The sequence below is a fragment of the Bradyrhizobium semiaridum genome (assembly GCF_020329505.1).
In the GTDB taxonomy this organism is placed as follows: Bacteria; Pseudomonadota; Alphaproteobacteria; order Rhizobiales; family Xanthobacteraceae; genus Bradyrhizobium; species Bradyrhizobium semiaridum.
In genome coordinates, this window is the sequence record NZ_JAGKJJ010000014.1 from 1 (window position 1) to 55,052 (window position 55,052).

Below are 55,052 nucleotides of genomic sequence, written 5' to 3' on the forward strand. Positions count from 1 at the left end.
CGCGATCTCAAGTGCGGGCGGGATCAGCTTCGACGAACTCGACGATCACTTCATGCTGCGCAAGCTGCCCGGCACTTTTGCCGCCGGCGAGATGCTCGACTGGGAAGCGCCGACCGGCGGCTATCTGTTGCAGGCGTCGTTCGCGACCGGCGCTGCGGCCGGGAAGGGCGCATTGAAGTGGTTGAACCTGTAGGATGGGCAGAGCGAAGCGAAACCCATCCTACGCGGTGCCACTCACTCCGATCCCGTCTTCGTCGCGAGGTCGGTGATGAAGCCGAGCACACCGAACGCGGCGGCGACCGCACAGACCGCGGTCCAGCCACCAAAACTCCAGGCCGTGGACGCCGCCGCTCCTCCGACCGCGCCGCCGATGAAGAACAGCGCCACGAACAGGCCGTTGATCCGGCCGCGCGCCTCCGGCCGCAACAGGTTGACGGCGCGGCGGCCGAGCGTCTGGTCGGTGGTGATGGCGAAATCGAGCAGCACGGCACCGATGCCAAGCAGCGAGAGAGCCGCGATCCGCGACTCGATCATGCCGGCCCAGGCGCACAGCGCGACTGCGGCGGCGATCAGAAGGTGCGAGACGATCAGGAGCGGCCGCGCAAGTCCGCGATCACCCCAGCGGCCGGCGATCGGAGTCGCTGCGGCCCCTGCGACGCCGATCAGCGCGAAAAGTGCGATCCCCCTCGCATCGAGCTTGAACGGCGCGTCCGGCAGGCGCAGCGCCACGGCGGCCCAGAATGCGGTGAAGGACGCCATCACCAGCGCGGCGGTCCAGGACCGGACGCGCAGCACCGGCTCCTCGCGCAGCAGCTTGGGAAACGAGCGCAGCAACGCGCCGTAGCTGGCCTTCGCCGCGGGCTGCAGCGTCGGCAGGTAGCGCGCCAGCGCACCGGTGAGCACGATCATCAGGATGGCCGAGGTGATGTAGTAGCCGCGCCAGTTCCAGCTGTCCGCGATCAGGCTTGCCATCGGCCGCGACAGCAGGATGCCGATCATCAGGCCGCTCATGACGTCGCCGATCGCTTGTCCGCGCCGCTCCGGCGGGACCATCGCGGCCACCAGCGGCACCACCATCTGGATCGCGGCGCAGGAGGCGCCGAGCATGAAGGTGGCGGCCAGCAGGATCAGGGGCGTCGGCGCCAGCGCGGTGCCGATCGCGGCCGCGATGGCGCAGGCCAGCGTGCGCAGGATCAGGCGCTTGTTCTCGACGAGGTCGACCAGCGGCACCAGCAGCAAGAGCCCGAGCGCGTAGCCGAGCAGGGTGAGCGTCGAGATCAGGCCGGCCTGCAACTCGGTCATGCCGAGCGAGCGGCCCATCAGGCCGACGAGGATCTGCGGGGCAAACAGGTTGGTGACGACGGTGCCGGTCGTGATGGCGCCGATCCAGATCAGGGGACGCACGGAGACTGGACGCGCCGGGGAGAGTTTGGTGGCTTCGGAAATCGTCATGGGACCTCGCGAGGGAGTGGCGAGGCCCCCTTTAGGGGATAGGCCTAATATGCTACAATTCAAATAAGATGATGAAGAATATGCGAGATTGTTATGAATACGCATGACCTCGTGGCGTTCGTCGCCGTGGTGGAGACCGGATCGATCGTCGCGGCCTCGGCGCGGCTGAACCTGACCCAGCCCGGCGTGACGCGGCGGATCCAGAATCTCGAGGAGATGCTCGGCGCGCAGCTCTTGGACAGGCTGTCGAAGCCGTTGAAACCGACAGCGGCGGGCATCGAGGCCTATGAGCAGGGCCGCCGGCTGCTGCGCATGCTTGACGATCTCAAGTCAGGCGTCGCCAACGACGGCGTGGTGCGCGGCGAATTCCGGCTCGGCCTGACGCCGTTTTTGTCGGAAGCGGGACTGACCGGCCCGCTCGATGCCGTGCGCGGCGAATTTCCCGCGCTCGCGGTGCGCGTCGTCTCGGGTTGGTCGCCCAACCACATGGAGCGGGTCAGCCGCAACGAGCTCGACGCCGCGGCGGTCTGCCTGCCTGACGGCACCGCGCCGCCGGACGATCTCGCAGCCTCCGATCTCGGCGCGCAGCCGGTGGTGTTCGTCGTTGCGCGCGACATGAAGACACCGAAATTCGTCGACCTCGAGTGGCTGTCGCGAACGGGATGGGTGATCAACCAGGATGGCTGCGGCTTCCGCCAGACCTTGAAGCGTCATTTCGATGCGGCGCACCTGCCGTTCAACATCGCGGTCGAGGCGCTCGACAGCGAGCTGCGGCTGTCGCTGGTGGCACGTGGGCTCGGCGTCGGCCTGGTCACGCCGGTGGCGCTGAAGCGAAGCCCGATCCGCAACAGGCTCAAGACGGTGAAGATCGCGGATTTCAATCCCGCGGTGCGCGCCTGGATCGTGCACCGTCCGCCGGCCGGCCGCCTGGCGCGGCCGATCGAGGTGTTTCGCGCAGCGCTGGATCAGGAGCTGCAGGCGTTGATCCGGGGTTAGTGGGTTCGCCGCCGCCCTTCTCAGGGAGAGCGTGATCCGAATAGTAGAGCGAGCGTCGTCCTGAGGTGCTCGCGAAGCGAGCCTCGAAAGATGCGCAGGCGCGCAGCTACCGCAGCTTGCCGCGCGCCGTCACCGGCAGCGTGCCGATGATCTCGTCGCCGCGCACCATCACGACCTCGTCCATCATGTTGACGACGACGCAGACATGGTTGGGCACGATCCGCACGACGTCGCCGACATTCGGCCGGGTGTTGCTGCGGGAGAGATCGAGGAAGCCGTGCTCCTCGGCAAAGCGCGCGATCTTGGCTTCGGGATGTTCGAGGATCAGACCGTGGCCTTCAAGTCCGCCGGTATCCGAGGTCAGCGTCTTCGACCCGGCATCGAGGATGCCGCGCTCCGGACCGGCACGGCTGACGACGGTGGAGTAGATGTGCAGCGCGCAGTCGTCCCAGGTGGCGACGCCGGCCGCGACCTGCATGCGGTCGTTGTAGATGTAGGTGCCGAAGCGATGCTCGGTGCCGCCCTTCAGCTTGCCGATATTCTTCAGATTCGGCGTGCCGCCGGTCGAGACGATGCTGGCATTGAGGCCATGCGCGCGCACGCCGGCCAGCGCCTCGTCGTAGAACTTTTGCGCGTCCGCCCAGCCGGTCTCGGTCGGGTACAGCATGAAGCCGGCAAATGTCAGTCCCTTCGAGCCCGCGATCTCGCGCGCCAGCGCGATCGCCTCGGCCGGCGTCTCGACGCCGGCGCGCTTGCGTCCCGTGTCGCATTCGACCACGACCGAGAGCGGGCGGCCGGACGCTGCGGCGGCCTTCGGCAGATCGCCGACCACGACGGAATTATCGGCCGCGACGGTGACGTTGGTCTTGCCCTGCAGCGCGCCGAGCCGCGCCATCTTCTCGTCGCCGAGCAAATTGTAGGAGATCAGAATGTCGTCGATGCCGGCATCCGCCATGATCTCGGCCTCGCCGAGCTTCTGGCAGGTGATGCCCCTGGCGCCGGCCTTGACCTGCAACTGCGCCAGCGTCGGGTTCTTGTGGGTCTTGATATGCGGCCGGTTGGCGACACCGGCCGTATCGCAGGCCGCCTGGATCCGCGCGATGTTGCGCTCGACCCGGTCCATGTCGATCACGGCGCAGGGCGTGCCGTATTCCTTGGCGATCTTGGCGGCGAGGGGCGTGGTCATCGGGGCGTCTCCAGTTTGTTTTCCGTCATTGCGAGCGCGGCGAAGCAATCCACCTGTCCGATATGCGGGTGCATGGATTGCTTGGTCGCTTCGCTCCTCGCAATGACCGTGGAAATAGCTATGCCTGTTCGATCTCTTCGCGCAAAACCTCGAGCTCGAGCCAGCGATCTTCCGCGGCGGTCAGCTCTTCCTGCGCCTTGGCGATCGCGGCTGACGCTGCGTCGAATTTCTTGCGGTCCTTGCTGTAAAGGTTGGGGTCGTCGAGCAGCTTCTGCTGCTTGGCGATCTCGGCGTGCAGCTTCTCGATCGTCTTCGGCAGCGTTTCCAGCGCGTGCTTCTCGTTGAAGCTCAGCCGGCGTCTGGCTGCCGCTTCGGGCGCCGCGACCTTGACTTCCTTCTTCTCTTCGACGACCGCCTGCGCCTTCACCGTTTCGCGCTTCACGTCGGCGCCGCGCTGCGCCAGCATGTCGGAATAGCCGCCGGCATATTCGATCCAGCGGCCCTGGCCCTCCGGCACGATCACCGAGGTCACCACGCGGTCGAGGAAATCGCGGTCGTGGCTGATCAGGATTACGGTGCCTTCGTAATCGCCGAGCATTTCTTCCAGCACGTCGAGGGTTTCCAGATCGAGGTCGTTGGTCGGCTCGTCCAGGATCAAGACGTTGGACGGCTTTGCCAGTGCGCGCGCCAGCATCAGCCGGCCGCGCTCGCCGCCGGACAGCGCTTCCAGCGGTGTGCCGCGCTGCTCCTGCGCAAACAGAAAGTCCTTCATGTAGCCGATCACGTGCTTCGGCTTGTCGCCGACCATGACATGGTCGCCGCGGCCGCCGGTCAGGGCCTCGGCCAGCGTCAGCTTCGGATCGAGGCTTTCGCGGTGCTGATCCAGCGTCGCCATCTCGATATTGGCGCCCAGCCGCACCGAGCCGGAATCGGGCGGATCGTTGCCGATCAGAAGGTGCACCAGCGTGGTCTTGCCGGCGCCGTTGGGGCCGACGATGCCGATCCGGTCGCCGCGCTGGATCCGCGTCGAGAAACCGTCGACGATGCTGCGCTCGCCATAGGCCTTGCTGATGTTCTTGGCTTCGATGACGAGGCGGCCGGATTTGTCGGCCTCGGCGGCGGCGAGCATGGCGTTGCCGGTGGCGCCGCGATAGTTGCGGCGCTGGTCGCGCAGCGCGAAGAGATTGCCGAGCCGCTTGACGTTGCGCTTGCGGCGGCCGGAGACGCCGTGGCGCAGCCAGTGCTCCTCGTTGACGATCTTGCGGTCCAGCTTGTGCTGCTCGCGCTCTTCCTCTTCCAGCACCTCGTCGCGCCAGGCCTCGAACGCGCCGAAGCCGCGGTCGATCTGCCGGATCTGGCCGCGGTCGAGCCAAGCCGTCGAGCGCGACAGATTGGTGAGGAAGCGGCGATCATGGCTGATCAAGACCAGCGCGCAGCGCCGGCTCTCCAGTTCGCCTTCGAGCCATTCGATGGTCGGCAGATCGAGATGGTTGGTCGGCTCGTCCAGCAGCAGGATGTCGGGCGAGGGCGCCAGCACCCGCGCCAGCGCCGCGCGCCGCGCCTCGCCACCGAAGACATGCGCAGGATCTTCCTCGCCGGTGAGGCCGAGCTGCTCGATGAGATAGCGCGCCTGATAGTGATCGTCGCCGGGCCCGAGGCCGGCTTCGACATAGGCCAGCAGCGTCTTGTGCTCGCCGAAATCCGGCTCCTGCGGCAGATAGCGGATGGTCGCGCCCGGCTGCACGAAGCGGCTGCCCGCATCGGGCTCGACCAGGCCGGCCGCGATGCGCAGCAAGGTCGACTTGCCGGAGCCGTTGCGGCCGATCAGACAGACGCGCTCGCCGGCGGAGACCGAGAGCTCGACGCCCGACAGCAGCGGCGTGCCGCCGAAGGTCAGGCTGATGTCCTTGAGCTGGATGAGAGGAGGCGGAGCCATTGTACTTAACCCTGGCTCGCGGCCTGCTCGGCGCGGCGGCGCTGGATGCGGCGGATGGTCTGGTCGAGCGCCGAGATGAAGGTCGAGCGGTCGCGCGGCGAGAACGACTTCGGTCCGCCGGTGACCTCGCCCGCCGAGCGCAAGTCAGTCATCAGGTTGCGCATGGCGAGCGTCATGCCGATCGACTGTTCCGTGAACGGCTTGCCGTTCGGCGCGATCACGTCGGCGCCGGCTTTCACGCAGCGGCTTGCCAGCGGAATATCGGCGGTGATCACGACGTCCCCCGCATGCGCGCGTTCCGCGATCCAGTCGTCGGCGGCGTCCATGCCGGAACCAGCGGCAATGCGCTCGATCAGCGGATCCTGCGGCACGCGGATGAAATTGCCCGCGACCACGCTAACCGGCACGCCGAGACGGATCGCGACGCGATAGATCTCGTCCTTCACCGGGCAGGCGTCAGCATCGACATAGATGCGTATGGGGGCTGTGCTTTCAGTCATCGATTCAACGGTTGGCAGGCGCGCCCCGTGTACTCCATCGTGGGAAAAATTGCGAGCAAAACGAGAGGCTTGCCACGCTGTTCGGTTCGGCTACGATTGCCAGAGAAAACCGCCAAAATAAGGGAAAACCGGATGGACTCGCAGACCTACCGCGTCCGGCGTACAACACCTCAAAGCTGTCCGAGAACAAGATCCACGACGACACGGTGGCACGAAAGTTCGGCTTTTCCGGCGGCCTCGTGCCCGGCGTCGATGTGATGGCCTACATGATGCATCTGCCGGTCGAGAAATGGGGCCGCGATTTCCTCGAACGCGGGCTGATCGAGGCGCGGTTCGTCAAGCCGGTCTATGACGGCGAGACCGTCGAGGTGACGGGACGCGAGACCGGCAACGGGCTGACCATCGAGCTGCACAGCCGTGGCGAGCTCTGCGCCACCGGCACGGCGTCGCTGCCGGCGTCGGCGCCGACATTCGCGATCGCTGATTATCAGCAGGTCGCGCCGGTTGCCGAGCGCAAGCCGGTCAGCCCGTCATCCTACGAGCAGGGCAAGTGGCTCGGCACCATCCCGCGCGACTGGTCCGGCGATGCCGCGAAGGAGTATCTCGCCGATATCAGGGAGACCGATCCGATCTATCTGCGCGAGGGTCTTGGCCATCCCGGCCTGCTGCCGCGGGTGATGAACAAGGTGCTGGTCGACAACGCGATCCTCGGGCCGTGGATCCATGTCGGCACGCGGATGCAGCTGCTGTCGGCGGGCAAGATCGGCGACGAGCTGACCGCACGGGCAAAAGTCACCGCCAATTACGACAAGAAGGGCCACCGCTTCGTCGAGCTCGACGCGCTGGTCCTCGCCAACGGCACCACGCCGCTGGCGCATTGCTGGCACATCGCGATCGTCCAGCCGCGCGAACAGGTGGCGGCGTAGATGTCAGTCACCATCGACTATTATCTGTCGCTCAACTCGCCCTGGACCTATCTCGGCAGCGCGCCGTTTGCCGACATTGCGCGCCGCTATGGCGCTACCGTCAATGTCAAGCCCAGCAAGTTCGGTCCGATCTTCGAGCAGACCGGCGGCCTGCCGCTGCCGAAGCGCTCGCCGCAGCGGCAGGCCTACCGCCTGACGGAACTCCGGCGCTGGCGCGAGGTGAGAGGCGTCCCGCTCAACGTCGAACCCAGGCATTTTCCAAGCGATGATCTCGCCGCCGTGCGCCTCGTCATTGCTGCGAGGCTACAGGGCAAGGATGCGCACCGCCTGTCGCTGGAGTTCGGCCGTGCGATCTGGGAACGCGAGGAATCGCTTGCCGATGCCGACGTCATGTCGGCGGCCGCGCAGCGCGCCGGATTGGATGCGGCGGCGCTGCGCGCGGGCGGCCCACCGGATGCCGAGCTCGACCAGCTCTACGAGCAGTACACGCAGGATGCGCTGAAAGCCGGCGTGTTCGGTGCCCCGAGCTACGTGCTGCCGTCGGGCGAGATCTTTTGGGGCCAGGATCGGCTCGAGCTGCTGGAGCGCGCGCTGAAGCTGCTGGCGTGACTGGATGCGGGCTCGGTCGCGCTGCCCTTCACCTCGCCCCGCTTGCGGGGAGAGGTCGGATCGCATCGGAGATGCGATCCGGGTGAGGGGGTACAGGTCTCAACTTCCGGCGTGCTCGCGGAGAGATGCCCCTCACCCCATCCCTCTCCCCGCAAGAGCGGGGAGAGGGAGTGGAGAGACCTACGCCGCGGTCTGCTTCGCGTCCTGGATCGCGCGCCAGACGCGTTCCGGCGTCAGCGGCATGTTGATGTGCTTGATGCCGTAGTCCGACAGCGCATCGATCACCGCGTTGACGATGCAGACCAGGCTGCCGGCGCAGCCGGCCTCGCCGCAGCCTTTCGTCCCCAGCGGGTTCGACTTCGCCGGCGAGGGGTGGTCGCCGATCTGCATCGAGGGCACGTCGCCGGCGCGCGGCAGCGCGTAGTCCATGAACGAGCCGGTGATCGGCTGGCCCGAGCCGTCGTAGCTGACTTCCTCCATCAGCGCCTGGCCGATGCCCTGCGCGACACCGCCATGCAATTGGCCGGCGACGATCATCGGATTGACCACGGTGCCGAAGTCGTTGACTGCCGCATAGCGCACGATCCTGGTAACGCCGGTGTCGGGATCGATCTCGACCTCGGCGACGTGGCAGCCGTTCGGAAACGTCGACGCGGTCTCCTTGGTGGCGTGGTCGACGTCGAGCGTCTCCGGGGTGCCCGCGGGCATCTTGCTTTCGCGCATCCGCTCGGCGAGCTCCATGATGCCGATCGAACGGTCGGTGCCGGCGATGGTAAAACGGCCGCCGCCGAACTCGATGTCGGCCTCGGAGGCTTCCAGCAGATGCGCCGCGGCCTTCTTGCCCTTCTCGACGACCAGCGCGGCGGCCTCGACGATCGCCTGGCCGGTGGCGGTGATCGAGCGCGAGCCGCCCGTGCCGTTGCCGAAACGGACGAGGTCGCTGTCGCCCTGTTCGAGCGTGATTTTCTCGAAGGGCACGCCGAGTTCGTCGGACAGCACCTGCGCGAACGGCGTGGCGTGGCCCTGGCCGTAGTCCAGCGTGCCGGTGGTGAGCTTCACCGAACCGTCGGGCTCGAAGGTGATCTTGCCGAGTTCGCCGCTCGGCGGCGCGGTGACCTCGAGATAGGAGCCGACGGCGATTCCGCGCAGCTTGCCGTTCTTCCTGCTCTCCTTCTTGCGCTTCGCAAAATTCTCGTAGTCGGAGATCTCCAGCGCCTTCTGGAAGACGCCCGCGAAATCGCCGCTGTCATAGGTGACGCCGCTCGCCGCCGGGAAGGGCAGTTGCGACGGCTTGATGAAGTTGCGCTTGCGCAGGGTGAGACGGTCGATGCCCATCTCGTCGGCGGCGGTGTCGATCAGCCGCTCCATGTAATAATTGGCCTCGGGCCGGCCGGCACCACGATAGGCGCCCATCAGCGTGGTGTTGGTGACAACGGTCTTGATGTCGACCCCGAGCAGCGGCGTGCGGTAGACGCTGGCGAGGTTCTTGCCGGTGTTGAGCGACAGCGGACCCGGCGCGACGCCGGTGATGTAGGCGCCGAGATTGCCGTAGCCGGAGAGCCGCACCGCCAGGAACTTGCCGTCGGCATCGAGCGCCAGTTCGGCATGGATCAACTGCGCGCGGCCGTGGCTGTCGGAGAGGAAGCTGGTCGAGCGCTCGTCCAGCCATTTCACGGGCCGGCCCAGTACTTTTGCGGCATGCGCGATGCAGGTGTATTCGGGGTAGTTGAGGTTCTTCATGCCGAAGGAGCCGCCGACATTGGCGGTGAGGATGCGTACTTTCTCCGCCGGCACGTTGAGCAGGCGCGCCAGGATCGCCTTGTTGCCGGAGACGCCTTGGGTCGGCACTTGCAGGGTATAGCGCTCGGCTTTCTTGTCGTAAGCAGCGAGCGCGACGCGCGGCTCCATCGAGACCACGGCGACGCGGGTGTTGACGATGTCGAGCTTCGTGACATGAGCGGCGCTGGCGAACGCGGCCTCGATCTTCTCGGCACCGCCATAGTGGTAGTCGAGCGCGACATTGTTCGGGATGTTGTCATAGAGCTGCGGCGCGCCGGGCTTTGCCGCTTCCGCAGCGTCGGTCACCGCCGGCAGCGGCTCGATGTCGACCTCGACGGCCTCGGCCGCATCGCGTGCCTGCGCCGCAGTCTCGGCGACGACGAAGGCGATGGGATCGCCGACGAAACGCACCTTGTCGGTCGGCAGCACCGGGCGGTTGGTCTGCAGCAGCGGCGAGCCGTCACGGCTCTTCAGCGGCATGCCGCAGGTCAGCGGCTTGTAGCCGGCGGCGGCGAGGTCTTGCCCGGTCCATACTCCGAGCACGCCGGGCATCGCCCTGGCGGCTGTGGTGTCGATCCCCTTGATGATGCCGTGGGCGTGGGAGGAACGGACCATCCAGCAATAGGCCTGGCCGGGCAGAGAGAAATCATCGGTGTATTTGCCCTTGCCGCGCACCAGGGTGTCGTCCTCCTTGCGGCGGACCGGCTGTCCGACACCGTATTTTTGCAATGCGATAGAATTTTCAAGCGAGCGGCGCGAGGTGTGTTCTTGCATCGGAAATGACCTGAAATGCCCGGATTTGCACGGGTTTGGCTGGCGATTCACGAGATAACGCGCGCCGCCCTTAACGACAACGCCCGATTGGACATGGACCCAATGTGAACGGATGTTGCGCAGGCCTTTGGCGCTGCTAAAGTTTCCGTGAACGACAATTCCTTCGGCGGGCCGGCCTCGGCCACGCGGAAAGACAGTTTGATGAATGACGATGTGCGGCTTTGTGACTGCCCTCCGGCCGCCGAAGCCCCGTCAGGGTTGGTTGCGGCAGGCGCCGAGAGCGGCGTCTACGCCGCGCTCGACCTTGGCACCAACAATTGCCGGCTCCTGATCGCCTGTCCCGCCGGCGACGGGTTCCGCGTGGTCGACTCGTTCTCGCGGATCATCCGCCTCGGCGAGGGCATTGCCGCGACCGGTTCCATCAGCGAGGCGGCGATCGGGCGCGCCATCGCCGCGCTCTCGATTTGCAGCGACAAGATCCGCTATCGCAAGGCGCGGCGGCTGCGGCTGATCGCGACCGAGGCCTGCCGCGCCGCCGGCAATGCCGAGAGTTTTCGCGAACGCGTCGCCGCCGAGACCGGCATCAAGCTCGAGGTGATCGACCGCGAGACCGAGGCGACGCTGGCCGTGATCGGCTGCTCGCCGCTGCTCGATCCGAAGGGACGAGGGGCCATCCTGTTCGACATCGGCGGCGGCTCCACCGAGCTGGTGCGGATCGAGCGCGATCCCGCAACGTCAGACGCGCCGCCGCGCATCAAAGCGTGGATGTCGATCCCGCTCGGCGTCGTCACGCTGGCGGAGCATTTCGGCGGCAGGAACGTCACGCCGGAGCTGTATGCACGCATGATCGACGAAGTCGCCCGGCATGTCGCGCCGTTCGCGGCCGAGCACGGCCAGGATTTGCGCGACATGCACATGCTCGGCACGTCAGGCACCGTCACCACGCTGGCCGGCGTGTTCCTCAATCTGCCGCGCTACGACCGCCGCCGCATCGACGGCATCTGGATGAACGATTGCGACGTCACGGCGACGATCCAGAAGCTGCTCTGCATGAGCTATGAGCAGCGCGTCCACAACAATTGCATCAGCGTCGAGCGCGCCGATCTGGTGCTCGCCGGCTGCGCCATCCTCGATGCGATCCGCTACGCCTTCCCGCTGCCGCGCCTGCGCGTCGCCGACCGCGGCCTGCGTGAGGGCATGCTGGTCGAGATGATGCGCGAGGACGGCGCCCTGCGGGCGTGCTAGACGCTTTCTTCGCCTCTCCCCGCCTGCGGGGAGAGGCCGGATCGCATCGCAAGATGCGACCGGGTGAGGGGGATTCTCCGCGAGTCAAACTCTCGCCTTTAATGCGGAAGCAGCCCTCACCCCAACCCTCTCCCTGCAAGAGCGGGGCGAGGGAGCAGAAACACCGGGACGCAAGAACCATCATGGCGAAAGACACCACCGGGCGGCTGCACGTCACGGTCAAGAGCGGCGGCAAGCGAAAACTGTCGTCGAAACTCTGGCTGGAGCGCCAGCTCAACGATCCCTACGTGGCCAAGGCCAAGGCGATGGGTTATCGCTCGCGCGCCGCGTTCAAGCTCACCGAGATCGACGACAAATATCGCCTGCTGAAGCCGGGAATGACGGTGGTCGACCTCGGCGCCGCGCCCGGCGGCTGGAGCCAGATCGCCGCCAAGCGCACCGGCGCGGCCGACGGCAAGGGCAAGGTGATCGCGATCGACCTTCTGGAAATGGGCGAGATCCCCGGCGTCACCTTCGCGCAGCTCGACTTCCTCGACCACGACGCGCCGGAAAAACTGATCGCGATGATGGGGGGCCGCGCCGACATCGTGATGTCTGATATGGCCGCCAACACCACCGGCCATCGCAAGACCGACCAGCTCCGCATCATCGGCCTCGTCGAGACCGCCGCGCATTTCGCCTGCGAGGTGCTCAACCCAGGCGGGGTGTTTCTGGCAAAAGTATTTCAGAGCGGCGCCGACGCCGAGCTGCTCGCACAGCTGAAGCGCGATTTCGCCACCGTCCGCCACGTCAAGCCGGCCGCGAGCCGGCAGGATTCCTCCGAGCGTTACGTGCTGGCGACGGGGTTCAGGGGACAGTCCAGTTCGACATTGCAAGGAGCGTAACGAGGACTTGCCCGCCGTAGCTTTGGCCAACGCGGAAGAGGGACAGCAAATACTCCGCGTCGTCCTGGCGAACGCCAGGACCCATTACCCCCACCGCTCGTTGGTGTGCGGTGCTGGGGCCAGCATCCTGCTCTCAATCCAAATTCGGTGGTTATGGGTCCTGGCCTTCGCCAGGACGACAGCATGGAGGAGGCCGTTCACCCGAGCCGCTGATCCCGCGCGTTCTGGGTGTCCTCGGTCGCCGCCTTGACGGCGTCGGCGGCGGCGCGTTTCTCGGCGCCCTTGCGGCTCGAGATGTCGATCGCCTTGCGGCCGGCGATCTCGTTGCCGGCATCCGCCGGCATCTGCCAGAAGAACCAGGCCGAGGCGGCCGAGATCAAGGACACCACGATGAAGGCCGGCGCGAACACGTCGGCGGACAGCTCGCTCTGGTGATGCAGCGCCAGCGTGCTCTCGACCGAGAACGCACCGACCGCGACGCCCGCGGACACCGCGAGCTGCTGGTTGACGCTGACGAGGGTCGTGGCACGGCTCATCTGCGGCGCTTCGACCTCCGCATAGGCCACGGTGTTGATCGCGGTGAATTGCAGCGAGCGGAAGAAGCCGCCGACCACCAGGATGGTGAAGATCAGCATCAGCGGCGTCGAGATCGTGAACAGGGCGCAGGCGGCGAGGAAGGCCGAGCTGACCACCGCATTGACCGTCATCATGTTGCGGAAGCCGAAGGCACGGATAATGCGCGCCGCGAGCGTCTTCATGCCCATGGCGCCGACCGCGGACGCAAAGGTCACGAGCCCGGACTGGAACGGCGACAGGCCGAAGCCGACCTGCATCAGCAGCGGCAGCAGGAACGGCAGCGCGCCGATGCCGAGCCGGAACATGAAGCCACCGACGATCGACGCGCGCATCGTCGGCAGCCGCAGCAAGCCGAAATCCAGCACCGGCGAGCCGGTGCGACGTGCATGCAGCACGTAGAGGGTCATCGACACCGTGCCGACCCCGACCAAAGCGGCGACGATCGGCCACGGCAACAGATTGAGCCCGGCGACCGAAAGCCCGAAGGCGATGCCGGCAAGGCCGATGCCGGCCAGCACCAGCCCGGTGAGATCGAAGCGCTCGGGATCGACGCTCTTGATCGGGTCGATGTATTTCAGCGCCAGGAAGATGCCGAGCAGCCCGATCGGGATGTTGATCAGGAAGATCCAGTGCCAGGAGAAATAGGTGGTGATGAAGCCGCCGAGCGGCGGCCCGACCACCGGACCGATCAGCGCCGGCACGGTCACCCAGGCCATCGCGTTGACCAGCGCGCTCTTGTCGACCGAGCGCAGCAGCACCAGCCGCCCGACCGGCGTCATCATCGCCCCGCCGAGGCCTTGCAGGATGCGTGCGAACACGAAGTCGGTCACCGAGGTCGAGAGCGCACAGCCGATCGAGCCCAGCATGAACACGCCGACGGCGCCGGCGAACACGATCCGCGGGCCGAATCGATCCGCGGTCCAGCCGCTGGCTGGGATGAACACCGCCAGCGACAGCAGGTAGGAGGTGATCGCCAGCTTCAGCGTCAGCGGGCTGGTGCCGATATCGGCCGCGATTGCCGGCAGCGAGGTCGCGATGACCGTGGAATCCATGTTCTCCATGAAGAGAGCGGTGGCCACGATGAGCGGAATCAGGCGTTCTTTGTTCATCAAATGGGACGGCCGGAAGCTGAAACAGGCGGGCGAGGGGGCTGTATCATCCTGCCGCTGGGGGCGCTATTGCGGAACCGGACAAACCACCTAAATCCTGCGAGACGCTGGTATGCATCCGCCGGTGTGAAGAGGTTTGCCGTGATCTACGTCCTCGCCGCTCTGCTGCCGCCGATCGGGCTGCTCCTGAACGGACAGCCGTTCTCGGCCATCTTCAACCTGCTCCTGATCGTGGTTTGCGCAATTTTGGGGCTGTTTTTCCATATGTTGCTGCTGGTGCCGTCGGCGCATGCGCTGATCGCGGTCCACATGAAGCGGGAAGACCGCCGCCACCGCGAGGTGGTCGAGGCGATCCGCCGGCACGGGCCGCCGCCCGGCTACCGGATGCCCTGAATCGGGCCCGTAAAAAGCCTGTGCATGGCCGGCAAACACTTTGATTCGTCATCCCGCCATGCTATCGACCAGCGTCAACCCCACCGATGGGCACCGATTCCACGGTGACGCACCGAGCGTCACCGCAGGCGGCGTTCATCCGTAAGTTTATCGCGGCTGCGGCCGCCGAAAGGAGTTGGCAATGGCCACGGGATTTCCGGCTATCCGCGAAGCCTTCACGTTCGACGATGTGCTGCTGAAGCCAGGTCTGTCCGACGTTCTTCCCTCCGAAGTCGATATCCGTTCGCGCGTCACCCGCGCCATCCCGCTCAACATCCCGATCATTGCCTCGGCGATGGACACCGTCACCGAGGCGCGCATGGCGATCGCGATGGCGCAGGCCGGCGGTCTCGGCGTCATCCACCGCAACTTCGATCCCGACGGCCAGGCCGCGCAGGTGCGGCAGGTCAAGAAGTTCGAATCCGGCATGGTGGTCAACCCGCTCACCATCGGCCCCGACGCCACGCTCGCCGACGCGCTCACGCTGATGAAGGATCACGGCATCTCGGGCATTCCGGTCGTCACCGGCGCCGCCAAGAACAGCCCGGGCAAGCTGGTCGGCATCCTCACCAACCGCGACGTGCGCTTCGCCAGCGATCCGCGGCAGAAGGTCTCGGAGCTGATGACGCATGAGAACCTCGTCACCGTGCGCGAGGGCGTCGGCCAGGACGAGGCGAAGCGGATGCTGCACAAGCATCGCATCGAGAAGCTCTTGGTGGTCGACGAGCAGTATCGCTGCGTCGGCCTGATCACGGTGAAGGACATCGAAAAGGCTGTCGCCCATCCCTTGGCGTGCAAGGACGAGCACGGCCGGCTGCGCGTCGCCGCGGCCACCACGGTCGGCGAGACCGGCTATGAGCGCACCGAGCGGCTGATCGACGCCGGCGTCGACGTCGTCGTCGTCGATACCGCGCACGGCCATTCCAGGCATGTGCTCGCCGCGGTCAACCGCATCAAGCAGCTCTCCAACGCCGTGCAAGTCGTGGCCGGCAACGTCGCGACCGAAGACGGCGCACAGGCCCTGATCGACGCCGGCGCCGACTGCATCAAGGTCGGCATCGGCCCGGGCTCGATCTGCACCACGCGCATCGTCGCCGGTGTCGGCGTGCCGCAGCTCACGGCGATCATGGATGCGGTGTCCGCGGCAAAGAAGGCCGGCGTGCCCGTGATCGCCGACGGCGGCATCAAATATTCCGGCGACCTCGCCAAGGCGCTCGCGGCAGGCGCCGACATCGCGATGGTCGGCTCGCTGCTCGCCGGTACCGACGAGACGCCGGGCGAGGTCTTCCTGTGGCAGGGCCGCTCCTACAAGGCCTATCGCGGCATGGGCTCGGTCGGCGCGATGGCGCGCGGCTCGGCCGACCGCTACTTCCAGCAGGACATCAAGGACACGCTGAAGCTGGTGCCTGAAGGCATCGAGGGTCAGGTGCCCTACAAGGGCCCGGTCGGCAACGTGATGCACCAGCTCGCCGGCGGCCTCCGTGCGGCGATGGGCTATGTCGGCGCCAAGAACATCGCCGACTTCCACGCCAAGGCGCAGTTCGTCCGCATCACCGGCGCCGGCTTGCGCGAAAGCCACGTCCACGACGTGACCATCACGCGCGAGGCCCCGAACTATCCGGGCGGGGTGTAAATCATTCTCCCCATGTCATTCCGGGGCGATGCGCAGCATCGAGCCCGGAATCCATCCGACGGCAACGCCGGTGGATGAATGGATTCCGGGCTCGTGCTTTGCACGCCCCGGAATGACGGTATTGCGCGAGCGGTGACGTCTTCGCCGTGACGCCCGCCGTTTCAAACAGAATTTCAAACAACACGCGGTTGAAACAGCAAATCCGTCTCCCTTGCGGGGAGCCGGATTGCGTGACTACGTGTCTGCCACGAAACCATCACACCAAGGAAAATCCGGAGGAAAATACCATGTCCCAGGCAAGACGCATCGTCCTCGCCTCACGTCCGCACGGCGAGCCCACGCCCGCCAATTTCAGGCTCGAGGACTACACGCCGCCGACGCCAGGCGCGGGCGAGGTGCTGCTGCGCACGATCTGGCTGTCGCTCGATCCCTATATGCGCGGCCGCATGAGCGACGGTCCGTCCTATGCCGCACCGGTGCCGGTCGGCGGCGTGATGGAGGGCGGCACGGTGAGCGAGGTGATCGCGTCGAACAATCCGGGCTTTGCCAAGGGCGATATCGTGCTGTCGCGCGCGGGCTGGCAGACCCATGCGCTATCCGACGGCAAGGGCCTTGCCAAGATCGATCCGAAGCTCGCGCCGATCTCGACTGCCGTGGGTGTGCTCGGTATGCCCGGCATGACCGCCTATACCGGGCTGCTCGAGATCGGCAAGCCGCAGGCGGGCGAGACCGTGGTGGTGGCGGCTGCCTCCGGCGCGGTCGGATCGGCGGTCGGACAGATCGCCAAGATCAAGGGCGCGCGCGCCATCGGCATTGCCGGCGGCAAGGACAAATGCGCTTACGTGAAGAACGAGCTCGGCTTCGACGAGTGCCTCGACCACCGCGATCCCAACCTCGCCGCGAAGCTGAAGGAAGCCTGCCCGAAGGGCATCGACGTCTATTTCGAGAATGTCGGCGGCGCGGTGTTCGAGGCGGTGTTTCCGCTGCTCAACGCATTCGCGCGCATCCCGGTGTGCGGCCTGATCGCGCATTACAACGACACCGAGGCGCATGCGCCGAAATGGGCCGGTGCGATGATGCGCAACATCCTGACCAAGCGGCTGACCTTCCGCGGCTTCATCGTCAGCGACTTCGCCGCGATGCATGGCGACTTCCTCCGCGACATGTCGCAGTGGGTGCGCGAGGGCAAGGTCAAGTACAAGGAGTTCGTGACCGAGGGGCTGGACAGCGCGCCGGAGGCCTTCATGGGCCTGCTGAAGGGCGCCAATTTCGGCAAGCAACTGGTCCGGGTCGGGCCGGACAAGGCCTGAGCGAGGCTTTTAAGCCCCATTCCGCGCAAAAACGTATCAAAAGCGCCACTATATCAGGCTTTGGGGGCAGTCTTGCCCCCATTTGCTTGACCGGGGCCCGGCGGAATTGAATCAATATGGCCATATTTCAGGTGTAGCCATGATCTTTGAGCTGATTGTTTTAGGGGTCATCCTGCTGGCCGTTGGCTATTGGGCGACGATGTTCGCCATGGGCCGCCGCGATGATGTGTTGCACGGCCATTTCGTCGAGGACGAGCCCGATGCCGAGCCGGCTCGCCCGGTCCGGCCGCTTGCCACCCGAGCCGTTCCCAGGCGGCCGCTGCCTCCCGCGCGGCCGGTCCCTGCCGCGCAGCCGTCCGACCAGGACTCGCTGCAGGCGCTGCTCGCCGTCATCAAGCGCGACCTGAAGGACGCCGCACAGATCTGAATCGGTTCAGGCCGCCGCCTCCTTGCCGAGCAGCACGTCGAGGTCGACATCGGTCTGGCCCCTGGCCCGGACGTGGCGCACCTCGAAACTGTCCGGTTGAAAACGGTATTCGACGAGGCCCGTCTCCTTGATGCCGATCCGCTGCTGGCGTGCGTCGGAGATGATGAAGCCGGCCGAGGGCGCCCAGATTTGCCTGACATGGCCGAACGTGTAATCGCGGCGCTGGTGCACGTGGCCGCTGCCGACGAGGCGCAGATCGACCTTGCCGAACATCTCGATCAGGCGCTGCCGCGCCGGCTGCGGCACGTAGCGGAATGATGTTTCCGCCTGCTCCGGATCGGAGGGCAGGTCGAGAAAAAGCGGCTTGTGCAGGAACAGCGCGACCGGTTTGCCGGCCGCCTTGCCGAGTTGTGTCGCGAGCCAGTCGAACTGCGCGGCCTCGCGATCGAGGCCAGTGTTCATGATCAGCGAGTTGAGGCCGATGAAGCACCAGCCGGCGGCGTCGAACTGCCAACGGTCCTCGCCGTACACAGCGGTAAAGGCGTTGCACGTGTCTTCGGTCGGCAGCTGCGTCGGCACCGGGCCGACCGCGGTCGGATTGTCGCCGATGTCGTGGTTGCCCGGCAGATAGCGGCACTCGACCGGCAGCGCGGCGTGGAGGTCCCGCGCGAACGCCAGATCGTCGCGGCTGGTCGGCCCGTCGAACGAGACGTCGCCGCTGTTGAGCACGAGATCGGGCCGCGTCGCATCGATGTGCTCGCTGACGCAGTGGAAGTTGTCGATGAGCAGGTTGAAGCGGCGAGCGAGGTGGGTGTCGGAGATCTGGGTCAGGCGAAACTGGGACATGCGGCGATCCTTTCGCCGACACGATAGGTCGGCGCGAAGTCGGAACGATGACGATTTCAACGACTTATTCGCTGCTCTGTTTGATGCATTGTTTGAAGTCCTGTTCGAACCCCGCCTTGCGCGAGCGCTGAAACCGCCGTCATTCCCGGGAGTTGGTGATCCGGGTTCAGATGCCGGTTCAGGCGGCTGCCGCGGGCGCTTCATTGTCAGCGACCGGGGCGGCAGCTAAGAGGGCGTCAGGGCTCCGTGGGCTGAGGGAGGTTCTGATGTCTGTTCAAATGGTTTTGCTGCCTGTCTTCATTCAGATTGGGCTCACCTTCGCCCTTCTGTTCGGCATGGCGGCGACGCGCACAAGGGCGCTCACCAGCGGTGAGACCAAGATGCGCGACATCGCGCTGCGCCAGCCGAACTGGCCGGTCCAGGCCACCCAGTTCGGCAACTGCTTCGCCAACCAGTTCGAAATTCCGGTCCTGTTCTACATTCTGATTGCCATTGCGCTGCCGCTGCGCCATGCCGATCTGGTCATCGTACTGCTGTCCTGGGTGTTCGTGATCACGCGCTTCGCCCATGCCGGCATCTTCGTCACCTCCAACGACGTGCGACCGCGTTCGCTGGCCTGGTTTGCCGGCGCGGTGGTCGTCCTCGTGATGTGGCTGTATTTCGCGCTCCGGATCCTGCTGGTGATCTGACGCGCCTCGAACCGAAAGAGATCAATGACTCCCGCCGCCCGGCTTTCCGCCGCGATCGAGCTGATCGCCACCATCGATGCACAGCGCATTCCTGCCGCCAAGGCGCTGAAGGAATGGGGCACCGCGCATCGCTATGCCGGCTCCGGCGACCGCGCCGCGATCTCGGGCCTGATCTGGGACGTGCTGCGCCGGCAATCCTCCGCGGCGTATCTGATGGACGGCGACAGCCCCCGCGCCCGCGTGCTCGGCATGCTCGCCCTGGAGCGCGGCATGGACGCCGCCACCATCGCCGCGCTGTGCGACGGCAGCCGCTTCGCGCCGGAGCCGCTGACCGCGGCGGAGGAGGCCGCGTTGACCTCGCGCTCGCTCGCCGAAGCGCCGGCGCATGTCGCGGGCGACTATCCGGAATGGCTCGATCCGTACCTCGCCAAGGTGTTCGGCGATGATCGCGCCGCGGAGGCGACCGCGATGGCGAGCCGCGCGCCGCTCGATCTGCGGGTCAACACGCTGAAGGGCAAGCGCGAGAAGATCCTGCCGCGGCTGGCGCATCTCGGCGCCAAGGAAACGCCTTGGTCGCCGCTTGGCCTGCGCATCGAGCTCGGCGCCGACGCCCGCAATCCCGGCATCCATTCCGAGGAGGATTTCATTAAGGGCGCGATCGAGGTGCAGGACGAGGGCTCGCAACTCGCCGCGCTCCTGGCAGCCGCAAAACCCGGCGAGCAGGTGATCGACCTCTGTGCCGGTGCCGGCGGCAAGACGCTGGCGCTGGCGGTCCAGATGGGCGGCAAGGGCCGGCTGATTGCGACCGACCACGACAAGCGCCAGCTCGCGCCGATCCATGAGCGGCTGTCGCGCGCCGGCGTGCACAATTGCGAGGTGCGTACGCCGCGCGGCGAGGCGGACGTGCTGTCCGACATCAAGGCCTCGGCCGACCTCGTGCTGATCGACGCGCCCTGCACCGGCACCGGCACCTGGCGCCGCAACCCCGATGCCAAATGGCGAATGCGCCCCGGCGCGCTCGAGGTGCGGCTGAAGGACCAGGCCGAAGTGCTGGCGCGCGCCGCGCCACTGGTGAAGCCGGGCGGCCGGATCGCCTACATCACCTGCTCGGTGCTATCAGAGGAGAACGGCGATCAGGTGAGGGCATTCGTCGCGCAGCATCCGGAATTCTCGGTGCAGCCGCCGGAGCAGACGGCGAGCGTGCTGTGGGACAAGGCTGAGGATTTTGCCGCGGCGGCACTGCGGTCGGAAGAGGGCTGGCTGATGACCCCGCGACGAACGGGCACGGATGGGTTCTTCGTCTCGGTGCTGAAGAAGGCGTGACGCTTTCGCCGCATGACGGATAAGCAGCTTGCTACGGTGCCGGCATCAAGCATGCACCCGCCGGCACCTGCGCCCGGCTCACCGTGATGATCCACACCAGCAGCGCCGCCGCGCTGATCGCGGCGCCGAGCATGCAGACGCCGGTCCAGCCCGCCATCGCATACACCACCGTCGAGGAGATCGCGCCGAGCGCGCTGCCGATCGAATAGAACACCATGTAGCCGCCGATCAGCCGGCTCGACGCGTCCGGCCGCGCCGCGACGATCAGGCTCTGGTTGGTGACATGCACCGCTTGCAGCGAAAAATCCAGCATCAGCACGCCGGCGAGCAGCAGCCACAGCGACTGATGCAGGCAGGCGATCGGCGCCCAGGCCGCGAGCATCAGGAGCAGCGACAGGCCGGTGGTGCGCTGCGCCCAGCCGCGATCCGCCAGCCGGCCGGTGTTGCGCGCCGCGAGCGCCCCTGCGACGCCGGCGATGCCGAGCAGTCCGACCGCGGTGTGCGAGAGCGACAGCGGCGGCGTTGTCAGCGGCAGCACGATCGAGGTCCAGAACACGTTCAAATTGGCGAAGATCAGGAGCGCGAACAAAGCGCGCTCGCGCAGGATCGGCTCCTGCACGAACAGCTCGGCCGTCGAGCGCAGCAGACCCAGGTAGGACGATCCGGCCATCGGCGCCGGCTGATGCCGCGGCAGCGCGCGCGCGAGCAGCGCCGCCATCACCAGCATCAGCCCCGACGATACCAGATAGACGGTGCGCCAGCCGCCGATGTCGGCCAGCGTGCCGGAGACGAACCGCGCCAGCAGGATGCCGGTGACGACGCCGCTGGTGACCGTGCCGATGGCGCGGCCGCGCTCGCTCGGCGCCGCCAGCGTCGCGGCATAGGCGACCAGCACCTGCACCACGACGGCGAGCAGCCCGACCAGCACCATGCCGGCCAGCAACATGGCCGCGCTCGACGCCGTGCCGACGATCCCGAGCGCCGCGGCCGACAGCACGGTCTGGCCGACGACGAGGCGGCGGCGGTCCCAGAGGTCGCCGAGCGGCACGATCAGCATCAGCCCGACGGCGTATCCGACTTGGGTCAGCGTCACCACGATGCCGACGGCGGCGGGCGCGATGCCGAGATCTTGCGCCATCGCATCGAGCAGCGGCTGCGCGAAATAGATGTTGGCGACGCTGAGCCCGCAGGCGACCGCGAACAACAGCGCGGTTGCCGATGAAAGCCCGCGTGCCGGCGTTTCGCCTGAGGCCGCGCGTCCGGCGGTCGCTGCATCCTGTTTCGTCATGACGGTCTCCGCTGCACATTCAATCTAGTCTCATAATGAGACCAGTTGCATCGCGATCTGTCTAGTCCTATTTTAGGACCAGTTCGAAATCGTGATCGGGAAGGGAACGCGGCGATGAAGCGGACCGGTTTTGCCAGGGCCGACTGCCCGGTGGCGCGCGCGCTGGATGCGATCGGCGACTGGTGGTCGCTGCTGATCGTGCGCGACGCCTTCGACGGCCTGCGCCGGTTCGGCGATTTCCAGCAAAATCTCGGCATCGCCAAGGGCATGCTGACCGCGCGCTTGCGCAAGCTGGTTGAGCTCGGCGTGCTCGAGCAGGTCGCCGCCTCAGACGGCAGCGCCTATCAGGAATACGTGCTGACGAAGCGGGGACGCGCGCTGTTTCCCGTCGTCGTCAGCCTGCGGCAATGGGGCGAGGCGAATCTCTTCGCGCGCGGCGAGCCGCATTCGGTGCTGGTCGATGCGCAGGGCGAGCGGGTCGGGCAATTGGTGCTGCCGTCGAAGGCGGGGCGGCCGCTCAACTGGTCGGATACCAGGGTAAAGAAGGTCGGATCGCGCAAACGGTAACTGTTTGACCGTCACCCACGGAGAATGCGAATATTTGACTCACGAGCGGCGCCAAGCATGCGGTGTCGTCCCGGCGAAGGCCGGGACCCATAACCACCGGAGGTCATGGTTACGCGACGCTGGGACACAGCATTCTTCAACAACACAACCCTGTGGTAATGGGTCCCGGCCTTCGCCGGGACGACGCGTGGAGAGGGCTACGCACCTCCGTCACGCTGAGGGGCGGGAACGCGCGTCTCGCAGGGTCGCCGGCACCGAACAGCCTCAATCCACAATGAACAGCGTCGCGCCCGTCGTCGTTGACGAACGATGTGCGGCATCGCCGAAATCCGAGACCTGGTAGCTCATCCCCGGCTTCAGCGTGAACTTCCGTCCGTCGCACAGCTCGGTCTCGAGCTCGCCCTGCACGACGAACAGCACATGGCCGCGGTCGCACCAGTGATCGGCGAGATAGCCCGGCGAATACTCCACCATCCGCACCCTGAGATCGCCGGTCTCGAGCGTGCGCCACAATGCCTGGCCGGTCACGCCCGGATGCACCGTGGGCGCGAGCTGGCTCCAGTCGGTGACGGTGAAAGGCAGGGTGGGGATTTTCATGGAGGAAGTCCGATTGCAAATGCTTAGGGTGTCAAAGCAGCGCAAGCGACGTGCCCACCATCAAGTGACATGCTCGTGAAGGTGGGCACGCTTGCGAAGCGCGGGTCGCCCTTGGGCCGGAGCTAAACTCGCAATGACGGCGAGCCTCACTCCACCGCATGGTTCGCCGAGCCCTGCCTGATCTTTCCGGCCGCATCCAGCCGCAGATACTCGCAGATCCGCTTGCCGCGCTCGTTCCGATAAAACACCACCACGCTGTCAGGGCTGACGAACAGCTCGATCAGCTCGAAATGCAGCCCGGGCAGTTTCGCCAGCGCGGTGCCCCAATAGGCGCGCAGCGCATCCTTGCCGCGCACCGTGCCTGACTCCCCGAAGCCGAGCGCCGGAATCCGGTCCGAGGTCATCTCGGCGTCTTCGGCATACAGCGCCAGCACTCGCTCGAGGTCGCGCGAGTTCCAGGCCGCGATCCAGTCGCGGCCGAGCGCCGCCAGTTGCGGTGGTTCGAAATGATCCGGCATGATTTTCCTCCCACGATCCTTCTTGGCCAAATTAGGTCAATAATACTGACATATACGGGTTTGTCCATGCCCAAAGAAGAATGTGGGCGCGTGGGCGGCTGCGGTTGCGGGGGCGGGCGGAGCGGCGTATTTGCTTGCCATGACAGCCCAGCAAACAGCCCGCGAACAGTCGACGCCTTCGGTGGCCTCGGCGCATGACAAGATTCTGATTGTCGATTTCGGCAGCCAGGTGACGCAACTGATCGCCCGCCGCGTCCGCGAGATGGGCGTCTATTCCGAGATCGTGCCGTTCCAGAAGGCGGAGGCCGCCTTCAACGAGATGAGACCGAAGGCGGTGATCCTCTCCGGCGGCCCGGAATCGGTCCACGAGACCGGCTCGCCGCGCGCCCCGCAATTGATCTTCGAGTCCGGCGTGCCGGTGCTCGGCATCTGCTATGGCCAGATGACGCTGGCCGCCCAGCTCGGCGGCGAGGTCGAGGGCGGCCACCACCGCGAGTTCGGCCGCGCCGATGTCGAGGTGAAGACGAGCAGCGCACTGTTCGACGGCGTCTGGGACTTTGGCGAAAAGCACCAGGTGTGGATGAGCCATGGCGACCGCATCACCAAGATGCCGCCCGGCTTCACGGTGGCCGGCACCTCGCCGAATGCGCCGTTCGCGATCATCCAGGACGAGAAGCGCAAATATTACGGCCTGATGTTCCACCCCGAGGTGGTACACACGCCCGACGGCGCCAAACTGATCCGCAACTTCGTCCGCAAGATCGCCGGCCTCACGGGCGACTGGACCATGCGCGCGTTCCGCGAGGAGGCGATCGACAAGATCCGCGCCCAGGTCGGCAAGGGCAAGGTGATCTGCGGCCTCTCCGGCGGTGTCGATTCCGCCGTCGCGGCGGTGCTGATCCACGAGGCGATCGGCGACCAGCTCACCTGCGTGTTCGTCGATCACGGCCTGTTGCGGCTCGACGAGGCCAAAACCGTCGTCGACCTGTTCCGCAACCACTACAACATCCCGCTGGTCCACGTCGACGCATCGAAAGAGTTTCTGGGCGAGCTCGAGGGCGTCACCGATCCCGAGGCCAAGCGCAAGACCATCGGCCGGCTCTTCATCGACGTGTTCGAGGCGGAGGCAAAGAAGATCGCAAATAAAGGAGAAGGACCGGCGGAATTTCTGGCACAGGGCACGCTCTATCCCGACGTGATCGAGAGCGTCTCCTTTACCGGCGGCCCGTCGGTCACCATCAAGTCGCACCACAATGTCGGCGGCCTGCCTGCGCGCATGAACATGAAGCTGGTCGAGCCGCTGCGCGAACTGTTCAAGGACGAGGTCCGCGTGCTCGGCCGCGAGCTCGGCCTGCCGGAAGCGTTCGTCGGCCGTCACCCGTTCCCTGGCCCGGGCCTCGCCATCCGCTGCCCCGGCGATATCACCCGCGAGAAGCTCGACATCCTCCGCAACGCGGATGCCGTCTACATCGACCAGATTCGCAAGCATGGCCTCTACGACGAAATCTGGCAGGCGTTTGCGGTGCTGCTGCCGGTGAAAACCGTCGGCGTGATGGGCGACGGCCGCACTTACGAATACGTCGTCGGCCTCCGCGCCGTCACCTCGACCGACGGCATGACCGCGGACTTCTACCAGTTCGACATGAAATTCTTAGGCGAGACCGCGACACGCATCATCAACGAGGTGAAGGGCGTGAATAGGGTGGTGTACGACGTGACCAGCAAGCCGCCAGGGACGATTGAGTGGGAGTAGGGCGTAGTTCCGGCAACGTAGGAATTGCGGTTTCGACTTTCCGATTGCCCGCAATCGACTGGCGCTTTGGGACTTGATGATCTGCGTGTTGTTGGGCCGAGATGGCCCTCACCGTCCGATGAAAACCGCCAACTCGTCGGGTGTGCCGTTCGGAAAGGCTCGCTTCAGATGATCAAGGAAGGCCGAGACGCGCGCGCTCAGCAGCCGCCGGCTGGGGTAGAGCGTCCACAGCGCGATGTCCGGGGCGTCGACATCGCCCCAGCAGACGAGCGCGCCGTCTGCGAGGTCATGGCTCACCAGCGAGATCGGTAGCCGCGCCGCGCCCACGCCGCCGCGCACGGCATCCCGGATCATGATGAGCGAGGACAGGCTCAGCACCGGCGCGATCGCGATCTCCGCAGGTCCCGCGGCCGTCTTCACCCGCCATGCCGCCCGGTCGCCGGGCGCGCGAACGACCGCCGGAGCAGCCGCGCCCTCCGAAGGCATTGCAAGGCTCGGGGCGGCGACGACCACCAGGCGGTCGTGCAGGAACGCCCGTCCGACCAAGCTTTCGTCTGGATCGGGATTGACCCGGATCACGAGGTCGAAGCCTTCCTCGATCATGTCGACTGCGCGATCCTCGGTCGTCACTTCGAGCCGGACGTCGGGAAAGCGCCGCGCGAAGTCGGCGGCGAGCTTGCCCATCGCGGTCTGGCCGAACAGGAGCGGTGCGCTGATCCGCAGCCGCCCGCGTGGACGCTCACCCCCCGAAGCGATCGCCGCCGCCGTTTCCTCGATCTCGGTCAGGAGCTGCCCGGCGCGTTCGAACAGCGCTCGCCCTTCTTCGGTCAGCTTGAGGTCGCGCGCGCCACGCTCGAACAGGCGCAGGTCGAGGCGTGCCTCCAGTTCCGCGACGCGACGCGAGAGCGTTGCCTTGGGCCGTCCGGCGGCGCGCGCGGCCTTACCGAAGCCGCCGTGGCGGGCTACCAGAGTGAAATCGGCAAGCGCGAGCAAGTCCATGGCGTTCCACTCGTGAGACGATGCGTCCAGATATAGCGGCTATTTGCGAGAATGTGGATCGCTAGATTTCGGGAAGCCAACCGGCTCAACCCAAGGAGTGACCCTCATGACCATTCTCGTAACTGGCGCCACCGGCAATGTCGGCCGCAAGGTCGTCGATCAACTCGTCCGCCGCGGTGCCGACGTGCGCGCGCTGGTCCGCAATACCGAGACCGCCAACCTGCCGGTCCGCGTCGAGCTCGCGCAGGGCGATTTGCTCGACGTGGACTCGGTGCGCTCCGCCATGAAAGGCGTCTCCACCCTGTTCCTGCTCAACGGAGTCGTCGCCGACGAATTCACCCAGGCGCTGATCGCGCTGAATGTGGCCCGCGACGCAGGCGTCGAGCGGATCGTCTATCTGTCGGTGATCCACAGCGACGTCTACGCCAACGTGCCCCACTTCGCCGGCAAGTTCGGCGTCGAGCGGATGATCGAGGCGATGGGCATGCACGCCACCATCCTGCGCCCGGCCTATTTCATGGACAATGAGGTGACCATCAAGGACGTGGTGACCGGCTATGGCATCTACCCGATGCCGATCGGCGACAAGGGACTGGCCATGATCGACGCGCGCGACATCGGCGAGATCGCCGCGGTCGAGCTGATCCGCCGCGAGCAATCGCCCGATCCGCTGCCGCTCACCCGCATCAATCTGGTCGGCCCGGATACGCTGACCGGCGCCGATGCGGCCGTCATCTGGTCGGAGGTGCTGGGCCGCACCATCGCCTTCCCCGGCAACGATCTGGATGGCTTCGAGCAGAACCTGCGCCAGGTCATGCCGAGCTGGATGGCCTATGACATGCGCCAGATGGCCGGCCGCTTCCAGACGGACGGCATGGTTCCCGAAGCGGGCGATGTCGAGCGCCTGACCAAGCTGCTTGGCCGGCCGCTGCACACCTATCGCGATCATGTGGCCGAACTCGTCGGCTGATCCCGAAGATCGATCGGACAAGGAGCAACGTCATGATCTACTCGACCGCAACCGTGCCGGTGAACCCGCAAGGGGAGAGCAAGCTCACACCGGATCAGGTATGGAAAGGCCTTGAACTCAAGGCCCGCGACGCCCGCCTCTTCCTGCCGCCGGGCCTTTGCACCCGCTGCGACGTCACCGAGGAGAGCGCTACGCACTTCGTTCGCGAGGCCACGATCGGCGGCAAGGACCTGCGCGAGATCATTGTGCTCGAGCCCGGCCGCAAGATCACCTTCTTCCAGGCGACCGGCCCGCGCGAGGGCGCCATCATCAACGAATTGATCGAGGACGAGGCGGGCGAGTTGCAACTGCGCTTCTACTGCTATCTCGGCCTGCGCGATAAAGCGCCCGGCGGCCCCGAAGAGGCGGCGGAACAAGCCCAATTCGACAGCGATGAGGGCTATAAAGCCGCGCTGCTCTCCACCCTGAAGCGCACCCGCGAACTGCTCGCCAGCGGCTCGCTGTGAAACGACCATCCACGGCGCCGGGCTGCTCCATGCATCCGCGCGCCGCAGATGGCGGGCGACCGACGGAGCGAGCGTAGCCCGGATGAGCGAAGCGATATCCGGGGCCGGTCTGGCTGCGCATCGCAACTGGTCCCGCATGTCGCTCCCGCTCATGCGGGCTACGGCTGTCTGACACTCGGGCGATCTATGCCGGCAAAAGACCCGCGGCGCGGTAGTTGTCGATCATCGAGTCGTAGAGCGAAACATCGGCGCGGCTTCTGGCGATGAGCTGCGCGCCGGCGACGGCGGCGAAGATGGCGCGGGCCCGCTGCTCGCTCTTTCTCGAACTGACCAGGCCGGCAGCCACCAGCAGCTTGCTCAGCCATGCCACGTTGACATCGGCAAAGGTCTGGACCTCCTTCTTCACGGCGTCCGGCAGGTGGTCAATTTCCGCGGACATGAAGCTGCAGAGGCACATACGATTGTTGCTCTCGAGCGCCTTGCGAAACACCTCGGGATATCGGCGCAGGCAGCGGACAGGATCAGCCGTTTCCGCCAGCATCGCGTCGAGCTGGACAGCAGTGTCCTCCCAGTAGCGCCGCGCGACGGCCACGCCGAGGTCGGCCTTGCTCGGGAAATGGTGATATATGCTGGCCGCCTTGATCCCGACTTCGTCGGCGAGATCGCGGAAATTCAAGCCGACATAGCCGCGCGCCTGCGCGGTCCGCTTTGCCGCCGCAAGGATCGCCTCCCGAGAGCTTGAACTCACCTCATCGCCTCACTGCTTCGTTATCTACCAAGTGATAGATAGGCGTTGACCGCCTCGATGTGAAGGCTCCATATGGAGCCTACCAAGTGACAGGTAGACACAGGAGTCATGATGAAGGTTTACGATTGGCCGACTGGCCCATATCCGGCCCGCGTTCGCATCGCCCTGGCCGAGAAGAACCTGCGGTCACAAGTTGAGTTCGTCGTGGTCGATCTCTACAAGGGCGAGCACAAGCGGCCCGAATTCATCGCCAAGAACTACTCCGGCACCCTGCCGGTGCTCGAGCTCGACGACGGGACGTTCATTGCCGAGTGCACGGCCATCACGGAGTACCTTGACGCGCTCGACGGCGCGCCGACGCTGACCGGCAGGACGCCGCGCGAAAAGGGCGTGATCCACATGATGAGCAGGCGCGCCGAGCTGGAGCTGCTCGATGCCATCAGCGTCTATTTCCATCACGCCACGCCGGGTCTTGGGCCTCACGTCGAGATCTATCAGAATCCCGAGTGGGGATTCCGTCAGCGCGACAAGGCCCTCAGGGGGATGCACTACTTTGACGGCATTCTGAAAAGACAGGCGTTCGTCGCCGGCGACGCATTCACGATGGCCGATATCACCCTCATAGGTGGCTTGATCTTCGCGGGACTCGTCAAGGTGCCGGTGCCGACGGAGTGCGAGGCTCTCTTGGCATGGTATGCAAGGATGCAGGAGCGTCCCAGCGTCAAGAACAGGATCACGATGTCCGAGGCGATCGAGGCGTCTTGAGACCGTTGTTTGCGGATACCGCTCCCGTGAGACGGACGTGAGAGCAGATCGGCAAGGTCGGTAGCGTAGCCCGGATGAGCATAGCGATATCCGGGCTACTTGCTAGGCGATTACTGCTCCTTCTTGAACAGGTCCTGGAAGATGAGCTGGCCCCAAACGCCGCCGCGTCCGTGCACCAGCGCGCCGCCCTCGTTGAGTTTTCCCAGCTTGACGGGTGCGAATCCGAGTTGTTTGGCCAGGGCCGCCACCGGAGCGATCGCCTCCTCATCGTCACCAGACAGAAAGACGACCCGGTGGCCGCCTTCGACGATCGGATCGGCGGCCAGGGTAGCCGCAATCAGGTGATTGAAGGCCTTCACGAGCTTGGCGCCGGCGAACGCCTTCGCGACGAAAGCGGAGGATGGCAGACCGTCCAGTTCCTCGGGCGGGGCCAACGTGTTCATCGCGTCGATGATCGTCTTGCCCTTCCAGCTCGGCAGGGCCTTCGCAACCTCACGATGGTCCTCGAACCGGACTGCCAGGATGATTGTGTCGGCTTCGAGCGATTCCCGCAACGACGCGGCGACGACCGCAGGTCCAATCGCCCCAGCCTGCGGCGCCAACGCCTCGGCCGGCCGGCGGCTCGCGACGGCCACCTTGATGTTGTTGCGGGCGAAGGCCCGGGCGAGGGCCTGGCCTATTTTACCGAACCCGACAATCGCGTAGCTCATGATGTTTCTCCGATCCGCATTGATATTCAGATCGCCGAGAAGCCGCCGTCGACGGACAACTCGACCCCGTTCACGAAGCTCGAATCATCCGAAGCAAGGAACAGCGCGGCCGCCGCAATTTCCTCAGGGCGACCCATCTTTCCCCTCGGGATCAGGGATTCGAACATCCGCTTCGCGTCCTCGGTGAGAACCTGGTCCTGCATCGGTGTGGCGATCGGCCCCGGGCTCAGCACGTTCACCCGGATGTTCCGGCCCTTCAGTTCGTTGAGCCAGGTGCGTGCGAATGCGCGCAGCGCCGCCTTGCTCGCCGCGTACACGCCGTAACCGGGAAAGCCTTTCACCGAAGCCACCGACCCGGTCATGAAGATCGATCCGCCGTCGTTGAACAGCGGCAACGCCTTCTGCACCGTAAACAGCGTGCCGCGCGTATTCAGGCCGAAGGCCGCATCGAAATGCTGCTCCGTGATCTCACTCAGCGGGACGGCTTCGCCGGTGCCGGCGCTCGCGTACAGCACGTCGATCTTGCCCTTGTCGCGCCTGACCGTGTCGAACAGGCGGTCGAGGTCGTCGAGATTGGCCGCATCGCCGCGCACGCCGGTCACGTTCCGGCCGATCAGCCTGACAGCCTCGTCGAGCGCCTGCTGCCTTCGGCCGGTGACGAAAACATAGGCGCCTTCTTCAACGAAGCGCCTGGCGCTCGCCAGCGCCATGCCGCTCGATCCGCCCGTGATGACTGCAACTTTACCCTCAAGCTTTCCCATGATTTCTCCTTTCGTCGTGTCCGACAGCGTCTCGATTCCGATGTGCGGCATGACGCTTCCTTCGGGCTCGATCTTCGATCCGTCCGGGGAGGGCCCCCGAGAACCTGAGCCTCGAAGTAGCTGCGCCGAGGTCAGGCGTTCAGTGCGGAAGCGCGCACATCGGTGGTGCGAAATCGAACCGGTCGGAGCTAGGATGATTGCAACGTGCTCCCCACATGCCGTTCGATGTGCTGGACAGGGGCTTTGAAGGACGCACCCCTGCGGTGCGGGATTGCACCATGATCGACTGGGATGACGTTCGCTATTTTCTTGCCGTCGCGCGCGGAGGCTCGGTGCGGGCCGCCGCCGAGCGCCTCGGCGTGAACCATTCGACCGTGCTGCGACGCGTCGGCCAGCTGGAGGACCGGCTCGGGGCGCACATGTTCGAGAAGCTGCCTTCCGGCTACCGTCTGACGGCTGCGGGGGAGGAGGTCCTCGAGCTCGCGGACCAGATGGAAGCGTCGTCGCATCAGCTGCAGACGCGCGTCTTCGGGCGCGATCAGAGCGTGCGCGGGCTGCTGCGGGTGACGCTGGCGCCGCCGCTTGCGACCCACCTGCTGATGCCGGACTTCGCCGGTTTTGCGCGTCTGCATCCGGACATCGAGATGGAAATCCTGTCGTCGGGCGAGCTGGCAAATCTGACCAACCGGGAGGCCGATGTTGCGATCCGCGTCGTCTACGACCGCAAGACGCTGCCGCTCAATCTTCACGGCCTGAAGGGACCGGACGTATTCGGCGGCGTCTATATGTCCCGCGATCGATTAGCCGCGTGGCGTGCGGGCGCGCCTGATCCGATCCGATGGATCGTCATCAGCATTCATGGAGTTCCGGATTGGGCCCGCGAAGGTGAGGTTCGCACCACGGGCGTGCCATTCAGGACGGTGGACGCCGAGACGCAGCTCGTTGCCGTGCGACAGGGGCTCGGGATCACGACACTGCCGTGCTTCGTCGGAGATGCCGACCCCCTGCTGGTGCGGGTGCCGGGCACCGACCTGCACATGTACGGAACGCTCTGGTTTCTGACACAGGGCGAGACACGCAAGACGAAGCGCGTGCGGCTCTTCACCGAGTTCGTGTCCCGCAGGCTCGCCGCGTACGCGCCGCTGCTCGCGGGCCTGTCCGTATCGCGCGACTGATGAGCAAAAAGCGTAGCCGGATGAGCGAAGCGATATCCGGGGCCGGCCTGTCCGCGCATCACAACTGGTCCGGCATGTCGCTCCGCTCATGCGGGCTACGTGCTGTCCCCGCAAAAAGTCGCCTCACGCAGCCGCTCAAACCGTAGGCGGGAATATCACCGATCCCTTCGACCATTTCGCACCGTCGGGCGAGGAATACAGCGTGATCCGGTTTGAGCTGTCGATGCACCCGAGATACAGCGTCTCGTCGAACACGGTCAGGGCAGGGGCTGCGAAGCTCGGCAAGCCCGTGGGCTTCGGTTTGATGCTCCACAGCAGGCCGTCGCTGGACGAGGTGATCCAGACATCGTTGTCGTTGTCGACGAACGCCAGCCAGAGCCTGTCGTTGAAGACGGCCAGCGCCGGTTGCTGCGGGCTCGCGGCCGATGGGACTTGCGAGTTGGCGCCCCAGACCTTGCCGTCGGACGTTGCGCACAGCAGCAACTGATTGCTGCTGTTGTTCGCAACGAACGCGACCCAGAGTTTTCCGTTGAACGAGGCCAGCGCCGGTCCGGTCGAGGTCGTTTGCCCGGTGACCTGCGCGTTGCCCGACCAGCTCTTGCCGTCCTGTGATGAGCAGATCAGCAGCCGGTCGCTGCTGTCGTTGGAGATGAACGCCACCCACAATTTGCTGTCGAACACGGCCAAACCGGGCCTCGCCGGGCTGGTCTGGCCGGTGTGATAATTGCCTGCCCAGTTCTGGCCGTCGGTCGACAGGCAGGTCAGGATCCGGTGGTCGCCGTCGTTGGAGATGAACGCGAGGCACAGGCCGCCGTTGAACGGCACCAGGCACGGCGCAGCCCGGCTGGTCTGCTTGACCTCGGTCGCTGTGGTCCAATCCACCGCGTCGGCGGTGGACGCAGCGCAGATCTCGTTGCTGCTGTCGTTGACGACGAACACCAGCGACAGCTCGATCGCGTCCCCGCTCTGTTCGAACGATGCCAGCGCCGGAGCGAACTTGCTCGACAGCGGCGGCTCGAGCGGCAGCGCGTTCTGCCACAGGCCCTTGGTGGGCGGGTTGGTCGGACCGTCGTTCGAGAGGTCGATAACGCCGACGAATTCGAGGGCCAGGGTTGTCGATCCCGCGATGGTCCCGAGCACGATGGTGAACGGAGTCATCAGCGGCACCTTGCCCGCCGCCAGCAGGATCGCCTCCACGATCTGCTTAGGGGTGAGCGGCGTGGACAATGACTGGCCCCATCTGCCCTGAAACTTCAGCCAGCCGGGATCGGCCGGCTGGTCGGGGAAGTACTCCGTGGCATCGTTGGCGACGATGACGAACGAATTCCAGTACTCCACGACCTGCCCGGCGCCGTCGGCGTAATCGACAGGGCCAAACGTCGCGAAGCTAACGTCGATGGCCTTGATCCAGAACGGCCCACCTGGCGCCGGGCGGTTGGCATGCGATCCCCTCGACACGTAGGTGTGGGGATTGGAACCGGTGAACGTCACCTCGCTCGGCAGGCACCACTGCTCGGTGGAATGCTGGGAAAAGCAGACCGCCACGACCTGCAGGCTGCTGTTCACCCGAACGGTGACGCATTCCCAGTCGCCCCAATGGTAGGATTGCGGCAACGGCATCTCGCCCGGTGTGACCAGGGGCGCTTCGACCCGCAGCGTCTCCGCGCCATTGAAATTGTAGAACAGCCAGTACTGGATATCGACCAGATTGGCCTGGCCCTGCACGGCCTTGACGTGGACATAGGCCGTCGCCTCGGACAGATTGCCGCCCACGAAGGTGGGGGGCACCGTGGGCGGGACCGACAGGAAATCCTGCGGCCCGAACGTCTTGATGTCGCTCCATTGCCACGGCGGCGGATAGTACGATCCGCCATCGACCTGATACCCGACCTGGGCGCAGAAGTCGTTGGTCGATGAGGGGAAGTTCACTTCCTGCGAGTCCAGGAACGCCTTCGGCGCGAACATCGCGACAATCTCTGCCAGAGAACCCCAAGCCATCGGACCGCTCCCCATAAATGCAAAGTATGGGCGCCATACAGCCGATTTATTCCGACAAAAGCCACTCAACTAAAAGTGTACTATCGCAGGTTGCATGTCGCGGTGATTTAGTTGATTTCCGCGATACTCTGGGCGCGACCGCATTCTGCCGGGTCCCGCATGCGGCTTCGCTCATGCGGGCCACGCTTTCGCTGTCCCTCTCACGACCGGTTCCGTTTCCAGCGGCTGATGCCGTCGTCCATCGCGCCGCGCACGATCCGGCAGAAATCCGCCATCTCCGCAAGACGCGCGCTCACGTCCCTGGACGCGGTGATCCTGGTCGCGGCATTGAACTGGTGGGCCATCGCATCGAGCCGACGGTTCTGCTGCTGGATCATGGATCTTTGACATATTCGGCATATTCCGAAGATGATCTGCTCAAGGCCGAGCTACCCGGCTATGTCGACTGTGCCGGGCGAACCCGTTACAGGCTGGTGCCGGGCATCTGGTGAGGATCATGCCGGCGCGAGGAATGCGCGAGCGCCCATCATTGCAGCGGAACGACCACTCCAACACGCCGCTGTCATCGCCCGGCGCGCGCAATCGCGCACATGGACCGGGCAATTCAGTACGCCGCGGCCTATCGGTTTCAGTAACGACTGTTTCTGGAACGCTGGATCGCCCGCTCCCGTCTGCGCCAAGGCTTTGACGAGGCTTGCGATCTCGGGCACGCCGGAGCTTTAGCGGGAAGCGGCAAGCCGGGCGAGGACACCGAGCAAGTTGAGCAAACCAACCGTGACGGGTCGGAGGCGCCGCGCATCGCCATGCGCGCGAGGACACGAACCGCCAAACTATTGTCGCCGAGACGTGCTGATGATGTCGACTTGCGCTTCACAAATCACTCTGCGCCCACAACAAGGAGACCGCGATGACCGACCTCGTCACATGTCTGTGGTTCGATCAGGGCCGCGCCCGCGAAGCGGCGGAGTTTTATGCGACGACCTTTCCCGACAGCCATGTCGATGCCGGCCATGTGTCGCCGATCCCGGGCATCGGGCAGGGCGATGAGCTGACGGTCGAGTTCACGGTGCTGGGGCGGCGTTTCGTCGGGCTGAATGGCGGATCGAACTACAGGCCGAACGAGGCGGTGAGCTTCATGGTGCTGACCGACAGTCAGGAGGAGACCGATCGTTACTGGAACGCGGTCACCGGCAATGGCGGCCAGGAAGCGCCGTGCGGCTGGTGCCGCGACCGCTGGGGCTTCGCCTGGCAGATCACGCCGCGGCGGCTGCTCGATCTGGTCAACGGCCCCGATCGCGCCGCCGGTCGGCGCGCGATGGAAGCGATGCTGACGATGACGAAGATCGACATCGCCGCGATCGAGCGGGCGGCCGCGGGATGAGGACGTCCAAGAGGCACCTATGACATTGCCGGCAAGGCGCGCGGCCTATCCCGCATGTCGCTGCGCTCATGCGGGCTGCGGAGCTAGCCTCGCGAGAGTTTCTCGAACCGCTTGATCAGCCGCTCGCGTTTCAGGCGTGACAGCCGCCTGATCCAGAACATACCGTCGAGCTGATCGATCTCGTGCTGGTGGCACACCGCGCGCAGGCCGTCGGAGTCCTCGGTCTGCATGTTGCCGTCGAGGTCCTGATAGCGGATGCGGACGCCCGCGTGGCGCTCGACGTCGTCGGTGACGCCCGGCATCGAGACGCTGCCTTCCTTGTGCATGATCATCTCGGGCGAGGTCCGGATGATCTCCGGATTGACATAGGTCCACGGTCCTTCGCCGGCGCCGAGGTCGAGCACCACGACGCGCAGGGCAACGCCGATATGCGGGGCGGTGATCCCGATGCCGGGGGCGGCGTGCATGGTCTCGAGCAGGTCCTGCGCCAGCTCGCGCAGCGCGTCGTCGAACACGGCCACGGCCTCCGCCGGGAGCGCAAGCCGCGGATCGGGATAGCGGACGATGGGGCGGATGGTCATCCCGGTGTCTTAGGCCAGCGCATCGCGCCCGACAACACGCCGATGCGGAAGCGGCGCGCGGCTCAGAGGCGCTTCTCGAAGAACAGATCGGGGTAGGGGTCGTCGTTGAAGCGCGGGATCTCGGTCCAGCCGCTCTTGCGGTAGAGTTGGCCGGCTTCCGCCAGCGCGCTGTTGGTGTCGAGCCGCAGCACCGCGATGCCAAGCTCGCGCGCAGCGCTCTCGGCAGCGTCGATCAGGCGGCGGCCGAGGCCGAGGCCGCGCGCGCTGGGTGCGACCCACAGCCGCTTGATCTCCGCCAATTCGCTGCCGCTGCCTTTCAGCCCGACACAGCCGACCGGCAGGCCGTCCGACATCGCCACGATGAAGCTGCCGCGCGGACGCACCATGTCCTTGGCGTCGGGGTCGCGCGACAGCTTGACGTCAAAACCCTGTTTGAAGCGCCGCGCCAGCTCGGCGTAATATTCGCCGAGGCAATAGCGCGCCTCGTCGCTCCGTGGGTCCATCTCGGTCAATGCGGTGCTCTCGCGCCCCAGCGCCGAGGCAATCATGTCCATCGCCGCCAGCAGGGCGTCGCGCTGCGCGTTGCGGGCGAGAAAATCCCTGGCCTGTTGGTTGGAGAGCGCCTCATAGGCGTTGAACTCGCGCCGGCCGGCCGCCGTCAGGCGGGCGATGCGGCGGCGCGCGTCGCCGCCATGCACCGTCGTTTCGATCAGCCCTTCGTCTTCCAGGGTCCGCAACAGACGGCTCATCAGGCCGGAATCGAGCCCGAGATAATCCCTGATGTCGCCGACATCGGCGCGGCCGTGCCCGATCGCATTCAGCACGCGCGCTGCGCCAAGCGGCCGGCCGCGGCCGAGGAACGAGGTGTCGAGCGCGCCGACGGCGGAGGTCACGGCACGGTTGAAGCGGCGGACGCGGGAAACAGGATCGAGCATATATCTGACTTTAGTCAGATATTGTCTGCTGGTCAAGCCAACAGCAGAGCCGCGGACGTTTCAGTCATGATTTTTTGCCGGATTGCTCCCGGGCCTGCGAAAATTGACTGGGTTGGTGCACGGCATGACAATGCCGCCCACAACAAGCATCGATATGGGGGAAACACTTCATGCGCAGCATCGCATTTGCTCTGGCGGCCGTTGTGGCGGCAACGCCGGCCGCCGCCGATTACCTGGTCAAGGAGGTCGGCAGCTTCCATATCGGCGGCCACACCGAGACGCTGAATGGACTGCCTTCGAAAGAGATCGTGTTCTCGCCTGGCGCGCCGCCGATCAAGGTCGATCCGAACGGCGAATTCGAGGTCGAGCAGATGTATGTGCAGTTCGTCAAGCAGGCGAATCCGAAGTCGAAGCTGCCGCTGCTGCTGTGGCACGGTGGCGGCCTCTCCGGCGTGACCTGGGAGACCAAGCCCGACGGCAAGCCGGGCTGGCAGCAATTCTTCCTCAACGCCGGCTACGACGTCTACGTCTCCGACGCGGTCGAGCGCGGCCGCGCCTCCTGGGCGCGCTATCCGGAAATCTTCAAGAGCGAGCCGTTCTTCCGGCCCAAGAAGGAGGCCTGGGAGCTGTTCCGGATCGGGCCTGCTTACGAGGTCGGCGGCAAACGCGAAGCGTTCGAGGGTGAGCAGTTTCCGATCGAGGCGTTCGACCAGTTCGCCAAGCAGGGCATCCCGCGTTGGGCGACCAATGATGCGGCGACGCAGAAAGCCTATGACGCGCTGGTGCAGAAGATCTGCCCGTGCATCGTCGTGGTGCACAGCCAGGGCGGCAATTTCGGCTTCACCGCCGCGCTCAATGCGCCCGACAAGGTGAAGGCGCTGATCGCGCTCGAGCCGTCGGGAGCGCCGGACCCGACCAAGGCCGACGCCGCCAGGCTGAAGGGCGTGCCGCATCTGATCGTGTGGGGCGATTTCCTCGACCGCGTTCCGGTGTGGGCGAAGCTCGCCGTCAACCCGACCAGATGGGGCCAGGCGATCGCGGCCGCCGGCGGCAAGGTCGATACGTTCGAACTGCCGAAGCTGGGGATCAAGGGCAACACCCACATGATGATGATGGACCGCAACTCGGACGACATCGCCAAACTCGTCAAGGACTGGATCGAGAAGCAGGGGCTGGAAAAGTAGCGGGCGTCAGTTTGCGAGGAAGGAGACAACTTCCTGCAGCAGCTCGTCACGTCCGCGCTCCGGTCGGTCGAGATGCACATAATGCGTCGCGCCCTTGAGCGTGACGACGCGCAGCGCAGCCGCGCGCACGGCGTCGTGCGCGAAGGCATCCGCATCCTCGGGCCGGCTCCAGAAATCGTGCTCGCAGCGGACCACCAGCGTCCGCGCCGTGATCGACGACGCGTCGAACAGGCGCCGTCCGCTCGCCTGATAAAAGCTGTCCTCGATCGCGCCCATCGGCGCGCGGAACGCCGGCGGATTGTGGCTGAACGACTGCGGATCGCTGTCGAGCGCAGCCTTCTGATAGGCGGCAACCAGCGCAGGATCGCGCCAGGTCGCCTTGTCCGCGATCGGGATCGACCGGTCCCAGCCGGGCAGCAGCGAGTTGGCATCGTTGCGGGCGTAGGCGCCGATGCCAGGGTTGATGCGGTCGGGATGCGCGGGATCGCTGTTGGGCGAGCCCGGCCCAAGCTGGGCATGCCGGTCCGAGCCGCCGTAGATCGCGTTGAGCGTCACCAGATCAGCGACGCGCTCGGGGTGTTGTGCGCTGTAATAGGCGGCCCACATGCCGCCGGTGGCCCAGCCGAGCAGCGCGACGCTCTCGCTGTCCGATCTTTGCCGCGCCGCTGCAACCACGGCCGCGATGTCGCGTGCGGCTTCATGGGCATGCACGACAGGACGGCTGGCATGTGCCGGCTGCTCCAGCTCCGGCGGGCGCTGCGAACAGCCGTAGCCCCTGATGTCCATCACGTAGACCGCCCGCCCGGTGCGCGCGACGAGGTCTGCGGCGAGCGAGCCATTGGGCACCGCGAGGTCGAAGCTGGCGATGCCAGGCACGCGCGCACCGTGGATCAGGATCAACGGCTGTTGTCGGGGACGGCCGCCAGGCGCGCGCAGCTCGCGCACGCATAGACGCATGCCATCGTCGGTCGTGACGTGAAAGTCGTGCCGCGAGACCACGGCTTCGGTGGCGTTCGCCGGCTCGCCAGCTCCGGGTGCCAGCGCCGCCAGCGTCAGGACGAAATGCTTCATGAGGTTTGCAACCGATCGCTGTCTGAACATTCCCGGAGTCTAGGAAGGCATCGGCTGTTGATCCAATACCGATTGCCTCAAGACGCGATACAGCCGCCGTATCGCTCCCCTGGCCCCGCTAGTCGGAAGCCGCGGCATCGCGCGAGGCGAGTAGTGCCGCCAGTGCTGGCGAGCTGTCATTGCGCCGCCAGGCCAGTGCGACCTCATAGGGCACAGGCGAGGCGCCGCCGTCGATTCCGCGGAACACGACGGACTCCCAACCGGCCGTTCTGAACAACGCCGGCACCAGCGCAACGCCAAGCCCGGCGGCGACGAGCCCGACGATGGTTTCCATCTGCACGGCACGCTGCGCGACCTGAGGCGCGAAGCCGGCGGCGGCACAGGCGCGAATCACCCGGTCGTGAAGCCCGGGCCCCTCACTGGCAGGAAACAGAATCCATGGCTCGCGCGCCAGCGCAGCCAGCGGCAAGGGCGCCTGCGGCTGCCGTGCCAAGTCGTGCCGGGCAGGCAGGGCTGCGACGAGCTCGCTGCGCAGCACGGTGCGCGTCGCGATGTGCTGCTCCGTGCCGGCGGGAAGCGGCAGCGCGACGATGCCGAGGTCGAGGCGATCGTCCAGCAGCGCTGCGGCCTGCCGCGCGGTCGGGGCCTCCATCAGCTCGAGCGCCACTTCGGGATGGGTCTCGCGAAAATTGGCGATCAGGTTCGGCACGATGTGGCGGACCGCGGTGGCGACAAAGCCGATCCGCAGCGAGCCGGTCAGCCCCGCGGCGGCGCGTTGCGTCAGCGCGACGGCTCGTTCCGCCTGCGCAATGGTGCGCCGGGCTTCGTCGCGCAGCACCTGGCCGGCTGCGGTGAGGCCGCTGATCCGGTTGGTGCGCTCGAACAGCCGCACGCCGAGTTGGTCCTCCATCTGGCGGATCGACGCGGTGAGCGGCGGCTGCGCCATGTTGAGGCGCTCGGCGGCCTGCCGGAAACTCATGGAGTCGGCGACGGCGAGGAATTGCTGAAGCTGGCGCAGGCTGAGCATCGCAGTCACATTGGCGGTGTCGCGACACAAGATCAATCGCCTTCGAGGCCGGTGCAGCGTATGCGCGCCGGACAATGTCCGCGTAGTGCCGCGGCGAAAGATCAGGCCGATCCCGCGGCGAAATACCCCAGGCCAACCAACTCCGCCTTACCGCGACAGCACCAGCATGTTGCCGGCGAGGATCGCGGCGGCACCGGCGAGCACAGGCCAGCCGAGGGCGAGGTGCTCGAACAGCGCGGACAGAACCAGGGCGATCAGCGGCACCACGGCCAGCGTGTAGGCGGCGCGGCCGGGACCGAGCCGGCGCACCAGCTCGAAATAGAGCATGAAGGTGACGCACGACGCGGCGACCGCGAGATAGACGAAGCTGAGCAGGTAGGCCAAAGACAGGTCGGCTGCGAAGTGCACGCCTGTTGCCACGGCCCACAGCGCGCTCGCCGCTGCGCCCGCAAGTGCGCCCCAGCCGAGCACGGCGACGACAGGCAGTCCGGCGCGCTGATTGCGTGCGCCAAGCGTGGTCCCCGCGCCGGTCGCGACCGCCGCGGCCAGCGCCCACGCGAAACCGGCCGGGGATGTGGCTCCCGGCGACGCGACGCGCGGCAGGACGATCACGGCGAGGCCCAGCACGCCGCAGACGGCGCCCCAGACAAAGCCCGACGAAATCGGGACGCCGAGCGCGGCACGCGCCATCAGCGCCGCGAACAGCGCCGACGTCGACAACACCAGCGCCGCTAGCCCGCTCGGCATCCGTGCGGTCGCTTCGTAGAAGGCGATGAAGGCGACGGCGAAGAACAGCACGCCCTGCAGTGCGACGGCCGGCACGTCGTTGCGGGGAATTGCCAAGGCTACGCCGCGCAGCCATCCGTAGCCGAGCAGAATGACGCCGGCGAGCGCCATGCGCAACGCCACCGACCACGGTGCGGCCGTGACGCCGGCCTGCATCGCGGTTGCCAGCGCGCCGCCGCCCCAGAGCAACGCGGTTAGCGCGAACAGCAGGGCCGTCATGATGAGCCGTCGTCCTCTAGCAGCGAACGCCAGCCGCCGGCACCGATGCGCGCACTTTCCGCTTCGAGCTTGCCGACGGCGGAGTCGAGCATTGCACGCTCGGCGTCAGCGAGGCGTGCGAGCAGGCGCGTCTCGATCGTGCGGCCGAGGGCGGCGATTCGGTTGAAGGCGGCCCGGCCGCTCCGCGTGATGCTCACGGCGGCATAGCGCCGGTCGATCCTGCCGGGACGCCGCACGGCAAAGCCGAGTTCGACGAGCTGGCCGATGCCGCGGCTCACCGCGAACGGATCGAGCGCGCAGGCGCGCCCGATCTCGGAGGCATTGGCGCCGTTGCGCTCGGCGATGACGGCGAGGATGCGCCAGCCCGCCTGGCTCAGTCCGAACGTCTCGCCGTAGAAATCTTCCAGCGGGCGCGCGATTTGCGCAGCGACCAGGAACAGGCGGTAAGGCAGCCAGGCGCTGAGCTTCAGATCGTCGTCGGGGACCGGAGCAGGCGGTCTCATGGCGCCGAGGCTCGCATGGATAATTGCAATATGCAAGCATATTGCAATTATGGTGCGCGGTGAGACCTCGAGGCGCGGCCATGGCGCGCAAATCCCGACACACTTGTCACTCCCACCGATCGGTCACTCTGCGCGAGGTTGGCGCATGACCAACGACGAACCGCGGACGGCAGGGGAACTGGGTTCCGGTGCCGGAGTTCGTCTCAATTCGGAAGATGGAGACCATCATGAACAAATCAGCCGAAAACAGTCAGGGCGCCATGCAGACCCCGCCCGTCGTGTCCCCCGCGGCGTGGGAGCAGGCGCGCCTGCAGATGCTGGTGAAGGAGAAGGCCCAGGTGCGGGCGCGTGACGCGCTCGCCGCCGAGCGGCGGCGGATGCCGTGGATGGCGGTCGAGAAGCCGTATGTGTTCGAAGGACCGAACGGCAAGGTCAGCCTGCGCGACCTGTTCGAGGGCCGCCGGCAACTGATCGTCTATCGCGCCTTCTTCGAGCCCGGCGTGTTCGGCTGGCCGGACCACGCCTGCCGCGGCTGCTCGCTCGGTGCCGACCAGGTCAGCCATCTGTCGCATCTCAACCAGCGCGACACCACGCTGGTCTATGCCTCGCGTGCGCCGCAGGCCGACATCGTCAGGCTCAAGGAACGGATGGGCTGGGAGATGCCCTGGTACACGATCACGGACAGCTTTGACGCCGATTTCGGCGTCGCCGAATGGCACGGCCACAACGTGTTCTTCCGCGACGGCGATCGGATCTTCCGCACCTATTTCGTCAACAGCCGCGGCGACGAGGCGTTCGGCACGGTGTGGAGCTATCTCGACATCACGCCGCTCGGCCGCCAGGAAGTCTGGGAGGATTCGCCGGCCGGCTATCCGCAGACGCCGCCGTACAAATGGTGGAACTGGCACGACAATTATGATGCCGAAGCCACGACGAATGCGAAATGGGACCAGGTCACCGATGCCGGCGTGAAGGCATTCCGCAAGGCCGCCGAGGAAGAGCGCAAGGCGACGTGAGAGAGATCACCTGAGAGATCTGCGTGAGGGAGGACGTGCGGCGTCCTCCCTCATCGTGCTTGTGATGAGAGTGCCTTCAGCGCCGACAATGTCTGCCGCAGCCCGCGATCGAGCCGCTTGTCGCGGCGGATCACGACAGCGAGCCGCCGATAGAGCTTTGGCGAGAGCGAGCGGACCACCAGGTCGCGCTGCTTCGGCTGTGCCGGAACGGCCATGCCCGGCAGCACGGCGCAGCCGAGGCCGGCGCGCACCATTTCCTTGATCGCTTCGACGCTGCCGAGCGACATCAGCGGCTTCAGCGACACGCCGCCGCGCGCCAGCCATTCGTCCGCGGTGCGGCGCGTATTGCCGCCGGGCTCGAACAGCAGCACCGGTTTGGTCGCCAGCACCGCCGGTGTGATCCGCGCGGGCAGCGGCAGGTCGCGCGGCGCGATCAGGACGAATTCGTCATCGAGCACCGGCGTGATCTCAAAGCTTCGTCCCGACACCGGCATCGTGACGAGAGCGATGTCGAGCGTGTTATCCTCGACCGCCTTGGCGATCTCGGCGGTGTTGCCCGTCGTGACCGTAATCTCGAGCGAGGGCAGCGCAGTGCGCAGCGCCTTCAGCACCGGCGGCAGCAGGAAGATGCAGGCGGTCGCGCCGGTGCCGAGCCGCACCCGGCCGGTTCCGCTGGTCTGTTGCGCGACGGCATCGACGGCCGATGTCACGGCCGCGTCGATCTGTTCGGCATGCGCGAGCAGCGCCGCGCCGGCCGCGGTCGGCCGCGCCTTGCGCCCGACCCGCTCGATCAGGGTCGCATTGAGGCTGCGCTCGAGCTGCCGCACCTGCAGGCTCACCGCGGGCTGCGAGAGCTGCAGCCGTTCGGCGGCGGCCGAGAAACTGCCCATCGCGATCACCGCCCGGAAGCTCTCGAGATAGCCCAGATTGAGGTTCTTCATCAAAGTATCTCTTATGCTCTGCATAAGCTGGCAAAGCTTCACTTATATATTGCGCGGCGGCATCCTTCGGCAACATCTCGGGCAATGCCGACGAAGGAGACAGGATGGCAGGCGCCACCGGCAAGGTCGTGATCCGCGACGCCGAAGACCACGACATGGCCGACGTGCAGCGCATCTATGCGCATCACGTGCTGAACGGGCTGGCGACGTTCGAGGAAGTGTCGCCGACGGTGGACGAGATGCTCCGCCGCCGCGACGCCGTGCTGACGGCGGGGCTGCCGTATCTCGTCGCCGATGTCGACGGTCTGGTCGGCGGCTACTGTTACGCGACATCGTACCGGCCGCGGCCGGCCTATCGCCACACCATTGAGGATTCGGTCTACGTGCTGGAAAGCATGCGTGGGCGGCGGATCGGCGTCGCGCTGCTCGGGGCGCTGATCGCGCGTGTCGAAGCGGGACCGTGGCGGCAGATGCTCGCCGTGATCGGCAACAGCGGCAACGCCGGATCGATCGCGCTGCACCGTCGCATGGGCTTTCAGCCGGCGGGGACGCTGAAATCGGTCGGCTTCAAGCTTGGGCAATGGGTCGATACCGTGCTGATGCAGCGGCCGCTCGGGCCGGGTGACACCGCGCCGCCGGCGCAGAATGCGCCATCGTGGTGATCGCGCATCGTGTCGTTGCCGCCCTCGGGCTTGCACAATTGATCTCGTGGGGCGCGACCTACTATCTGATCGGCGGGTTTGGCGAGCAGATCGGCGCGGACCTCGGCTGGAGCCGCGACATCGTCTATGGCGGTTTTGCCGTTGCGCTGCTGGTGATGGGCGTGACGTCGCCGCTCGCCGGCAAATGGGTCGATCGCCGCGGCGGCCGCGCGGTCATGGTGGTCGGCGCGCTGGTCAATGCAACCGGCTGCGCCGGCCTCGCCATCGCGCATCACGTCGGATCGTATTACGCGGCGTGGATCGTGCTCGGCGTCGGCATGCGGCTGACGCTGTATGATGCCGCGTTCGCGGCGCTGGCGCGGATCGGCGGGCCGCAGGCGCGCCGCGCGATGTCCGGGATCACGCTGCTCGGCGGCCTGGCCGCCACTGTGTTCTGGCCGCTCGGTCACATCCTGTCGGAGCATCTCGGCTGGCGCATCTCGCTACTGGCCTATGCCGGCTTCGCGCTTCTGACGATCCCGCTTCATCTCATGATTCCGAACACGCGGTTTGCCGGGCTCGCAAGCAGCGGCGAGCCGGCGCCGCGGCAGCCCCGCGCTGTGACGCGGCGGCAGCTCGCGGCTGCCGGAGCGCTCTATGCCGTCATCATGACGGGCGCCAACTTCCTCAACGCCGGCATGTCCGCGCATATGATCGCGGTGCTCTCCGGCCTTGGGCTCACCGTCACGGTTGCGGTATGGATCGCGACGCTGCGCGGCATCGGCCAATCCGCCGCGCGGCTCTGCGAGATCCTGTTCGGCAGGCGGCTCGATCCGGTCGTGCTGAATCTCGCAGCCTGTCTGATCATGCCGCTTTCCTTCATCGCCGGGCTGTTCAGCGGCGCATCGACGGAAATGGCGATCGCCTTCGCGCTGCTGTACGGCGCCTGCAACGGCATTTTGACCATCACGCGGGGAACGTTGCCGCTAATCCTGTTCGACCACCGCAGCTATGGCACTCTGGCCGGCCGGCTGATCGTCCCGAGCTTCATCCTGCCTGCGGCGGCGCCGCTGATCTATGCCATTGTCATCGACCGCGTGGGCAATGCCGCTGCGCTGTATCTGTCGGCGGGCCTTGCCACGATCACGTTGCTTGCAGCCACGATGTTGTACCTGTTGTTTCCGGCGTCGCGATAGCTGCGCGTTCAGCCTGCCGCTGGTTCGCGCGGCAGCCACAACGACAGCCAACCGCCGAGCGCCAGCAGCGCCACATTGCAGCCGAGCGCGATGGTGAAGGCATGCGCATAGTCGTCTGCGCCAGGCCGTGGTCCGAGCAGGCTGTAGAAGACGCCGCCGATGATCGCGACGCCGAGTGCGGCGCCGATCTGGAAGGTCGAGATCATCATCCCGGATGCGAGCCCGGCGTGTCGCGGATCGATGTTGCCGATCACGGCCTTGATCACCGACGGCATCACGATGCCGAACCCGATGCCGCCGCAGAGCAGGCCAGCATCGAGACCGCGCGGCAGTGCGCCGCCGACCGCCAGCATCACCGCCCCGAAGCCGACCACCTGAAACGCAAAGCCCAAGGTCAGCGCGCGGACGCCGAGCCGCTGCATGACGTAGGACGACGCCAGCGAGGCGAGAAAGAACCCGGTGGCGAAGGGCAGGGTGGCGAGCCCGGCGGCGAGCGGCGACTGATGCAGTCCGCTTTGCAGGTAGACCGCGAAGGTCAGGTAGAACGACGACAGCATGTAGAAGGCCAGCGCCATCACCAGCCCGATCATGAAGTCGCTGTTGCGCAGCAGGTCGAGTGCAACCAGCGGATCGCCGCCGCGGGCCGACAGGCGTGCTTCAAACCGGACGAAAGCGGACAACATCAGCGGCGCGGCCAGCAGCATCGCGACGATCCAGGCGGGCCATCCGGATTCGCGGCCCTCGATCAGCGGATAGACCAGCAGACCGAGCGTGAGTGACAGCAGGACGACGCCGCCGAGATCGAGCCGCTGTGCTTTGACGGCGCGGGAATCGGTCAGGAACACGAGGCCGCCGATGAAGGCGAGGAGGCCGATCGGCACGTTGATCAGGAAGATCGCTTGCCAGGCCAATCCGAATGGATGCGCCGAGACCAGCACGCCGCCGAGCACCTGGCCGCAGATGTTGGCGAGGCCGAAGGTCGCGCCATAGAAGCCAAGCGCGCGGCCCTGTTCGGCGGCCGGAAACAGCACGCGGATCGAGGCCAGCACCTGCGGCGCCATCACGGTTGCGGCGAGCCCCTGCAGGATGCGTCCGGCGACGAGCATTGTGGGCGACCAGGCGATGCCGCACAGCACGGAGGCAATGGTGAAGCCGGCGACGCCGGTCAGAAACATCCGCCGTCGCCCGAACAGATCGCCCAGCCGGCCGCCCGTGATCAGGAACACGGCATAGGTCGCGGCATAGGCCGAGATCACGAACTGCACCTCGCTCGCGCTGGCACCGAGATTGTCACGGATGGCCGGCAAGGCAAGGTTGACGACGTTGAAGTCGAGGATCGGCAGGAAAGCGCCGGTGAGCAGCACGGGCAGGGCGAGCCACCTGCGCGGATCGGCGGCCGCGTCACCGGCCTCGTGGATGTGTGCCGTCTCGGCAGTTTCACTGGTCACTCGCCAAATCCTCTCGTTGGCGCCTCGCTGAGGCGCAGCCGGTCGCCGGGATCGTCGGGTGGAAATTGGCCTGTCCATTTGTGATAAGGTATTATCGAGATGTGCCAATCGAGTTTGCAAGAATGCAAAGTGCCCTGGACTGGAACGACCTTCGTCTTGTGCTTGCGATCGCCCGGGAGGAGAGCCTGTCCGGCGCGGCGCGCCGGTTGGGCGTCACGCATTCGACGGTGTTCCGCCGCCTCGGTGCGATCGAGGCCGCGATCGGAACGCGCCTGTTCGAGCGCTTTCGCGATGGCTATTCGCCGACGCCGGCCGGCGAGATGGCGGCGATATCGGCGGCCCGTCTCGAGGACGAGGTGCTTGCGCTGGAGCGGAAGCTGTCGGGGCAGGACTTGCGGCCGTCAGGCGTGGTGCGGATCACGACGACGGACACGCTCGGCGTGGTTCTGATGCGGCATCTGCCGGCGATGCGCGCCGCGCATCCTGAGATTCAGCCAGAGATCGTGATCTCGAACACGATGGCGAATCTCACCCGCCGCGAGGCGGAGATCGCCATCCGTCCAACGCCGGCGCCGTCTGAACTGCTGATCGGGCGGCGCATCGCGGAGATCGCCCACGCGGTCTATGGATCGCGTTCCTATCTGGCCCGGCGCGACCGCAAGGAGCTGACCGCACATGACTGGATCGGGCTCGATGACGCGCTGGCCGGGACCGTGATCGCCGGCTGGATGCGCGCGAACCTGCATGCGGCGCGCATCGCCTGCCGCGTCGACGCGCTTCCCGCGCTGCGCGATGCCGCGGCCGCAGGCCTCGGACTTGCGCTGCTGCCTTGCTATGTCGGCGACCTAGTCCCCCAGTTGCGCCGTCTGACGCCGAAGGCGCTGGCCGAGCCGCGATCGGCGTTGTGGCTGTTGACCCATGACGATCTCAAGCGCACCGCGCGCATCCGCGCCACGCTCGACTTTCTCGCCAGGGCGTTGGCGTCGGAGCGCGCGCTGTTCGAGGGAAAGCGCGCCGCCGCACGATAGCAGGCGTGACGCGTCGCTCAGGAACCGAGAGCCGCGGCGACGGGCTTGGAGTCCGCGGCGCTGTCCGCAGTCGGCGGCAGGCGGAAATGCTCGCGAAAGGCGGCGACGAGGGTTTTCAGGATCGCGCGGGACTTTGCATCCGACAGCGCCGACAGCAGCACGATCTCGGACGGCGGAAGGGCGGGCAGGCCGAACCGCCGGCTGACCTCGACGGTACCCGCAGGCACCAGCCGGCGGGAGAATACCGAGGTCGCAAGGCCCGCGGCGACAGCATCGGCGACGGCAAAGGACGCGCAGCCGAGGAAGACTTCCGTCCAGGCGATCCCCGCCGCCGCGAGCGCGCGCGTGGCGACGTTGAGCACGCCGCAGGATGGCGAGGACGCCGCCAGCCGCAGCGGCTCAGCGGGGCGGTAGGCAAAATCCGGCGTGGCGTACCATCCGTAGTGATCGGTCGCCAGTACCGCGCCGTCGCGCCGGTCGTCCTCGCGGCGGATGATTGCGGCATCGATGTCGCCGCGGTCATAGGCTTGGAGCAGATCGCGGGAGTCCTCCAGTCGGACCTCGATGGTGAGCAATGGGTCGTAGGCGTGCAGCCGCGCCAGCAGGGTCGGAAGCTCGGCGCCGCCGACATGGGTGGCGATACCGAGCGTGAAGCGGTGGCGGGCTTTCGACAGTCCTGCGACGGCGCGGTCATGCGCGGCGAGCAGTTCGCGCGCGGGCGCGAGAAACTCGGCGCCCTGTGCGGAGAGGCGGACCAGCCGCGGTGTTCGCTCGAGCAGCCGGTGGCCGATCTGGTTCTCCAGGCGCTTCAGCTTCACGCTGACCGCGCCCTGAGTACTGCCGAGTGCTTCAGCAGCGCGCGTAAAACTCTTGAGGTCGGCGATGGTCACGAAGGCTTTCACGGCGTCGACGTCGAGGGTCATGTCATTGATCCGGATTTGTTGTCTCTGAAATATCTAGTCATCCAATTCACCAATGCTCAAGCCGCGACTAGCTTCTGTCGTGAAGCGCTGCGGCCACCCGATTTCCGGCAACGCGGCTCAATACATCGTGAGTCGTCCGGCCCAACGCTGCTGCCAGCACCTTGGCAGCAGCGTGCGGTATGCCGTCGGCTCGCAACAGCAAAGGCCGAACCATGTCCACTGAACTGAGCCGTCGCGGTGCCGTCGTACTGTCCGCCGTCTGTCTTGCCTGCCTGATGTTCGGACTCGAGATTTCCAGCATCCCCGCGATCCTGCCGACGCTGGAGCGTGTGTTGCACGCCGATTTCAAGCAGCTGCAGTGGATCATGAATGCCTACACGATCGCGGTCACCACCGTGTTGATGGCGGTCGGCGCGGTGGCGGATCGCTACGGGCGCAAGCGCGTCTTCCTTGTTGCGATCGCAGCGTTCGGCCTCACATCGCTGGTCTGCGGCGTCGCCCGCAATGTCGAGATGCTGATCGTTGCCCGGTTTCTGCAGGGCTTGAGCGGCGGCGCGCTGCTGATCTGCCAGATTGCCGTGCTGTCGCATGAATTCCAGGGCGGCAAGGTGCGTGCCGCCGCCTGGGGCTGGTGGGGCGTGATCTTCGGCATCGGTCTCGGCTTCGGGCCGATCATCGGTGGCGCCGTCGTTGCGACGCTGAGTTGGGAATGGGTATTCCTCGTCCATGTGCTGTTCGCGGCCGTGGCGTTCGTGCTTGCGCTCGGCGGCGTGCACGAATCCAGGGATCCGAAGGCGAGCTCACTCGACGTCGCAGGCATCGTCACGATGTCTCTGGCCGTGTTCTGCCTCGCCTTCTACATCACGCAGGGACCGGATCTCGGCTTCGCCAGCGTGAGGGGACTTGCGATCCTCGGCGCCTCCGCCGCGAGCTTCGTCGCTTTCCTGGTTGCCGAGAAGGTCAGCCGGCGCCCGATGTTCGACTTCTCGGTGTTCAGGATTCCGGCCTTCTCCGGCTCGATCGTCGGTTCGTCGGCGATGAACCTCAGCTACTGGCCGTTCATGATCTATCTGCCGATCTGGTTTCAGTCCGGCCTCGGCTATGACAGTGTATCGGCCGGCCTTGCGCTGCTCGCCTACACGCTGCCGACGCTGGTGATGCCGCCGTTCGCCGAACGCCTGTCGCTGCGCTATCAGCCGGGCCTGATCATTCCGGCGGGGCTGTTCACCATCGGCGCCGGATTCATCCTGATGAAGATCGGCAGCGCTGCCGCGCTTGCCGATTGGACCACGATGCTTCCGGGCTGCCTGATCGCCGGGATCGGCCTCGGCATCACCAACACGCCGGTGACCAACACGACCACAGGCTCCGTCTCCAGCGACCGCGCCGGCATGGCCTCCGGCATCGACATGAGCGCGCGCATGGTCTCGCTGGCACTCAACATCGCGCTGATGGGGTTTATTCTGGCCAGCGGCGTGCTGGCCCATCTGAAGGCGGTGCTGCCGGGACTGGACGGCGCGCAACTGCGCCTGACGGCCGAGCGGATCGCGGCAGGCGAGGCGCTCTCGGCGCCAGAGCTGACAGGGTCCGTCGTTCACCAGGCGCTGGCGAGCGGCTTTGGCTGGGTGATGCTTTACGGCGGCATCGGCGTGTGGATCATGGCCGCACTCAGCTTTGCCATTTTCAACGCGCGGCCATCGCGTCAAACGGTGCAGTGCACGAAGTGAAACAGATCCCATGCCGCCCGCCCGATCCGGCAGCCGGGGCAGGTCGGGATCACCTCACCAGCGTCAGCAGCGGCTTGCCCTTCTCGACGATATAGGTGGCAAGCTCGCTGGCGGTGACGTCGCCGACGTTCTTCGCGGCGTGCACGGTACCGGCCGGAATGAACAGCACGTCGCCCGCCTTCAGCGTCACCGGCGGCTTGCCCGCAACGTCGTATTCGAACGTGCCGGCGAGCACGTAGATGATCTCCTCGCCCGGATGCGTGTGCCGGCCGAACGCTTTGCCCGGCGCGATGTCGACCCGCACCTGGGCGGCTTCACGTCCGCCCGCGCTGAGATCATGGCGTTGCAGGTCGGTTCGCGTGATGCCGGCGGGCTGTTCCGCCTGCGCGCTGGGAATGGTCAGGAAACTTGCGGCGAGCACGGCGGCCCTTGCGAGGACGCGCGTCGTCGTGATCAGCTTGCCGGTCATCTCGAACTCCTGAAGTGGTGCGACCGCGGACCGGTCCGGTGTGCCGCCGGTCCGCGTTGGTTGATGAGGTGCCTGGTTTGCATGTCGATGCTCACGTCTGCTTAGACGAGCGTGGTCGTGACCTCGATGTTGCCGTGGACCGCCTTGGAGTAGGGGCAGATGCCGTGCGCGGCCTCGATCAGCTCCTGGGCCACTGCGCGCTCGACACCGGGGATGTGGACGTTGAGGCGCGCGCTCAGGAAGAAGGCGCCGCCGGCCTGGTTGAGATTGATCTCGGCGTCGACCTCGGGCTCGCTGGGCAGCTTGACCTCGCGCTGGGCGGCGGCGAGCCCGATCGCGCCGATGTAGCAGGCCGACCAGGCGGCGCCGAACAGGTTTTCGGCGGCCGGATGCGGCTGCGGCAGCTTGATGTCGAGGAAGCCGTCGCGCGAGCGCGCGGCGCCGTCGCGGCCGGCGGTGGTGTGGGTCTTTCCGGTGAAGAGAACTTTTGCAGTGGCGGTCATGGCGAACTCCTTTGGAAGTTAAATCGTATCCGATCAAATCGGATGCGGGTGAAATAGATTGCCTGACCGTCGGTGTCAAGCACTTCCGATTTAATCGGATACGATTTATATTCATCCGACTTCACAAGTTCCGGAGGCGCGCATGACCCGTTCCCCGAAGGTTGAGGCCAAGGCCGAAACCAAGGACCGAAAACTCTCGAATTTCCTGTGCTTTGCGGTCTATTCCGCCAACCTGGCGTTCGGCCGCGCCTACAAGCCGATCCTCGACAAGGTCGGGCTGACCTATACCCAGTACATCGCGCTGATCGCGCTGTCGGAGGCGGACGAGCTGACCGTCAGCACGCTCGGCGAACGGCTGTTCCTGGAATCCAACACGCTGACCCCCATCCTCAAGAAGCTGGAACTATCCGGCTATGTTCGCCGCGCCCGCGATCCCGCCGACGAGCGGCAGGTGCGGGTGAGCCTGACGGCTGAGGGCCGGCGTCTGCTCGACGAGGACATCACGGTGTCCCTCAGGGACGCCACCGGGCTGGGTGACGAGTTTCCCGTCGTGCAGCAGAGCGTCGCCCGGCTGCGCGACAATCTGCTGCGCAACACCCAGGGCGAACCGAACAAGGCGTGATCGGACGAGGCTGCGGCGCCGGACATCGGGCGCGGTGCTTGCCGCTGCCGCTGGACGGAGGCAGGCTGTGCCGGTTCAATTCCGATCCGAGGAAGGCCCATGCCACGCGTGTCCATCAAAACCAAGAACGACCTGCCGTCCGAGCTCCAGCCGCTGTGGGACAAGATGACGACCTACGGCGCGTTCGAGAACCAGGCCGGCGTGATGGCGCAGCGGCCGCCGATCTTCAAGCACATGTGGTCGCTGCTGGTCGATCTCGCCGACGAGGCGATGCTTTCGAAGCGGCATCTCGAACTGGCGCTGGTGACGGTGTCGCTGCTCAACAAATGCGACTATTGCGTCGCGCACCACGCGCCGAAGCTCGCGGTGCAGGGCGTCTCCGAGGAAGGCGTCGAAAGGCTGCTCGATTACAAGGATCATCCGGAGCTCGACGCGGTCGACAGGCTCGTGGTCGAGTATTCGATCGCCGTCACCAGCAACTGGAACAAGACCCGCGACGAGATCTTTGCCCGCCTGCGCGAGCATTTTTCGGAAGCGCAGGTCGTCGAGCTGACCTGGCGGATCGCGCTGTGCGGCGCCTTCAACCGCTTCAATGATATCCTGCAACTCGACGTCGAGCAGGGCATCCCGCATCGCGAGGCGGCCGAGTAACGGCGTGATCAGGCCGCGACGCCGTCGAGCGTTGCCAGCACGAAGTCGGCACGCTGGAGCGGCGAGGTCTTCGGCAAGCAGATCACGTCGTAGCCAAGGGTCGGAAGCGTCCCCATGAGACGCCGATATTCAGCGGTCGCCGCCTCAAACCCATGCCGCCGCTCCGGATCGGTGACGTAGATCTCCGGCCACGGCGGCGCGATGAACACGCGCCGGTGATAGCGGTGCACTGCGCCCAGTGGATGTAGGAGCGGCTCGCCTGTCAGCGCCTCCAGCGCCGAAGCGGCGTCGATCAGGCCGCGATCGAAGAACACCCAGCCGGAATGCGCTTCCGCTGATTTCATGTCGTCCAGCGCAACGCCGATCGCACGGCGCAGGAACGCCACCGGGTCGACCCACGGTAGGGCGCTGCCGCCGGCTGCCATCTCGTCCGCGACGATGCGCCGGCCGGGCTCTTCGGCAACGGGATGGCCACGTGCGCGCAGTTCAGCGAGCAGCGTCGACTTGCCGCCGCCGGAGCAGCCGGAGATCAGGACGAAGCGGTTTTGCAACGGGATTATCCTTTTCGTGGAGGCTTGCATGACGGTGAACGAGGTGCGGAAGCTCGCAAAAAAGTGAGCGGAAACCAAGATCCACTGTCGGTTCCGCTCCGTCCCGCTCGTCTTCTACCCAGAACGAACTGAATGGGAGTTCCGGAATGGGCAATTCTAGATATCGCTGGGTGATCGTCGCGGCCGGCGGCCTGCTCGGCTGCGTCGCGATCGGCGGCATGTTTTCGCTGCCGGTGTTCTTGCAGCCGATGGCGAAGGAGACCGGCTGGTCGGTGACCGGCATCTCCAGCGCGATGACGATCGGCTTCCTTGCGATGGCCTTCACCAGCATGATCTGGGGCACGCTGTCCGACCGCTACGGGCCGCTGCCGGTGGTGCTGACGGGATCGGTGGTGCTGGCGGCGAGCCTTGCGCTGGCCAGTCGGGCGCCCTCGCTGCTGGCGTTTCAGGTCACGTTCGGCGTGCTGGTCGGCGCCGCCACCGCCGCGATCTTCGCCCCGATGATGGCCTGCGTCACCGGCTGGTTCGACACCCATCGCAGTCTTGCCGTCTCGCTGGTGTCGGCCGGCATGGGCATGGCGCCAATGACGATGTCGCCGTTCGCCGCCTGGCTGATCTCCGGCCATGACTGGCGCACCTCGATGCTGATCGTGTCCGGCGTCGTCGCCGCGATCATGATCCCGGTGTCGCTCCTGGTGCGCCGTCCGCCCGCGCTCGCGAACGAGCAGGCCGCCGCGGCCTCCGCAAGCGGAGAGCCGGCGATGACGCTCGCGCAGGCGCTGCGCTCGCCGCAATTCATCATCCTGATCGCGACCAATTTCTTCTGCTGCGCCACGCATTCGGGCCCGATCATCCACACCGTCAGCTACGCCATCACCTGCGGCATCCCGATGATCGCGGCAGTGACGATCTACAGTGTCGAGGGGCTTGCCGGCATGGGCGGCCGTATCGCCTTCGGCCTGCTCGGCGACCGCTTTGGCGCCAAGCGCGTGCTGGTGCTCGGCCTGCTGGCGCAGGCGTTCGGCGCGCTCGGCTACGTCTTCGTGCGCGAACTTGCCGCATTCTACGCGGTCGCGGCGGTGTTCGGCTTCATCTATGCCGGGACGATGCCGCTGTATTCCGTCCTGGTGCGCGAGAATTTTCCGCTGCGGATGATGGGGACCGTGATCGGCGGCACCGCAATGGCCGGCAGCCTCGGCATGGCGACCGGCCCGCTCGCCGGCGGCCTGATCTACGACGCCTTCGCCAGCTACACGTGGCTCTATGTCGGCTCTTGGGCCGTCGGCATCGGCGCGTTCCTGATCATGATGACATTCCGGCCGATACCGGCGGCGCGGCCCACCGCCGTGCCCGCGCCGGCGTAGGGAGATGGGAGCATGGCGGGACCGCGGTTGCGGTCTCGCCGCGTCATTTGCGCTCGGTTCGCCTCGGCCGGCGGATCGCGCGCACCTTGTTGCTGTTCGAGCCGCTGCCGCAGAAAAAGCGGTCGCCGCCGTCGGACTCGACGCCCGACACGTTCGCGCCTTCCGGCATGTCGAGCCGTTCCAGCACTTCGCCGGTCTGCGGATCGATGCGGCGCACGTCGCTCTTGTCGTCTTCCCAGGTGCCGTGCCACAGCTCACCATCGACCCAGGTGACGCCGGTGACGAAGCGGTTGCTCTC

57 protein-coding genes (1 of these 57 running past the window's edge) are annotated in these 55,052 nt (G+C 66.2%); 28 read left to right on the plus strand and 29 right to left on the minus strand.

Translation table 11 applies throughout. The features are described from left to right. On the plus strand, positions 1 to 193 hold a 193-nt coding region (locus J6500_RS17380; protein WP_225713910.1), incomplete at its 5' end, for an NAD(P)/FAD-dependent oxidoreductase. Between the two features lie 41 nt (positions 194 to 234). On the opposite strand, the gene J6500_RS17385 is transcribed toward J6500_RS17380, so the two are convergent. After that, on the minus strand, positions 235 to 1,452 hold the full coding sequence (locus tag J6500_RS17385; protein WP_225713911.1) for an MFS transporter: 1,218 nt from the start codon (positions 1,450 to 1,452) through the stop codon (positions 235 to 237). A gap of 93 nt (positions 1,453 to 1,545) precedes the next feature. Between J6500_RS17385 and J6500_RS17390 the strand changes: the two genes are divergently transcribed. Then, positions 1,546 to 2,448, plus strand: coding sequence for a LysR family transcriptional regulator (locus tag J6500_RS17390; protein WP_225713912.1), 903 nt, complete (start codon positions 1,546 to 1,548; stop codon positions 2,446 to 2,448). Positions 2,449 to 2,554: 106 nt separating this feature from the next. Here the strand turns inward: J6500_RS17390 and J6500_RS17395 are convergent, their stop codons facing one another. The 3 genes from J6500_RS17395 to J6500_RS17405 all read right to left on the minus strand — a co-directional run bounded on the left by J6500_RS17395 (position 2,555) and on the right by J6500_RS17405 (position 6,070). Then, positions 2,555 to 3,634, minus strand: coding sequence for a D-TA family PLP-dependent enzyme (locus tag J6500_RS17395; RefSeq protein ID WP_225713913.1), 1,080 nt, complete (start codon positions 3,632 to 3,634; stop codon positions 2,555 to 2,557). A 118-nt stretch (positions 3,635 to 3,752) separates the two neighbouring features. Continuing rightward, a complete protein-coding gene (locus J6500_RS17400; protein WP_225713914.1) occupies positions 3,753 to 5,570 on the minus strand; it encodes an ABC-F family ATP-binding cassette domain-containing protein in 1,818 nt (605 codons plus the stop codon). Positions 5,571 to 5,575: 5 nt separating this feature from the next. Next, a complete protein-coding gene (locus tag J6500_RS17405) occupies positions 5,576 to 6,070 on the minus strand; it encodes a YaiI/YqxD family protein (protein ID WP_225713915.1) in 495 nt (164 codons plus the stop codon). A gap of 206 nt (positions 6,071 to 6,276) precedes the next feature. On the opposite strand from J6500_RS17405, the gene J6500_RS17410 reads away from it, so the two are divergent. Both J6500_RS17410 and J6500_RS17415 read left to right on the plus strand, forming a co-directional pair. Then, entirely contained in the window at positions 6,277 to 6,996 is a 720-nt protein-coding gene (locus tag J6500_RS17410) for a hypothetical protein (protein WP_312018220.1), read from the plus strand. Further along, positions 6,997 to 7,605 carry a 2-hydroxychromene-2-carboxylate isomerase gene (locus tag J6500_RS17415; protein ID WP_225713916.1) on the plus strand — a complete coding sequence of 203 codons (609 nt, stop codon included), beginning with the start codon at positions 6,997 to 6,999 and terminating at the stop codon, positions 7,603 to 7,605. It begins immediately after the preceding gene. A gap of 180 nt (positions 7,606 to 7,785) precedes the next feature. Here J6500_RS17415 and J6500_RS17420 read toward each other — a convergent pair whose 3' ends face one another. Further along, on the minus strand, positions 7,786 to 10,158 hold the full coding sequence (locus J6500_RS17420; protein ID WP_225713917.1) for a xanthine dehydrogenase family protein molybdopterin-binding subunit: 2,373 nt from the start codon (positions 10,156 to 10,158) through the stop codon (positions 7,786 to 7,788). A gap of 201 nt (positions 10,159 to 10,359) precedes the next feature. On the opposite strand from J6500_RS17420, the gene J6500_RS17425 reads away from it, so the two are divergent. Together J6500_RS17425 and J6500_RS17430 are read left to right on the plus strand one after the other, a co-directional pair. Then, a complete protein-coding gene (locus J6500_RS17425; RefSeq protein WP_225713918.1) occupies positions 10,360 to 11,403 on the plus strand; it encodes a Ppx/GppA phosphatase family protein in 1,044 nt (347 codons plus the stop codon). A 182-nt stretch (positions 11,404 to 11,585) separates the two neighbouring features. Next, positions 11,586 to 12,287 carry an RlmE family RNA methyltransferase gene (locus tag J6500_RS17430; protein WP_225713919.1) on the plus strand — a complete coding sequence of 234 codons (702 nt, stop codon included), beginning with the start codon at positions 11,586 to 11,588 and terminating at the stop codon, positions 12,285 to 12,287. Between the two features lie 197 nt (positions 12,288 to 12,484). On the opposite strand, the gene J6500_RS17435 is transcribed toward J6500_RS17430, so the two are convergent. Beyond that, the gene (locus tag J6500_RS17435; RefSeq protein WP_225713920.1) at positions 12,485 to 13,972 is read right to left on the minus strand and encodes an MFS transporter; all 1,488 of its coding nucleotides are present in this window, start codon (positions 13,970 to 13,972) and stop codon (positions 12,485 to 12,487) included. 141 nt (positions 13,973 to 14,113) lie between these two features. Here J6500_RS17435 and J6500_RS17440 point away from each other — a divergent pair, with 141 nt between their 5' ends. The 4 genes from J6500_RS17440 (at position 14,114) to J6500_RS17455 (ending at position 17,774) form a co-directional block, all read left to right on the plus strand. Further along, the gene (locus J6500_RS17440; RefSeq protein ID WP_225713921.1) at positions 14,114 to 14,365 is read left to right on the plus strand and encodes a hypothetical protein; all 252 of its coding nucleotides are present in this window, start codon (positions 14,114 to 14,116) and stop codon (positions 14,363 to 14,365) included. A gap of 181 nt (positions 14,366 to 14,546) precedes the next feature. Next, complete coding sequence (gene guaB / locus J6500_RS17445; RefSeq protein ID WP_225713922.1) at positions 14,547 to 16,037, plus strand: IMP dehydrogenase; 1,491 nt, start codon at positions 14,547 to 14,549, stop codon at positions 16,035 to 16,037. A 287-nt stretch (positions 16,038 to 16,324) separates the two neighbouring features. Next, positions 16,325 to 17,347: an NADPH-dependent curcumin/dihydrocurcumin reductase gene (gene curA / locus J6500_RS17450; RefSeq protein WP_225713923.1), complete on the plus strand. Its 1,023-nt coding sequence runs from the start codon at positions 16,325 to 16,327 to the stop codon at positions 17,345 to 17,347. 139 nt (positions 17,348 to 17,486) lie between these two features. Continuing rightward, positions 17,487 to 17,774 carry a hypothetical protein gene (locus J6500_RS17455; protein WP_225713924.1) on the plus strand — a complete coding sequence of 96 codons (288 nt, stop codon included), beginning with the start codon at positions 17,487 to 17,489 and terminating at the stop codon, positions 17,772 to 17,774. Between the two features lie 6 nt (positions 17,775 to 17,780). On the opposite strand, the gene J6500_RS17460 is transcribed toward J6500_RS17455, so the two are convergent. Next, entirely contained in the window at positions 17,781 to 18,620 is an 840-nt protein-coding gene (locus J6500_RS17460; RefSeq protein ID WP_225713925.1) for a metallophosphoesterase family protein, read from the minus strand. A gap of 266 nt (positions 18,621 to 18,886) precedes the next feature. On the opposite strand from J6500_RS17460, the gene J6500_RS17465 reads away from it, so the two are divergent. Continuing rightward, positions 18,887 to 19,309: an MAPEG family protein gene (locus tag J6500_RS17465; RefSeq protein ID WP_225713926.1), complete on the plus strand. Its 423-nt coding sequence runs from the start codon at positions 18,887 to 18,889 to the stop codon at positions 19,307 to 19,309. A 24-nt stretch (positions 19,310 to 19,333) separates the two neighbouring features. Continuing rightward, a complete protein-coding gene (locus tag J6500_RS17470; RefSeq protein WP_225713927.1) occupies positions 19,334 to 20,632 on the plus strand; it encodes an RsmB/NOP family class I SAM-dependent RNA methyltransferase in 1,299 nt (432 codons plus the stop codon). Positions 20,633 to 20,663: 31 nt separating this feature from the next. Here the strand turns inward: J6500_RS17470 and J6500_RS17475 are convergent, their stop codons facing one another. After that, complete coding sequence (locus J6500_RS17475; RefSeq protein WP_225713928.1) at positions 20,664 to 21,920, minus strand: MFS transporter; 1,257 nt, start codon at positions 21,918 to 21,920, stop codon at positions 20,664 to 20,666. A 114-nt stretch (positions 21,921 to 22,034) separates the two neighbouring features. Between J6500_RS17475 and J6500_RS17480 the strand changes: the two genes are divergently transcribed. Further along, complete coding sequence (locus J6500_RS17480; RefSeq protein ID WP_225713929.1) at positions 22,035 to 22,487, plus strand: winged helix-turn-helix transcriptional regulator; 453 nt, start codon at positions 22,035 to 22,037, stop codon at positions 22,485 to 22,487. 264 nt (positions 22,488 to 22,751) lie between these two features. Here the strand turns inward: J6500_RS17480 and J6500_RS17485 are convergent, their stop codons facing one another. After that, positions 22,752 to 23,084, minus strand: coding sequence for a DHCW motif cupin fold protein (locus J6500_RS17485; protein ID WP_225713930.1), 333 nt, complete (start codon positions 23,082 to 23,084; stop codon positions 22,752 to 22,754). Between the two features lie 146 nt (positions 23,085 to 23,230). Further along, positions 23,231 to 23,602, minus strand: coding sequence for a nuclear transport factor 2 family protein (locus J6500_RS17490; RefSeq protein WP_225713931.1), 372 nt, complete (start codon positions 23,600 to 23,602; stop codon positions 23,231 to 23,233). Between the two features lie 139 nt (positions 23,603 to 23,741). On the opposite strand from J6500_RS17490, the gene guaA reads away from it, so the two are divergent. Then, positions 23,742 to 25,355 carry a glutamine-hydrolyzing GMP synthase gene (guaA, locus tag J6500_RS17495; RefSeq protein WP_225713932.1) on the plus strand — a complete coding sequence of 538 codons (1,614 nt, stop codon included), beginning with the start codon at positions 23,742 to 23,744 and terminating at the stop codon, positions 25,353 to 25,355. Positions 25,356 to 25,463: 108 nt separating this feature from the next. On the opposite strand, the gene J6500_RS17500 is transcribed toward guaA, so the two are convergent. After that, the gene (locus J6500_RS17500; protein WP_225713933.1) at positions 25,464 to 26,354 is read right to left on the minus strand and encodes a LysR family transcriptional regulator; all 891 of its coding nucleotides are present in this window, start codon (positions 26,352 to 26,354) and stop codon (positions 25,464 to 25,466) included. Between the two features lie 106 nt (positions 26,355 to 26,460). On the opposite strand from J6500_RS17500, the gene J6500_RS17505 reads away from it, so the two are divergent. Then, on the plus strand, positions 26,461 to 27,324 hold the full coding sequence (locus tag J6500_RS17505) for an SDR family oxidoreductase (protein WP_225713934.1): 864 nt from the start codon (positions 26,461 to 26,463) through the stop codon (positions 27,322 to 27,324). Between the two features lie 32 nt (positions 27,325 to 27,356). Next, on the plus strand, positions 27,357 to 27,830 hold the full coding sequence (locus tag J6500_RS17510; RefSeq protein ID WP_225713935.1) for an SRPBCC family protein: 474 nt from the start codon (positions 27,357 to 27,359) through the stop codon (positions 27,828 to 27,830). A 184-nt stretch (positions 27,831 to 28,014) separates the two neighbouring features. Here the strand turns inward: J6500_RS17510 and J6500_RS17515 are convergent, their stop codons facing one another. Then, entirely contained in the window at positions 28,015 to 28,578 is a 564-nt protein-coding gene (locus tag J6500_RS17515; protein WP_225713936.1) for a TetR/AcrR family transcriptional regulator, read from the minus strand. Positions 28,579 to 28,689: 111 nt separating this feature from the next. Here J6500_RS17515 and J6500_RS17520 point away from each other — a divergent pair, with 111 nt between their 5' ends. After that, on the plus strand, positions 28,690 to 29,343 hold the full coding sequence (locus tag J6500_RS17520; RefSeq protein WP_225714047.1) for a glutathione S-transferase: 654 nt from the start codon (positions 28,690 to 28,692) through the stop codon (positions 29,341 to 29,343). 110 nt (positions 29,344 to 29,453) lie between these two features. Here the strand turns inward: J6500_RS17520 and J6500_RS17525 are convergent, their stop codons facing one another. Both J6500_RS17525 and J6500_RS17530 read right to left on the minus strand, forming a co-directional pair. After that, entirely contained in the window at positions 29,454 to 30,053 is a 600-nt protein-coding gene (locus J6500_RS17525; RefSeq protein WP_225713937.1) for an NADPH-dependent F420 reductase, read from the minus strand. Positions 30,054 to 30,079: 26 nt separating this feature from the next. Further along, a complete protein-coding gene (locus J6500_RS17530; protein WP_225714048.1) occupies positions 30,080 to 30,814 on the minus strand; it encodes an SDR family NAD(P)-dependent oxidoreductase in 735 nt (244 codons plus the stop codon). 278 nt (positions 30,815 to 31,092) lie between these two features. Here J6500_RS17530 and J6500_RS17535 point away from each other — a divergent pair, with 278 nt between their 5' ends. Beyond that, positions 31,093 to 31,989 (plus strand): LysR family transcriptional regulator, encoded by an 897-nt coding sequence (locus J6500_RS17535; protein WP_225713938.1) that lies wholly within the window; start codon positions 31,093 to 31,095, stop codon positions 31,987 to 31,989. A 135-nt stretch (positions 31,990 to 32,124) separates the two neighbouring features. Here the strand turns inward: J6500_RS17535 and J6500_RS17540 are convergent, their stop codons facing one another. After that, entirely contained in the window at positions 32,125 to 33,987 is a 1,863-nt protein-coding gene (locus J6500_RS17540) for a Vps62-related protein (RefSeq protein WP_225713939.1), read from the minus strand. 200 nt (positions 33,988 to 34,187) lie between these two features. Next, positions 34,188 to 34,364 (minus strand): hypothetical protein, encoded by a 177-nt coding sequence (locus J6500_RS17545; protein ID WP_225713940.1) that lies wholly within the window; start codon positions 34,362 to 34,364, stop codon positions 34,188 to 34,190. A gap of 530 nt (positions 34,365 to 34,894) precedes the next feature. Between J6500_RS17545 and J6500_RS17550 the strand changes: the two genes are divergently transcribed. Next, positions 34,895 to 35,368: a VOC family protein gene (locus tag J6500_RS17550; RefSeq protein ID WP_225713941.1), complete on the plus strand. Its 474-nt coding sequence runs from the start codon at positions 34,895 to 34,897 to the stop codon at positions 35,366 to 35,368. An 83-nt stretch (positions 35,369 to 35,451) separates the two neighbouring features. On the opposite strand, the gene J6500_RS17555 is transcribed toward J6500_RS17550, so the two are convergent. Further along, a complete protein-coding gene (locus tag J6500_RS17555; protein WP_225713942.1) occupies positions 35,452 to 35,949 on the minus strand; it encodes a peptide deformylase in 498 nt (165 codons plus the stop codon). 62 nt (positions 35,950 to 36,011) lie between these two features. Continuing rightward, positions 36,012 to 36,884: a bifunctional helix-turn-helix transcriptional regulator/GNAT family N-acetyltransferase gene (locus J6500_RS17560; protein WP_225713943.1), complete on the minus strand. Its 873-nt coding sequence runs from the start codon at positions 36,882 to 36,884 to the stop codon at positions 36,012 to 36,014. Positions 36,885 to 37,054: 170 nt separating this feature from the next. On the opposite strand from J6500_RS17560, the gene J6500_RS17565 reads away from it, so the two are divergent. After that, on the plus strand, positions 37,055 to 38,068 hold the full coding sequence (locus J6500_RS17565) for an alpha/beta hydrolase (RefSeq protein WP_225713944.1): 1,014 nt from the start codon (positions 37,055 to 37,057) through the stop codon (positions 38,066 to 38,068). Positions 38,069 to 38,074: 6 nt separating this feature from the next. On the opposite strand, the gene J6500_RS17570 is transcribed toward J6500_RS17565, so the two are convergent. From J6500_RS17570 to J6500_RS17585, 4 genes are all read right to left on the minus strand, one after another. Next, the gene (locus tag J6500_RS17570; RefSeq protein ID WP_225713945.1) at positions 38,075 to 39,139 is read right to left on the minus strand and encodes an alpha/beta fold hydrolase; all 1,065 of its coding nucleotides are present in this window, start codon (positions 39,137 to 39,139) and stop codon (positions 38,075 to 38,077) included. A 118-nt stretch (positions 39,140 to 39,257) separates the two neighbouring features. Continuing rightward, positions 39,258 to 40,196: a LysR family transcriptional regulator gene (locus J6500_RS17575; RefSeq protein WP_225713946.1), complete on the minus strand. Its 939-nt coding sequence runs from the start codon at positions 40,194 to 40,196 to the stop codon at positions 39,258 to 39,260. Positions 40,197 to 40,313: 117 nt separating this feature from the next. Beyond that, entirely contained in the window at positions 40,314 to 41,171 is an 858-nt protein-coding gene (locus J6500_RS17580; RefSeq protein WP_225713947.1) for a DMT family transporter, read from the minus strand. Beyond that, positions 41,168 to 41,674, minus strand: coding sequence for a MarR family winged helix-turn-helix transcriptional regulator (locus J6500_RS17585; protein WP_225713948.1), 507 nt, complete (start codon positions 41,672 to 41,674; stop codon positions 41,168 to 41,170). The genes J6500_RS17580 and J6500_RS17585 overlap by 4 nt, the downstream gene beginning before the upstream one ends. Before the next feature lie 227 nt (positions 41,675 to 41,901). Between J6500_RS17585 and J6500_RS17590 the strand changes: the two genes are divergently transcribed. Continuing rightward, complete coding sequence (locus J6500_RS17590; protein WP_225713949.1) at positions 41,902 to 42,690, plus strand: DUF899 domain-containing protein; 789 nt, start codon at positions 41,902 to 41,904, stop codon at positions 42,688 to 42,690. A gap of 50 nt (positions 42,691 to 42,740) precedes the next feature. Here J6500_RS17590 and J6500_RS17595 read toward each other — a convergent pair whose 3' ends face one another. Then, a complete protein-coding gene (locus J6500_RS17595) occupies positions 42,741 to 43,631 on the minus strand; it encodes a LysR family transcriptional regulator (protein ID WP_225713950.1) in 891 nt (296 codons plus the stop codon). A 104-nt stretch (positions 43,632 to 43,735) separates the two neighbouring features. Between J6500_RS17595 and J6500_RS17600 the strand changes: the two genes are divergently transcribed. Beyond that, entirely contained in the window at positions 43,736 to 44,293 is a 558-nt protein-coding gene (locus tag J6500_RS17600) for a GNAT family N-acetyltransferase (protein ID WP_225713951.1), read from the plus strand. Then, positions 44,287 to 45,468, plus strand: coding sequence for an MFS transporter (locus J6500_RS17605; protein ID WP_225713952.1), 1,182 nt, complete (start codon positions 44,287 to 44,289; stop codon positions 45,466 to 45,468). The genes J6500_RS17600 and J6500_RS17605 overlap by 7 nt, the downstream gene beginning before the upstream one ends. A gap of 8 nt (positions 45,469 to 45,476) precedes the next feature. Here the strand turns inward: J6500_RS17605 and J6500_RS17610 are convergent, their stop codons facing one another. Further along, positions 45,477 to 46,916 carry an MFS transporter gene (locus J6500_RS17610; RefSeq protein WP_225713953.1) on the minus strand — a complete coding sequence of 480 codons (1,440 nt, stop codon included), beginning with the start codon at positions 46,914 to 46,916 and terminating at the stop codon, positions 45,477 to 45,479. 122 nt (positions 46,917 to 47,038) lie between these two features. On the opposite strand from J6500_RS17610, the gene J6500_RS17615 reads away from it, so the two are divergent. Then, positions 47,039 to 47,944, plus strand: a complete 906-nt coding sequence (locus tag J6500_RS17615) for a LysR family transcriptional regulator (RefSeq protein WP_225713954.1) — start codon at positions 47,039 to 47,041, stop codon at positions 47,942 to 47,944. A gap of 17 nt (positions 47,945 to 47,961) precedes the next feature. On the opposite strand, the gene J6500_RS17620 is transcribed toward J6500_RS17615, so the two are convergent. Beyond that, a complete protein-coding gene (locus J6500_RS17620; RefSeq protein WP_225713955.1) occupies positions 47,962 to 48,867 on the minus strand; it encodes a LysR family transcriptional regulator in 906 nt (301 codons plus the stop codon). A gap of 212 nt (positions 48,868 to 49,079) precedes the next feature. Here J6500_RS17620 and J6500_RS17625 point away from each other — a divergent pair, with 212 nt between their 5' ends. Continuing rightward, on the plus strand, positions 49,080 to 50,594 hold the full coding sequence (locus J6500_RS17625; protein ID WP_225713956.1) for an MFS transporter: 1,515 nt from the start codon (positions 49,080 to 49,082) through the stop codon (positions 50,592 to 50,594). 49 nt (positions 50,595 to 50,643) lie between these two features. On the opposite strand, the gene J6500_RS17630 is transcribed toward J6500_RS17625, so the two are convergent. Together J6500_RS17630 and J6500_RS17635 are read right to left on the minus strand one after the other, a co-directional pair. Then, the gene (locus J6500_RS17630) at positions 50,644 to 51,063 is read right to left on the minus strand and encodes a cupin domain-containing protein (RefSeq protein ID WP_225713957.1); all 420 of its coding nucleotides are present in this window, start codon (positions 51,061 to 51,063) and stop codon (positions 50,644 to 50,646) included. Between the two features lie 101 nt (positions 51,064 to 51,164). Then, positions 51,165 to 51,566, minus strand: coding sequence for an Ohr family peroxiredoxin (locus J6500_RS17635; protein WP_225713958.1), 402 nt, complete (start codon positions 51,564 to 51,566; stop codon positions 51,165 to 51,167). Positions 51,567 to 51,708: 142 nt separating this feature from the next. Here J6500_RS17635 and J6500_RS17640 point away from each other — a divergent pair, with 142 nt between their 5' ends. Both J6500_RS17640 and J6500_RS17645 read left to right on the plus strand, forming a co-directional pair. Next, the gene (locus J6500_RS17640; RefSeq protein WP_225713959.1) at positions 51,709 to 52,188 is read left to right on the plus strand and encodes a MarR family winged helix-turn-helix transcriptional regulator; all 480 of its coding nucleotides are present in this window, start codon (positions 51,709 to 51,711) and stop codon (positions 52,186 to 52,188) included. Between the two features lie 99 nt (positions 52,189 to 52,287). After that, the gene (locus J6500_RS17645) at positions 52,288 to 52,839 is read left to right on the plus strand and encodes a carboxymuconolactone decarboxylase family protein (RefSeq protein WP_225713960.1); all 552 of its coding nucleotides are present in this window, start codon (positions 52,288 to 52,290) and stop codon (positions 52,837 to 52,839) included. 8 nt (positions 52,840 to 52,847) lie between these two features. Here J6500_RS17645 and J6500_RS17650 read toward each other — a convergent pair whose 3' ends face one another. Beyond that, on the minus strand, positions 52,848 to 53,420 hold the full coding sequence (locus tag J6500_RS17650) for an AAA family ATPase (RefSeq protein WP_225713961.1): 573 nt from the start codon (positions 53,418 to 53,420) through the stop codon (positions 52,848 to 52,850). A 116-nt stretch (positions 53,421 to 53,536) separates the two neighbouring features. On the opposite strand from J6500_RS17650, the gene J6500_RS17655 reads away from it, so the two are divergent. Continuing rightward, complete coding sequence (locus tag J6500_RS17655) at positions 53,537 to 54,754, plus strand: MFS transporter (RefSeq protein WP_225713962.1); 1,218 nt, start codon at positions 53,537 to 53,539, stop codon at positions 54,752 to 54,754. 43 nt (positions 54,755 to 54,797) lie between these two features. Here J6500_RS17655 and J6500_RS17660 read toward each other — a convergent pair whose 3' ends face one another. After that, a protein-coding gene (locus tag J6500_RS17660) for a Vgb family protein (protein WP_225713963.1) crosses the window boundary here: on the minus strand, positions 54,798 to 55,052 show its 3' portion. 396 nt of this gene lie beyond the right edge of the window; the window shows 255 of its 651 coding nt (coding positions 397-651); its start codon lies beyond the right edge, outside the window — the gene reads right to left on this strand; its stop codon occupies positions 54,798 to 54,800.

Coding starts and splice junctions, on each gene's coding strand:
- J6500_RS17385 (WP_225713911.1), bottom strand. CDS start 1,452: ATGACGATTTCCGAAGCCACCAAACTCTCCCCGGCGCGTCCAGTCTCC.
- J6500_RS17390 (WP_225713912.1), top strand. CDS start 1,546: ATGAATACGCATGACCTCGTGGCGTTCGTCGCCGTGGTGGAGACCGGA.
- J6500_RS17395 (WP_225713913.1), bottom strand. CDS start 3,634: ATGACCACGCCCCTCGCCGCCAAGATCGCCAAGGAATACGGCACGCCC.
- J6500_RS17400 (WP_225713914.1), bottom strand. CDS start 5,570: ATGGCTCCGCCTCCTCTCATCCAGCTCAAGGACATCAGCCTGACCTTC.
- J6500_RS17405 (WP_225713915.1), bottom strand. CDS start 6,070: ATGACTGAAAGCACAGCCCCCATACGCATCTATGTCGATGCTGACGCC.
- J6500_RS17415 (WP_225713916.1), top strand. CDS start 6,997: ATGTCAGTCACCATCGACTATTATCTGTCGCTCAACTCGCCCTGGACC.
- J6500_RS17420 (WP_225713917.1), bottom strand. CDS start 10,158: ATGCAAGAACACACCTCGCGCCGCTCGCTTGAAAATTCTATCGCATTG.
- J6500_RS17425 (WP_225713918.1), top strand. CDS start 10,360: ATGAATGACGATGTGCGGCTTTGTGACTGCCCTCCGGCCGCCGAAGCC.
- J6500_RS17430 (WP_225713919.1), top strand. CDS start 11,586: ATGGCGAAAGACACCACCGGGCGGCTGCACGTCACGGTCAAGAGCGGC.
- J6500_RS17435 (WP_225713920.1), bottom strand. CDS start 13,972: ATGAACAAAGAACGCCTGATTCCGCTCATCGTGGCCACCGCTCTCTTC.
- guaB (WP_225713922.1), top strand. CDS start 14,547: ATGGCCACGGGATTTCCGGCTATCCGCGAAGCCTTCACGTTCGACGAT.
- curA (WP_225713923.1), top strand. CDS start 16,325: ATGTCCCAGGCAAGACGCATCGTCCTCGCCTCACGTCCGCACGGCGAG.
- J6500_RS17455 (WP_225713924.1), top strand. CDS start 17,487: ATGATCTTTGAGCTGATTGTTTTAGGGGTCATCCTGCTGGCCGTTGGC.
- J6500_RS17460 (WP_225713925.1), bottom strand. CDS start 18,620: ATGTCCCAGTTTCGCCTGACCCAGATCTCCGACACCCACCTCGCTCGC.
- J6500_RS17465 (WP_225713926.1), top strand. CDS start 18,887: ATGTCTGTTCAAATGGTTTTGCTGCCTGTCTTCATTCAGATTGGGCTC.
- J6500_RS17470 (WP_225713927.1), top strand. CDS start 19,334: ATGACTCCCGCCGCCCGGCTTTCCGCCGCGATCGAGCTGATCGCCACC.
- J6500_RS17475 (WP_225713928.1), bottom strand. CDS start 21,920: ATGACGAAACAGGATGCAGCGACCGCCGGACGCGCGGCCTCAGGCGAA.
- J6500_RS17480 (WP_225713929.1), top strand. CDS start 22,035: ATGAAGCGGACCGGTTTTGCCAGGGCCGACTGCCCGGTGGCGCGCGCG.
- J6500_RS17485 (WP_225713930.1), bottom strand. CDS start 23,084: ATGAAAATCCCCACCCTGCCTTTCACCGTCACCGACTGGAGCCAGCTC.
- J6500_RS17490 (WP_225713931.1), bottom strand. CDS start 23,602: ATGCCGGATCATTTCGAACCACCGCAACTGGCGGCGCTCGGCCGCGAC.
- guaA (WP_225713932.1), top strand. CDS start 23,742: ATGACAGCCCAGCAAACAGCCCGCGAACAGTCGACGCCTTCGGTGGCC.
- J6500_RS17500 (WP_225713933.1), bottom strand. CDS start 26,354: ATGGACTTGCTCGCGCTTGCCGATTTCACTCTGGTAGCCCGCCACGGC.
- J6500_RS17505 (WP_225713934.1), top strand. CDS start 26,461: ATGACCATTCTCGTAACTGGCGCCACCGGCAATGTCGGCCGCAAGGTC.
- J6500_RS17510 (WP_225713935.1), top strand. CDS start 27,357: ATGATCTACTCGACCGCAACCGTGCCGGTGAACCCGCAAGGGGAGAGC.
- J6500_RS17520 (WP_225714047.1), top strand. CDS start 28,690: ATGAAGGTTTACGATTGGCCGACTGGCCCATATCCGGCCCGCGTTCGC.
- J6500_RS17525 (WP_225713937.1), bottom strand. CDS start 30,053: ATGAGCTACGCGATTGTCGGGTTCGGTAAAATAGGCCAGGCCCTCGCC.
- J6500_RS17530 (WP_225714048.1), bottom strand. CDS start 30,814: ATGGGAAAGCTTGAGGGTAAAGTTGCAGTCATCACGGGCGGATCGAGC.
- J6500_RS17535 (WP_225713938.1), top strand. CDS start 31,093: ATGATCGACTGGGATGACGTTCGCTATTTTCTTGCCGTCGCGCGCGGA.
- J6500_RS17540 (WP_225713939.1), bottom strand. CDS start 33,987: ATGGCTTGGGGTTCTCTGGCAGAGATTGTCGCGATGTTCGCGCCGAAG.
- J6500_RS17545 (WP_225713940.1), bottom strand. CDS start 34,364: ATGATCCAGCAGCAGAACCGTCGGCTCGATGCGATGGCCCACCAGTTC.
- J6500_RS17550 (WP_225713941.1), top strand. CDS start 34,895: ATGACCGACCTCGTCACATGTCTGTGGTTCGATCAGGGCCGCGCCCGC.
- J6500_RS17555 (WP_225713942.1), bottom strand. CDS start 35,949: ATGACCATCCGCCCCATCGTCCGCTATCCCGATCCGCGGCTTGCGCTC.
- J6500_RS17560 (WP_225713943.1), bottom strand. CDS start 36,884: ATGCTCGATCCTGTTTCCCGCGTCCGCCGCTTCAACCGTGCCGTGACC.
- J6500_RS17565 (WP_225713944.1), top strand. CDS start 37,055: ATGCGCAGCATCGCATTTGCTCTGGCGGCCGTTGTGGCGGCAACGCCG.
- J6500_RS17570 (WP_225713945.1), bottom strand. CDS start 39,139: ATGAAGCATTTCGTCCTGACGCTGGCGGCGCTGGCACCCGGAGCTGGC.
- J6500_RS17580 (WP_225713947.1), bottom strand. CDS start 41,171: ATGACGGCCCTGCTGTTCGCGCTAACCGCGTTGCTCTGGGGCGGCGGC.
- J6500_RS17585 (WP_225713948.1), bottom strand. CDS start 41,674: ATGAGACCGCCTGCTCCGGTCCCCGACGACGATCTGAAGCTCAGCGCC.
- J6500_RS17590 (WP_225713949.1), top strand. CDS start 41,902: ATGAACAAATCAGCCGAAAACAGTCAGGGCGCCATGCAGACCCCGCCC.
- J6500_RS17595 (WP_225713950.1), bottom strand. CDS start 43,631: ATGAAGAACCTCAATCTGGGCTATCTCGAGAGCTTCCGGGCGGTGATC.
- J6500_RS17600 (WP_225713951.1), top strand. CDS start 43,736: ATGGCAGGCGCCACCGGCAAGGTCGTGATCCGCGACGCCGAAGACCAC.
- J6500_RS17615 (WP_225713954.1), top strand. CDS start 47,039: ATGCAAAGTGCCCTGGACTGGAACGACCTTCGTCTTGTGCTTGCGATC.
- J6500_RS17620 (WP_225713955.1), bottom strand. CDS start 48,867: ATGACCCTCGACGTCGACGCCGTGAAAGCCTTCGTGACCATCGCCGAC.
- J6500_RS17625 (WP_225713956.1), top strand. CDS start 49,080: ATGTCCACTGAACTGAGCCGTCGCGGTGCCGTCGTACTGTCCGCCGTC.
- J6500_RS17630 (WP_225713957.1), bottom strand. CDS start 51,063: ATGACCGGCAAGCTGATCACGACGACGCGCGTCCTCGCAAGGGCCGCC.
- J6500_RS17635 (WP_225713958.1), bottom strand. CDS start 51,566: ATGACCGCCACTGCAAAAGTTCTCTTCACCGGAAAGACCCACACCACC.
- J6500_RS17640 (WP_225713959.1), top strand. CDS start 51,709: ATGACCCGTTCCCCGAAGGTTGAGGCCAAGGCCGAAACCAAGGACCGA.
- J6500_RS17645 (WP_225713960.1), top strand. CDS start 52,288: ATGCCACGCGTGTCCATCAAAACCAAGAACGACCTGCCGTCCGAGCTC.
- J6500_RS17650 (WP_225713961.1), bottom strand. CDS start 53,420: ATGCAAGCCTCCACGAAAAGGATAATCCCGTTGCAAAACCGCTTCGTC.
- J6500_RS17655 (WP_225713962.1), top strand. CDS start 53,537: ATGGGCAATTCTAGATATCGCTGGGTGATCGTCGCGGCCGGCGGCCTG.